Genomic DNA, 57671 nt, shown 5'->3' with positions numbered 1-57671 from the left:
TTCATCCCTACACGAAAATATGGAAACTAACGCAGTAAATCGCTATTGCTTAGGGAAACGATGAATTTAAAAAAAAGTTCATTCATACTTGAAAAATTCACACTAATACAGTATGTTTATATGTACCTTTATAGTAACGTTTATCGTTAGCCGTTTTGCCGATAAATGCCAAAAAAGTGAATGGGGCAGGATTAATACTAAATCGATATAACTGGTTTCATTGTTTCTAACTCATTTATTATTACTAACTTGGAACTAAGTCTGCTTAAATGAGTGCACAACACATCCATATACTCTATATTGATGATGAAATACACAACCTGAATGCCTTCAAAGCTTCTTTCAGGAGACTATACAATGTTTTTACCGCTACCTCCGCAGAGGAAGCCGTGAAGCTGCTGGAAGAACAGGAATTTCATATCATTATTTCGGATCAGCGTATGCCCAAAATGACCGGGATCGAGTTTTTTGAATCGATACTGGAAAAATACCCCGAACCGATCCGTATGCTGCTGACCGGCTATGCCGATATCAATGCGGTAGTAGATGCCATCAATAAAGGGCAGGTATATAAGTACTTCTCCAAGCCCTGGAATGAGGAAGAGCTGAAACATAACATTGAGAAAGCATTTGAGGTATATTCCCTCCGTAAGGAAAACAAGGAACTCACCGCCAAGCTGCTGGATGTGAATGAAAAGCTGGAATTCCTGGTACGGCAGAAGCTCATCTCCTAATAAGTAAATATTTAAATATTTAAATATTTATTCATTTCCCAAATCTCCAAATCCCAAATTCCCGAATGTTGATTTTCCGTTAACTTGCACCCCATTGTGAACTTAATTTTCTGAAGCATGCAAGTTTGGAAAGATTACCAGGCCCAACACCAGGAGCGTTTCCTGGAAGAATTGCTGGAATTGTTGCGCATTCCCTCTGTGAGTGCGGACTCCCGCTTTAACGGTGACGTACAAAAATGTGCAGAAGCTGTAAAGCAACGCCTGCAGGAAGCCGGCGCGGATAATGTAGAAGTATGCCCCACCGCAGGACATCCCATCGTTTATGGAGAAAAGATCATAGATCCTTCTTTGCCGACCGTACTGGTGTACGGTCACTACGACGTACAACCCGCAGATCCGCTGGAACTGTGGCACAGCGGTCCTTTTGAACCAGTTATCAAAGATGGTAACATATATGCCCGTGGCAGTGCAGACGACAAAGGCCAGTTTTACATGCATGTAAAAGCCTTTGAAACCATGCACCGGACCAACACCATTCCCTGCAACATCAAGTTTATGATTGAAGGAGAAGAAGAAGTAGGTTCTGCTAACCTGGGCATCTTCCTGGAACAAAACAAGGAGAAACTGAAAGCCGATGTGGTACTGATCTCCGATACCTCCATGATCAGCCTCGACAACCCGTCTATCGACACCGGTTTGCGTGGCCTCGCCTATATGGAAGTAGAAGTAACCGGTCCCAACCGCGACCTGCACAGCGGCGTTTATGGCGGCGCCGTAGCCAATCCGGCTACTATCCTCGCCAAAATGATCGCTTCCCTGCACGACGAAAATAACCACATCACCATCCCCGGCTTCTACGACAAAGTACAGGAACTGACAACCGAAGAAAGAGCCGCGCTCAACGCCGCTCCGTTCGACGAAGAGGAGTACAAAAAAGACCTGGGCATTCAGGATGTATGGGGTGAAAAAGGTTACTCCACCATCGAAAGAACCGGTATCCGTCCAACTTTGGAGGTTAACGGTATCTGGGGTGGCTACACCGGCGAAGGTTCCAAAACCGTACTGCCTTCCAAGGCTTTCGCGAAAATCTCTATGCGCCTCGTTCCTAACCAGGACTGGCACGAGATCTCCGACCTGTTCACCAAACACTTTGAAGCGATTGCGCCTAAGAGCGTAACCGTAAAAGTGACCAAACATCACGGTGGCAGCCCTTACGTAACACCGACCGACTCTGTGGCTTACAAAGCAGCACACAAAGCAATATCCAGCACTTTCGGTAAAGCACCTATCCCCGTTCGTGGTGGTGGAAGCATTCCGATCGTAGCCCTCTTTGAAAAAACACTCGGACTGAAAACTGTGCTCATGGGTTTTGGACTGGACAGTGATAACCTCCACTCCCCCAATGAGAAATATGGCGTGGCCAACTACTATAAAGGCATAGAAACCATCCCGTATTTCCACCAGTACTTTGCCGAGATGAGTAAGTAATTTTTTGATTTCCGATTTTTTGATTTTGGAATTTTGGGGATTCGTACTAAACCGCTCCCCAAAATTCCAAAATCAAAAAATCGGAAATCTATAAATTTTCATAATATGAGTACTACCGAAAAATTACGGGTAGATAAATACCTCTGGTCCATCCGCATATTCAAAACCCGCAGCCAGGCGGCTGATGCCTGCGACGGCGGTAAAGTAAAACAGAACGGCAACAACGTAAAAGCCGCCAAACCCGTGGCTATCGGCGATAACTTTGAAATCAAAACCGAAGGCCGTAAATGGATGATCCAGGTAACGGGCCTCCTGGCCAACCGGGTAGCCTACAGTGAGGCCATTAAATACTACGTGGACAATACCCCCGAAGAAGACAAAACCGCGCCCAAAGCCATGGCCGCCGTATTCCATACCGGCAAAAGACAAAGCAAAATCGGCCGCCCGACTAAAAAAGACCGCCGGAATATCGAAGGTTTTATGGAAGGTGATACCAGCGAAGACTGATTTCAGCCATACTTCTATAATTTCTCATTTTTGCTTAGTAATTTTGCCTCCTCATTCTTAAATCAAGGAGTAAATCAATGCCTAAACAAAGCGACGTTCTTGCTACCGACTTTCTCGTGAAAATAGCAGAAGAATTTGGTACCCCGGTATATGTATACCATGCAGAAAAGATCAAAATCCAGTACGAGAAGCTGCAAAAGGCTTTCCACAAGGCTAATACCCGCTTTTTTTACGCCTGTAAGGCATTGACCAATATCAACATCCTGAAGTACATCAACTCCATTGGTTGCGGACTGGATACGGTATCTATACAGGAAGTACAGCTGGGCCTCAAAGCCGGCTTTGATCCTAAAAATATCATCTTTACCCCCAACTGCGTTGACCTGCAGGAAATTATTGCCGCCAAAGACCTGGGGGTGATTATCAATATCGATAACCTCTCCATCCTGGAACAATTTGGTAACAAGTTTGGTGGTAGTTATCCGATCTGCATCCGGCTCAACCCGCATATCATGGCGGGTGGCAACTTTAAAATATCCACCGGGCATATCGACAGCAAATTCGGTATCTCCATCCATCAGCTGCGCCATATCGAAAGGATCGTAAAATCCACCAAACTGAAAGTGACCGGCCTGCACATGCATACCGGCTCCGAAATCAAAGACGTGGACGTATTCCTCCGTGGCGTGGAAATTATGTTTGAAATGGCCCAGCACTTCCCGGACCTCGAATCCATCGACCTGGGCAGCGGATTTAAAGTGGCTTACCAGCAAGGCGATCCTGAAACAGACATCGACCTGTTGGGTAAAAAACTGAGCGACGCTTTCAACAACTTCGCTAAAAACTACGAAAAGCCCCTCCAGCTCTGGTTTGAACCAGGAAAATTCCTGGTAAGCCAATGCGGTTACTTCGTGGTAAAAGCCAACGTCATCAAACAAACTACCGCCAACGTATTCGTAGGCGTTAACTCCGGTTTCAACCACCTGATCCGCCCCATGTTCTACGACGCGTTTCACCTGATCCGCAATATCTCCAATCCGAAAGGAACCGAACGGATTTATACCGTAGTGGGCAATATCTGTGAAACCGATACCTTCGGATGGGACCGTAAAATCAATGAAGTACGGGAAGGCGATTACCTCGTGTTCTATAACGCCGGCGCCTATGGCTTCGAAATGTCATCCAATTTCAACTCCCGCCTTAAACCCGCGGAAGTATTGGTGAAAGACGGTAAGCCGTTCCTTATCCGCAAACGCGATACCATCGAAGATCTGCTGAAAAACCAGATCGAACTGGCATAATAATTTAGAGATTTTCGGATTTTGGAATTTTTTGATTTGATTTTTCTATTTAATGATTTTCTTATTTATTAAGATCTATTAATCAACAAACAAAAATCAATAAATTCCAAAATTCGAAAATTATAAAATATTGCTCCTACCTTTACGTCTGCATACTATCTCCCCTTGTTACTCCTGCACTGTTTTTACTGTAAATTGTAATAGATTTTTTTTGCTGACACACAAAATGGACAGCCATTGATGATAATTATATATCATATATATGAAGATTTTAACTGCACACTCCAGTGTAATTCATGATGAACAGGTAATTGATTCCAATATATCTTTCGTCCCCTTCGTGCGGTTCCTGAAGGAAAAATCAGCGAACGAGGAGGACCCCCGCGCTACCTTTTATAAAATGATTGTCCGGAAATTTGAAAACCACCCCGACATTCTTAAACCCATTCCACCTACTGCTGACCTCACGGATTATAAAGAATACCTCGACCTGCTCACCGCCGCGATATTCCCGGTTACTACAGATACCACCCGTGATATCTATGGCATAGGCGTACCGTTCAAGTTTGCCATTTTCTATTATTCCGACCTGTTCAAGAAAATATTTACTGACAGCAGCTCAGGACTGGTGGCCGTTCCACAGGGCATTTCCGTATCCCAGGTGAAAAAGGACAAACTCACCTGGCTGTATAAACTCATCCTGGACAGGATATACCACTTCCCGGTAAATTACCAGAATGAAATCATCCATCATATAGAGTTGCCCGACGGTACCAGGAAATACGTGAAAGTTAATATAGACCCACGTTTTGTGGATGTTAAATTCAAAGGCGACACGCCTCCGCCACTGGATTATGAAAACTACTGCTCCTATCAAATGTCGCCCGATACGCTGAAGGATATTATCCCCCCGGATAACTTCTACCTCGAAGGCTTTGTGATCTGGACCGTAGAAGATGTAACCCAGGCGGAAATACTGAACAATATCAAAGCGCTGGTAATGAACATGAAAGCCAGCAACGAAGCAGATAGTTACCGTACCCTGGAGAAGATGGTACCTACCCTGCTCGGCGGGAAAGGTATTACCGCCCATATCGTGCCCTTCCCGAAAGTGAATGGTAAAAACGTGCTGGAAGAACAGTTCACCAACGCTGATCCTATTCTCGGTGTCGGCAATAAAAAACAACAACAGCACTTCTTCCAGCTGCTGCTGGACCATGTGGCAAAACAACCGGCCCCGCTGATATTGCCAACAGTCAACGAAGCGATCATCAGCCAGTACCCGTTCCTCAAGTATCTGCCCATCAAAAATATCCATAGCTTCGTCCTCTTCCCCATCACCCATAAAAAAGAAATACTGGGTGTACTGGAACTGGCATCTTCCACGCCCAACGCCTTATCTGCCGAACCGCTGTGGAAGCTGGAAAGCACCTATCCCCTGGTGGTATTGATGCTTAACCGCAGTATGAGTATCCTGGACAGCCGCCTCAACGAGGTGCTGAAAGATCAGTTCACCGCCCTGCAACCTTCCGTGGAATGGAAATTCACCGAAGCAGCCTGGAACTACCTGCTCACGCCGGCGGAAGAACGCAAAGACATAGAAAACATCTCTTTTGAAGAAGTATACCCGCTATATGGCGCCATCGATATCCGTAACTCCTCCGTACAACAGGGCAATGCCCTGCGGGAAGACCTGCACGAACAGCTGGAACTGATTAAATACACCCTGCAGCAGATAGCCCAGGAAATACACCTGCCCCTGCTGGAGGAACTGATGTTTAAAACAGAAGACCTGCTGCAAAACCTGAGTGATAACCTCACTGCCGGTGAAGACCTCAAAATAAACGAGTTCATGGAGCAGGAAATCCAGCCGATACTGGAACACCTCTGTGAAGGCAGCGATACCCTGAAACCGGTGCTGAACAACTATTTCGCCAAGATTGATAAAGAACAGGGACATGTATTCCGCCACCGGCGCGAATATGAAGAAAGCCTGTCCATTATCAACAGGGCCATCAGCCAGTACCTGGAGAAAGAAAGGGCGTATATTCAGCAGTCCTTCCCCTGCTATTTTGAAAAGTACCGTACTGACGGTATCGAATACACGATTTATATTGGTCAGTCTATCGCCCAGGAAAAGAAATTTGATCAGTTATACCTGCGTAACCTCCGCCTGTGGCAGCTTTCGTCAATGGCGCGGATAGCCAGGCTGACCAACAAAATATCGCCGCGGCTTAAAATTCCGCTGCAAACAACCCAGATGATCCTCATGCACAGCGCTCCTATCACCATCAGTTTCCGCAGCGATGAACGCCGCTTTGATGTGGAAGGCGCCTATAACATCCGCTACGAGATCATCAAAAAAAGGATTGATAAAGTACATGTGAAAGATACCGGCGAACGCCTGACCCAACCGGGTACTATCGCCATGGTATACTCTTATGTGCGTGAAATGGAAGAGCTGAGAAAATACATCTCTTTCCTGCAAGCCAAAAACATCCTGCTGCCGGATATTGAAATGCTGGACCTGGAAGAACTTCAGGGAGTAAGCGGCCTCAAAGCCTTGCGGGTAAGGGTTAACATGGACCAGGAATTGTTGCCGGAAGGTAACAATTGATCATAAAAAAAGACCGGAGCATTCACTCCGGTCTTTTTTTATGGTTAGAATTTAAACCCTAGTGTTACATACGGTATCGTTTCCTCACTCGAATGCCCTACCACTGCGGTAATGATGAGCGCGTTCACCGGTGCCAGGTAAAGGCCCCCACCGTAACCATCGTGCCATACATGGGAATGCTCATTGTCCTGCCATACACGGCCTACGTCATTAAAGGCCAGTAACCCTACAGTAGCCGGCAATACATATGTTTTCAGGTCAAACAGTTTCACCCGTATTTCTGTATTGTTATAGGCAGAAGCACCTCCCGCAAAACGATAGTTGCGGAAACCGCGCAGGTTCTGTGTGCCACCAATCGTAGCTGCCTGGAAAAACTCATAGTCGCCCCAGATTTTACTACCGCCAAAACGGCTGACGATCACAAAATTGGCCGGTACCCGGAAGCTCATATACAAACTCAGGTCAGATTGCAGCTGGGTGTAATTCCGGCTATCGCCGTTGAGGCCTTTGTTGCCCGTCCAGGAGGTAGTCCAGAGAATACCTCTGGTAGGTATCAGCTTATTGTTACGGGTATCTATCTGGGCTAGCAGCTTCAACCCGGCATAGGATTTATTGGCGTATATACCGGCAGAATCCAGCCCGTTATGCTGGAAGTTGGTGATAAAGCGGCCGTCGTTTTCCTCTTTATTAAAAGCGTAATTGTTGAAGGTGGGTCCGTAAGACAGGCTGAAATGGTTGCCCAGACTGGTACGCAGCAATGCTTCCAGGGTATACAGGTTAAAACGTGCCCGGTAGTAGGTGATATTTTTACCATTGCTTTTATCAAACACCGTTTCATTACCAAATCCGAAGAAGTTAATGGTGTTATTCGGCGCTTTGGCCCTGGCCATCAGCAACAGGTCTGATTTGCCGATGACGTCCGTGAATTCGCCGTCGTAGCGGAAATTCCAGGCCCTGGTAGCCAGCGCGTGCGTAGCCGTGAAGATATGTTTAGCCGCATAGGGTTCTTTACGGAACGAATGCCGGATCATTTGCAGTCCCACTCCCAGCAATACGCCATCGTCGCGGTTAAAGGCTGCCGCCAGCATGGGAAAGGTTTTGTTATACTGGAAAGCGCTGCGGTTGTAACTGATATTTTCCGGGTTATCCGACAGGCGGCGTTGTATATGGCCATCCAGCAGGAAAGTATCTTTACCGCTACGCTGATCGTATATCCGTATCCGTTTGCCCGCACGGGAAGTAGAGCTGTCAATATAGGTATCTGCATCTTTCCCTCCGATTAACCGTATGCGGATAGGCGTACCATGGTTACCTTTGATTTCAAAGCGATCACGCCCGCCCAGCCCGTACACATTCAGTTCTTTGGTTTCTTTCGGATCAAAGGTGCGGGAATAGATATTTTGTTCTACTTCTCCTTTTTTGCTGATTTTAAACATGTTCAGGGATACAGCGCCTCCTTCCAGTTTTTCGAGTTGTATCAGCTCATTCTTTTGGGTGGCTGGCACATCTACGCCTTTAGCCAGGAAGCGGTAGTATTTGAGCATATTTTCCTTGAGAGTGGCCCGGCGGATGGAAAGCCGGTGCAGCATCATAGGCCCTACCTGTGAGCGGATGGTATCCGGGAAAGCATTGACGGCGGCTTGTATCACGCTGTCGGTCATTTTACGGAGGAACTTATCGGTTTGTTTTTCCCAATCTTTTTTCTCCAGTTCATTCATGAAGGAGCGGTCAAAATAACGGGCACTGAACTGGAAGCCGTTCACATCCGGGATGCGGTCGCGGAAACCTTGTATGCCGGGCAGTATCCAGGGTTTGCAGATCATGCGGGGCAGCAGGCCTTCGTTCACAAAAAATGCCTGGTCGCGGTCACGCGGCACGGGGTAATAGTATTCCTGTCCTTTGTGTTTTTCCCGGTACCAGCGCCATTGGTCGTCGTGCCGGTCGAAGTCCATGATATAGGTATCGAAGATACGCGCCCGCAGCACGGCTTTCTGGTCTACATGAATATCATTATCGCCCAGTACTTTGTCCAGTACTTTGGGGGTACTATAGGTTTTGTCTTTATCACCGGTTACCGGCGCCCTTTCTTCGAGCAGAAACACTTCGTTGCCAAACACATTAGCATAGCCCCCCAGGGTGGTGTCCATCGGGAGATACACAAAAGTGGGATTGGTATGAGGCACACCGGCAGCCTCCGCCAGTACGCTCACTGCCAGCGGCGCATAGGGATTGGAAGCCGAGATCTGGTCCTGTACCACCTCACGGGCGATGGTTTCCCGCAGCATTTCCGGGATGGCTGCCAACGGGAATTTCTTCAGGGAACGCATGGCGTATTCCTTACCGGTACTATCGGCCAGCCGTAAGGAATGGGTTTGTTTACCGCCACCGCGTTGTAAGATGGTATATCCTTGCTTTTGCAGGTCTATCACCGGAAAATTGAGCGGTGTAGCCCACACGTTACGGTAGTTGTTGCCCAACAGGAAATGGTGGAATTTACTCACTTTCACATACTGACTATCCGCCGGTACTTTCACAAAAGCCGGCAGGTTGGCCGGTTCCCGGAATTGCAGGCCCTGGCTGCGGATATCGGGGATACGTAATACCGTATCTGTATAAGCCGGGGCGGACAGGTTATCTGCCAGGTAATATTGTGCCCTTACTGTACTGTCGGATAATACTTCCAGTACACTGAAACCGTTTCCGGAAGTGGCATACAGCGATTTACCGCCTTTTTTTACGCGGTTGTTTTTGGCGCCGCTGCCGCTGACAATATAGGTGTTGGGGGTATCTTTAATCAGCTGTAACGTATGATCGTGACCGGAAACAAATATCACAGGACCATGGGGTTTAAACGCCGCTTCCACTCCTTTGATCATTTGCTGATACTTAGGATTCGGAATATCTTCCGCCGTTCCGAAAACGCCTCTTGCCAGCGGATAGATGGACCCTATCACCGGTAATGGCAGATAAGCCCAGGGTCTCAGATCGGTGAGGGGGAAAATATGTTGTTTGATCGTATAGTAGCTACCGTGAGGCCCATAACTGCGGAACGGATGGTGCGTGGCGAAAATGAGCAGTTTATTCCGGTTGTTGGATATTATATCGGCCAGTCTTGCCAGTACTTCTTCTTTATCCTTACACTCACAATCCGATTCGGTACCTGGTTTTTTATAAGGGAATACCCACCATTCACTGTCCATGATGATAAGGGTGATATTATCAGACAGCTTCACTTCCTCCGGTCCGGGACAACCTTCTTTAGGCAGGAAATCCACATTATCGAGGTGCAGGGAATCAATATACTGTTGCTGGTTACGGATCACCTGCCAGCCATCGGGTTTGCTCTTGTCCCAGTCGTGGTTACCGGGAACGAAGATGCCTTTGGCGCGGGTACCTTTTACCAGTCCTACCTGGTAGTCCAGTATCTCTTTGGCTACGGGGTAGGATTTATGGGAGGGATCAGGTAACCCTCTCGGGTATACGTTATCCCCCAGGAATAATATGGTGTTGATATCTTCCTGCAGGTCATATTTTTTCCGGACGGCATCTATTACGGGGTTATGGCCGTTTTCGTGCAGTTCGCCGGCATCGCCGATCAGGATGATCCTTTTGACGACGGTGGGGCCTTGCGCGAAGATGCGACCGCAGGTCAGAATAACGAGTGTAATAAGGACTATGGCTTTGTTGATCATTTGCGCTGGTAGCTGAATTTAAGAATATTGGCGGTGCCGTCGTAGCCGCCTTCATTGGAAATATACAGGTCTCCGTTAGCCGCAAAGGTAAGTCCTTCCGGTTGCCGGAAGAGCCGGTGTTTGAGGTTATAGGCTTCCTGGACATGGCCCTGCAGATCGGTAATCACCAGTAATTTGCTGACCGACGCCACGATATACAGTCTTTTTTCTATCGGATGTATAGCCGCTGCGGATGGTTTAAAGAAACGCATGTCGGTACCGGCCAGTTTGGCGATCTCCAGGTTGTCCAGCCGGTAAACGGGCACCGTATCGAATGTGCGGGTAGCCAGGTCAAACCGGTAGGCGCTGGTCATTCCGTCTTTTTTATCATCCACCGCATTTTTGGTGATCATCACAATACTATGGCGGGCGCTGTCGAAGTAGGTGGTTTCAAACTCCCGTTTACCTGCTTTCGGGAATTTATAGTGGATACTGGACACGCTGTCGGCAAACAGCCCCTGTACCTCATAGAGGGAGCCATTGCTCTTCAATACAAACCAGCCGCTATCGGTACGGCAGATATCTTCATAGTCCCCGTTCTTGGCAAATTTCCAGGAAGGATAGGCTTTGGTGGTATGAACATCGATCTGGTATACCCGGCCTTCTTCGTCATTGATAGCGATGATATTGGTTTCGTCGGGGAAAGCAACAATACCGGATATTTCCTGCATCGATTCCCTCACCCTGTAACGTACCGGCGTTTTCAGGTCGTAGCCTGCCGGAGAGGCGAATACTTTCTCTTCCCGGTCGCTGAAGTTATTACAGGAAAGGAACATTAACATCATTCCCAACAGGGTTATTCTGTTCATACATCGGCTTTGTACCATAAATTTAACTCAAAAATGCAGTAACTTCCCTCATGCAAATGCGTAAATCGGGCAATGCACGCAAAAGTACCGTTTTCCGCCTTTGCCGGACAAAACTATGAATATGCAGAACAGCTCACTCATCGATGCTGCCAGAGACTATATCACGGGCCAGTATCAGCAACATCCGCATCCGGAACTGGTATATCACAATCTTGAACATACGCAGCAGGTGGTAAAAGCCGCCGCACAGATTGCCGCACATTACCGGCTGCAGGACGAAGAACTGCAAGCCGTCTATGTAGCTGCCTGGTTTCACGACGCCGGCTATCTCCTGGGAGAAGCGCCCGCTCACGAACAAAACGGCGCCGAAGAAGCGGTCCGCTTCCTGCAAAGCCAGCAGGCTTCCGAAAACATACAGGCGATGGTGAAAGGCGCTATCCTGGCCACTAAAATGCCACAATCGCCCCATACCCTGGTAGAACAGATTGTTTGTGATGCCGACCTGTTTCACCTCGGCTCCAAAGACTATGCGGACCGTAATAAGTTACTGCGCAAGGAAGTGGAACTGAGAATACAACAGGACATACCGGCCGCCAACTGGCTGGCGGGTAATATCAAGTTTCTCACCGACCACCACTACTGGACCGATTACGCGAAGACATACACCCAACAACAGAAAAACGAGAATCTGCAAAAGCTGCTAAAAAAAATGGAGAAAAAATCTGCCGAAGCTGCCGAAGCTCCGGTAGTCATTGCTCCGGCCGATAATGCCGGTACCCCGGACGCCGAGCTCCTGGAGAAAAATAAAAAGAAGCTGAAAAAACCGGACCGCGGCGTGGAAACCATGTTCCGCATCACTTCCACCAACCATATCCGGTTGAGCTCTATGGCCGACAGCAAAGCGCATATCATGATTTCGGTCAACTCCATTATCATTTCGTTTATGCTCACAGTATTGGTACGGCGGATAGAAGACTATCCAAACATGGTGATTCCTGCCGTGATCTTCCTGGCTACTGCCCTTACCACGGTGGTTTTTGCGGTACTGGCCACCAGGCCCAATGTAACCAGTGGCACTTTCACCAAAGAAGATATTTCCAACAAAAATGCCAACCTGCTTTTCTTTGGTAACTTTTATAAGATGAAGCTGGATGAATATGAATGGGGAATGAGGCAGATGATGAACGACGCCGATTTCCTGTATGGCAGCATGACCAAAGACGTGTACCACCTGGGCGTAGTACTGGCTCATAAATACAAATTGCTGCGTATATCCTATAACGTATTCATGTTTGGACTGATCATCTCTGTGCTGGCCTTCATGATTGCCGCTATCTTTTTCCCGGTAAAAGCGTAAGTATTCATGGCTATTCCTTTATATAACCGCGATCTTAGCTGGTTGTCCTTCAACCACCGGGTATTGCAAATGGCTGCCGACTCACAGGTACCACTATACGAACGTATTAAATTCCTGTCCATCTTCTCTTCCAACCTCGACGAGTTTTTCCGGGTGCGGATGCCCGCTATCCTGGCTATCAACAAGGTATTAGAACACGATCCAGAAGCTGCCGGGGAAGAATCTCCCACTCCGGAAACCCTGCAGGAGGTGCTGGATACCATCAACCGGCAACAGGAAGAATACGGCCGGATATTTACCGGTATGATTTTACCGGCGCTGCAACAACATGGGATCATGTTATCCTATGGACCGGTGCAGCCACACCCGGAGCTGGCTACCTTCACCCGGTCTTACTTTCAGACCGCTGTACAAGCCTGTCTGCAACCGGTATGGCTTAGCCAGCGGCATAAAAAGTTTTTCCCGGAAAACAACGCCCTCTACCTGGTAGTGACGCTCAGTCCACAAACGGCGCCGGATATACGGGAAATTGTATTGGTGAATATTCCCGCAGGGCTGAAACGTTTCCTGTCGCTTGACGCGGCGGACGATCAATACCATATCGCCTTCCTGGACGACGTGATCCGGGTGCATCTGCCCTATCTTTTCCGGGGCTACATCATCCATGACAGCTATTGCATCAAACTCACGCGCAATGCGGAAATAGACATGGATGAAATGAAAGGCGATGTATTGGAAGAGGTAGAGACAGCGATCCGTAAAAGGGAACTGGGTGTGCCTACCCGCTTTCTGTATGACGCTGCCATGCCGCTGTCGCTCCGTAATTTCCTGGCCGCCCGGTTTGACGTAGCCGATAATGAAATGGTGCCCGGTGGCCGTTACCACAACCTGAAAGACCTGGCCGATCTGCCTTTACCGGCGGGTCTTCCCGGCGCTTTCCTGTATCCCAAAGCAAAGCCGGTGGTACATCCGGAGGCGGCGGCAGCCGATTATCTGCTGGACCTTATCCAGCGCCGGGACCTGCTGTTGCATCTTCCCTACGAACAGTACGACCCTGTGCTGCGTTTCTTCAGCGAAGCTGCCGTAGATCCTGATGTAGAAGAAATATACGTCACCCTTTACCGGATCGCTTCCGGTTCGCAGATAGCCCAGGCCCTCATCAGCGCTGCCCGTAATGGCAAAGCGGTGACCGTTTTCGTAGAACTTAAAGCGCGCTTCGATGAAGCCAATAATATCCGGTGGTCTAAAAAGATGAAAGAAGCCGGGGTGAAACTTATTTACAGTATACCCGGTATGAAAGTGCATGCCAAAACAGCGCTGGTAAAGCGCCGGCGTGGTTATCAATGGGATTATTCCGGTCTTATTGCCACCGGGAATTTCAACGAAAGCACGGCCCGTTTTTATACCGACCATGTGCTGTTTACTTCACATGCCGGTATTACCCGGGAGATGGAACTGTTGTTCCTTTACCTGCAAAGCAGGGAACAGCCGATGGCTTATCATTTCCTGCAATTCGGGCATTTGCTGGTAGCGCAGTTTAATATGCTGACCCGCTTTACGGAGATGATAGACCGCGAAATTGCCCATGCCCAACAGGGGCTGCCGGCAAAGGTGACCATCAAAATCAACAACCTGCAGGAGAAAGCGATGATCGCCAAACTGTATGAAGCCAGTGAGGCCGGTGTGGAAGTGAACCTGGTGGTGCGCAGTATCAACTGCCTGTTGACCGGTATCCCGGAGAGCAGCCGTATCCGCGTGGTACGGATTGTAGACCGTTACCTAGAGCATGCCCGGGTGTTTATCTTCCATAACAATGGCCGGGAAGAAGTATACATGGGTTCTGCCGACTGGATGAACCGCAACCTGCATCGCCGTATCGAAGTATGCGTACCCGTATACCATGCCACGCTGCAGCAACAGCTGAAAGACATTGTAGCCCTGCAACTGGCCGATGGCCGGCAGGCGCAGCAAGCCATACAAACGTATGTGCAAAATATAGTGTAAATTAGATCGGATGAATAAACCAAGTTTTATGAAGAAGATAGTATGGGCACTGTTCCTGGGCCTTTTCTTCGCCTTGCCGGCGATAAAGGTACAAGCGCAGACGCATGACCTGGAACATATTTACAACCCTTCCGCAGATGCCAAAGCGGATATGGCCGCCGCCCTGAAACAGGCTGCCAAAGAGAACAAACACGTATTATTACAGATAGGTGGTAACTGGTGCATCTGGTGTAAACGGCTGTACAAGTTCGTGGAAGACGATGCCGAGCTGAAAGCGGCGATGAACAAGAACTACGTCGTGTATCACCTGAACTATAGCAAGGAAAATAAAAACCTGCCGATCCTGAAAGAGCTGGGATATCCGCAGCGTTTCGGTTTTCCGGTACTGGTGATACTGGATGCCAAAGGAACCCGGTTGCATACGCAAAATACCGGCCTGCTGGAATCTGCAGACTCCTACGACAAAAAGAAGCTGATGGAGTTCTTCAAACAATGGTCTCCCGCAGCCTTAATGCCTTCCAATTATGTCAACGAATAATATTGTCATACCTAACGGTGGAACCAATTTTAATACGGATGCCGTGCATACTTTTATAAAGTTTGCGCAGCATCCGTTTAAATTTCGGGCCTATCTTTTCTGGAAGCTGCCGGCAGCCTGGCTGGCCGGTGTACGGATAAAGGCTATCAGTGAAGATGCCTGTATTACTTCCATCCCTTTCCGATGGTTGTCACAGAACCCCTTCCGTTCTACCTACTTCGCCTGTCTGGCGATGGCCGCAGAAATGAGCACCGGCCTGCCTGCCATGATGTATGTTCAGAGTGCACCCAAACGTGTATCCATGCTCGTTACCGGGCTTGAATCCGTTTTTGTGAAAAAAGCTACCGGTATCACCTACTTTACCTGTAATGACCTTCCCGCACTAAAAGACGCTATCAGCAAAGCGTTGAACCAGGAGGAGGCAGTCACCGTTACCCTGCGCAGTGAAGGCAGGGACAAACAAGGCACATTAATTGCCTCGTTCGCCATTACCTGGTCTTTTAAAGGCAAATCTTAAAAAAATGGTGTTCATCACCCTAAATCAAGGATATGAAAATAGCATTCCATGGTGCAGCCCGCACCGTTACCGGTTCCAAGCACCTCATCACCCTGAAGAATGGCAAGAAGATTCTGTTGGACTGCGGCATGTTTCAAGGCATGGGCGCAGAAACCGATGAACTGAACAGAGACTTTGGCTTTGAACCCGCTGAAGTCACGTACATGGTGCTGTCGCACGCCCATATCGATCACTCCGGCCTGATTCCCCGCCTGGTGAAGATGGGCTATAACGGTGACATTTACTGCACCCCCGGAACCCGTGACATGACAGAGATCCTCCTGCTCGACTCCGCAGAAATCCAGGAAGAAGATGTGAAGTTCACCAACAAAAAAAGGGCAAATGAAGGCAAACCCTATGTATTGCCACTCTACACCGTAGATGATGCTAAAAGCGCAATACAGCATCTTAAACCAGTCAGCAACTACAATACCTGGGTCAACATCGATCCGGATATACAACTGATGTATACCGATGCCGGTCATATCGTAGGCGCCGCCTCCGTACACCTGCGTATCACCGAAAACGGTAAAACAGAACAGATCACTTTCAGCGGTGACATAGGCCGGTATAATGACGCGATCCTTAAATCCCCGGCGACTTTCCCACAGGCAGATTACATCCTCATTGAGTCTACCTATGGCAGCACCCTCCATGCAGATGCAGCGCCGGCAGACGCTGAATTGCTGCGCTACATCCGGGAAACCTGCGTAGACAAAAGAGGTAAGCTGATCATCCCTGCGTTTAGCGTAGGCCGTACCCAGGAACTGCTGTACGCCCTGAACAAAGCACAGCTGAACGGTACCCTGCCTAAAGTAGACATCTTCGTGGACAGCCCCCTGTCTACCGAAGCTACTGCCGTTACCAAAGCACACCCTGAAGTATTTAACCGCGAGGTATCCGACGTGCTGAAACGGGACGACGATCCATTCGATTTCCCCGGACTGCACTACATCAAATCGGTGGATGAATCCAAGGGCCTCAATTTCCGCAAGGAACCCTGCGTGATCATCTCCGCATCCGGCATGGCAGATGCAGGCCGCGTTAAACATCATATCGCCAATAATATCGATGAGGAAAGAAATACCATCCTGATCGTCGGTTATTGCGAACCACAGTCGCTCGGCGGCCGCCTGATGAGAGGCAATAAGGAAGTATCTATTTTTGGTACCCGCTACGCGGTGAAAGCGGAAGTAGGCGTGATCCGTTCCATGAGTGCACACGGCGACTACGAAGACCTTAGCCAGTGGCTCGCTTGCCAACACCCGGGCGATGTGAAAAAATTATTCCTGGTACATGGTGAATACGATGTGCAGGTCATCTTCAAAAACTGGCTGCTCAAAAAAGGATTCCTGGATATCGAAATTCCGGAAAGACATTATGAAATTGGCCTGAGATAAATAATGCTGACAGATTACGGACCATGTCCGTAATCTGTTTTATTCTTCCACATACGGGAACCAGATATTAACCCTTGTCCCTGTTGGATTTCCCGATCCATCGTCCAAATCTTCAATATCAAAACTGGCATCCATATTAAAACGGCTGTTATACAACTGTAATCTATCGCGCGTGATCTGTAATCCACGGGAATAATGTTGTTGTTTATCCTTTTTCCGGATGGCGGCCGATTTTGCCCTGCCTATACCGTTATCCTCTATGGTACATAAAACCCTGTCGCCTATACGGGCAAACATGATCCTGATTTTTCCTTTGGCGGGAACATGCAGGATACCATGCCAGATAGCGTTTTCCACAAAAGGCTGCAGGATCATGGTGGGAATCTCCACCAGATCGGCTTCCAGTTCAGGGTCAACAATAAACTCATATTCAAACGCATCGGTAAAACGCAGTTTCTCCAGTTCCAGGTAATTGGTGAGCATATTCACCTCTTTGGAAACGGGGATATTGTTCAGTTGTGAGTTGTCCAGCACATTCCGGATCAGCCGTGCAAAACGGGCCAGGTAGGCGAGCGCCTGTTCCGTTTCACTTTTCATCATAAAGGTTTGTATAGAGTTCAGTGCGTTGAAAATAAAATGCGGATTCATTTGTGCACGCAGCGCCTTCATTTCCAGTTGTGCCATTTGTTGCTGAATAGCAGCCCTTTCCCGGGCCTCTTTTTTCACAGAGGTAATACGGAGTCGCAGGTAGAGCGCTACCAGTCCCAGCGCGGCCAACAGGCACAACATACGGAACCAGGGTGTTTGCCAGAAAGCCGGCCGGATGAATATCTTCAATTCACTGATATGCCGGGAGAAAGTACCGGCGGAGTTAACAGCCCGTACCCGGAAAGTATAGGAGCCCGGCGCCAGGTTGGTATACTTGGCTACCAGCATATTTTCCGCGCTCACCCAATCTTCATCCAATCCCTCCAGCTGGTAGTAGTAACGGATTTTTTCATGGTGGTACGATAGACTTTTAAACTCCACACTGATGATATTCCGGCGGTGATTCAACTCCACTGCTTTATGGTCCTGTAGCGCAGCTTCTATGAGCACGATGCTATCCAGCGCCTTCATATTAACGATGGTTACATCCGGCGGTGGTGGCGCCACTTTCAGCTTATCCGGTTCAAATACCACGAAGTGGTCGGAAGCACCCACCAGCAAACGGCCATCCTTCAGCCAGGTGATGCGGCGGCGCACTTTCCGGGAGTTATCAATGATATCGTCATTCTGGGTGAATGTCTCCAGGCTGCCATCAGCGATGGTGTAGCGATAGAAACCATAGGGCGTGATAAACCAGAATTTGCCGGGAATATCTTCCCGGATATTTAACACCCATTCGTCGAAAAGATGCCCGCCGGTTTGTATAGGCGTATACGTTCCTTTCCGGGTATTGCAGATCCACAACCCATGGTCCGTACCGGCCAACAGGGTACTGTCGTTGTACCGGACAAGGGAAGTTACATTACTATAGCTATGCTGATGCCAGTCGAAGTTTTGTTGGGAAACGATTTTGCGGGTGTGCGGATTAAAAAGAATCAGGCCGCCGCCGCTGGATGCAAGCCACAGCAGGGAATCCCCTTCCGCCACAATTTGCAGCACGGACAAGGGGCGTTTTAATGAATCGGTGATTTCATGGAAGTACCGGAATTTGTCGTTGCGCGGGTTCCAGCTGGCCAAACCGCGTTTATACAAACCTATCCACACGGTGGTATCGCTTTGTACCAGCATGCGCAACAGTGTTTGTTCATGCAGGGCGGGAGAACTGAGATGCCGGATAAACCGGCCGGTAGCGGGATTAAACAAAGACAGGTTACCGTTCTCCTGTCCTACCAGGATGGTACCATCTTTCAATTCAGTAAAACTCCATACCAGTCCTCTTTCCTCCGGGATAGTGGACGCAGCGTCTTTTCCAGGGTAATAGTTACCCATTAATTGCAGTTGGGGAGATAACCGGCTAAATCCCTTGCCCCAGTATCCGATATATACGTCACCGTTACTACCCTGGTAGATACCCGTTACTTCAGCTGCCGGCAGCCGTTTATCTGTATTGGCGAAAACAGTGCGGTGGTCCAGCATCCGGAAAGAAGTATTGTGAATGCTAAGGATATTCACACCGCGATCGGTACCAATCCACAGATGCCCTTCCCGGTCGCTCAGCATGCAGTTGGCTTCGTAATCGTAATGGAATCCGCGCTCATCGTCATTGTTGCTGGTGATATTAAAATCGAACCGGTGGGTGGAGTCGTTAAAGCGGAAGATGCCGCCTTTTTCGGTAGCGATCCAGAGTTGCTGGTTGCCATCGGTCATCACATCGAAGATATTATCCGCCTGAGGCGTTTTAAGCCGGTAGTCTTCCAGCTTATTGGCAACGGGATCATAGTAGTAAAGGATGCCGCCTCTGCCTGCCAGCCAGATATGATGGCGGGCATCGGTATAAATCTTTTTAAAACTGTTATGGATATTAAATACAGGCAGATGCCGCGGGTTATTGTCGGGCGTATACAGCTGCCTGCGGTCACGGTCCAGGATATACAGATGTTTGGTACCACTGATCCACAGGTTACCGGCATCGTCTTCCATAATAGCATCTTCCATTTGCAGGCGGTCCGCTTCGGGGATCATAGCTGCCTTGTGGAAACTGAACGATGCTTCATCAAACTGCATGAGGCCTTCGCGGGTGGTGGCCCATATCACACCACTACGGTCCTGGATGATGTTACTGCATTGCAATCCTTCCGGCAGTGCTGTGCGGTCGGCCACCGGCAAGGTTTTTATCAGCGTGGTAACCGGGTCGTATACACGAATATTATCCGGGGTACCCATCCAGATGCGGCCCCGGTTATCTTCACAAAGACAGATATCATCATAATAAATAGAACCCGGTACCCGGTCGAAATTGGCCATGGTGACCAGGTTGGTACCATCGTACCGCTGCAGTGCGGTGCTGGCAATCCAGATAAACCCTTTCCGGTCCTGCAGGATAGCGGAAACGTGATTGCTGGCAAGACCGGTGCTAATATCCAGATGCCGGAAGTGATAGGAGATATTTTCCTGCTGCCCGCTGGCAGTAATACCCAGCAACAAACAACACAACAGGCTGTATAAATACCTCGTTGTGCCATACCGTCTTGGGGTGATTGACCGGATAAGCTGTGCGATCATGATAGTCAGGAAAAAAATTGGCTGCGAGATAAATGTACTAAATGTTACGGGGATATTTAAGGCAAAAAAACCGTTTCTTTTGGAAATCAGAAGGCCGGGAAGTGGAAAATTACAGAAGGCGCCGCTGAAAGGGCCTGCGCCGGAATAACCTACGGCCATGAACGATCCGGCACAGCCGAAAATGCTGTCATTTTTTTTCATTAAATTTATAAGGCAGATCACGCTGCATCGCATGTGGATGGAGGACATTGTGTGACTGCCTTTAAAAATCTTTTTATGGAAGACAATAAAAAAGATGTAAAAAACAGCAGTCCCAAAGAACCAGCTGCGGAAAACCCCATCCGTCTCACAGGTCATCTGAAGATCACGAAGGTGGAGAAGAAAGCAGCAGGTATTCCGGCCGTACTGGCTTCTTTTGCAGACCTTATTGAAGAAAAAGCATTGTTAAGAGGAACAATGGCGCTGTTTAAAATGAACCAGTTCGGTGGCTTCGATTGTTCCAGCTGCGCCTGGCCTGATCCGGACGATGACCGCTCCCCTATAGCGGAATATTGTGAGAACGGCGCTAAAGCGCTGGCAGAGGAAGCCACTACCAAAAAAGTCACCCCCGAATTTTTCCGCAAAAACGCCGTATACGACCTCGCAGAATTGGACGACTATCATATCGGGAAACTGGGCCGGCTTACAGACCCGGTGTACCTGCCGGAAGGCGGTGCTCACTACCAGCCCATCAGCTGGGACGACGCCTTCAAAAAAATAGCACAACACCTCCACGCGCTGGCATCTCCGGATGAAGCAGCCTTTTATACATCCGGCAGGACCAGCAATGAAGCGTCCTTTGTTTATCAACTTTTCGCCAAAGCTTATGGCACGCTCAATATGCCCGACTGCTCCAATATGTGCCATGAAACATCCGGCTCAGGATTGCGCCCTACCATCGGCATCGGTAAAGGCACGGTCACCCTGGAGGATATGCATGATGCGGAAGTGGTGATCATCGTGGGGCAGAATCCCGGTACCAATGCCCCCCGTATGCTGAGCGCCTTGTCAAAGTGTAAGGGAAACGGCGGGAAGATTATTGCCGTTAATCCTTTACCGGAAGCGGGTTTAATGGGTTTTAAAGACCCGCAGGCCGTGAAAGGCATTATCGGCGACGGTGTTAAACTGGCCGACCTTTATCTCCCCGTAAAAATAAACGGGGACATGGCATTGCTAAAAGCCCTGGAAATGTTGCTGCTCGACTTTGAAAAACAATCCCCCGGTAAAGTACTTGATCAATCATTCATCAAAGAAAAAACCACCGGTTACGACGATTTTATAAAACAATTCGGGCAATACAACCTGGAAGACCTCTCAAAAGAATGCGGCGTTGCGACTGCTCTGCTACGCGAAGCGGCACAAATGATCGCATATAAAAAACGTATCATCATTTGTTGGGGCATGGGTATCACCCAACAGCCCAATGGCGTGGATATGGTGCGTGAAATGCTCAATATCGTGCTGTTGAAAGGAAGCATTGGCATCAGGGGTGGTGGCCTTTGCCCGGTACGCGGGCATAGTAATGTACAAGGCAACCGCACCATGCTCATCGACGAAAAACCTACCGATGAACAACTGGACCGGCTGGAGAAATACTATGGTTTTAAAATGCCACGGAAACATGGCTACGATGTAGTCCGTGCCATTAAAGCCATCCATGAAGAAAAAGTGAAAGTGCTGTTCTGTATGGGGGGTAACCTGCTGTCTGCCGCACCAGACACTACCTATACGGCTAACGCCCTACGGAAACTGAAGCTGTTGGTTTGTGTATCTACAAAATTAAACCGTGGCCACCTCGTACACGGGAAAGAGGCGCTTATCCTGCCTACCTATTCCCGGGCGGATTTCGATATCGTAAAGGGTGAATTACAGATTGTCAGCACCGAAAATTCCATGGGCGTAGTACAATCTTCAAAAGGAGTGCTAAAAGCTGTTTCTGACAACCTGATTAACGAAACACAGATCGTTTGCCGCATGGCCATGGCCACTTTGGGCGAAAATCATATTGTCAACTGGCAACGGTACCACGACAGCTACGATGCTGTACGGGATGCCATCGAACAATGTATCCCCGGATTTAACAACTACAATGAAAGAGTACGGCAGAAAGGCGGATTCTATTTGCCTAATGCCGCCAGGGATGAACAACGTTTCGCCCCAAAATATGATTACCGCGCCCCCTTTACCATCACCGAAATTCCGGATAATACACTGGCCGATGATGAGTACATGATGGCTACCACCCGTACACACGATCAGTTCAATACCACCATTTACGGATTGGACGACCGGTACAGAGGTGTTCATAATGGACGCCGGGTGATCTTTATGAATGAAAAAGACATCGAACGGGCTGGATTCAGGGCTGGCGATAAGGTAGACCTGTTCAATTACGATGACGGCATAGAACGGGTGGCTCCTTTGTTTGTCATTGTACCGTACCCCATACCCGAAAAAAACACGGTGACCTATTTTCCGGAAACCAACGTGCTGGTATCTGTCAACAATGTTGTAAAGGAAAGCAATATGCCTGCTTCCAAATATGTCAGGATTAAGATCAGGAAGCATGATGAGGCAGTTTATCAAAAGACATCCCATTTGTAAAAACTTTTAAAGCCGCTATCTTAGTCCCTTGTCTAACGTCGCATCAGTTATATGATTATCAAAAAAAAAGAGCACTGGTTCAGAATGCTTTTTGTGTGGCACGGCTCTGTGTTGCCGCGTTTGTTACCCCGGCTGCTTCTGTTGCTGTTGTTTTCTGCTGTTATAGTATATCTCCGGGGAACGATCTTCTCCTTTAAAGTACCGTTGAATCCGGCGCCTTTCACCTTGTTTGGATTTGTACTGGCCCTGTTTCTCGGATTCCGCAACAGCGCCAGTTACGATCGTTTCTGGGAAGGACGCAAACTCTGGGGCGCGCTGCTCAATCACACACGGTCACTGGCACGTCAGGCATTAACCCTGGGAAATACTGCAACGTCCGATGCCAGCGCATTCATACAACTGCTCAGTGCTTTCCCGTATGCTTTAAAACATCAGTTGCGTGGCACCGATCCCCGGAAGGACCTGGAAACACGTCTTCCCGAACAACAATTAAACCTGGTGATGACCGCTCAATATAAACCGGTAATATTGACAAAGCTCATGGCAACATGGGTGCAGCAAAAACGGCAGGAGAACCATATTGACTCCTTACAACAGGCACGCTTCGATGAAAATCTCGACAAACTGGAGGAAGTAGTAGGTGGCTGTGAGCGGATTATTTCCACGCCACTCCCCTATAGCTACCGGGTGCTGCTGCACCGGACGGTATATATCTATTGTTTTTTATTACCCTTTGGACTGGTGGACAGTCTCGGATGGTTCACGCCATTCATTGTCGCTTTTATAGGATACACCTTTGTTGCTTTTGAGGCGATTGCCGATGAAATTGAAGAACCTTTTGGCACCGAAGCCAATGACCTGGCCCTGAATGCGATGTGCCGAATGATAAATCATACTATTTTTGAACTGGCGGGGCTGCCGACAGCAACCGACGAAAAAAGTGGTCATCACATTATTGACTAGGTATTCAGAAAATAATTAACAACCGAAAAACATCACTCCTAACTATGGACCAGGTACCACAGAATATAATAAACGATCAGGGAAACAATACCATTTTCATGGTCTGGAATTTTAAAAACGATATGGACGTCACCGATGCTTTCGCAAGGGTCTGCAAACTGGTCATCAATCTTAATCATTCCAATGATACGCGGTTTCCCGATGGTGGAGTATGTTGTATTATGGGTATCGGCTATGATGCCTGGCACCGGCTTAAATTGCCTGTTCCGCTGCCTAAAGAACTGGAAAACTTTGCACCGATAGCAGGACAAAAACATACCGCCGTTTCCACAAAAGGGGATTTACATTTTCATATCAAAGGCAATGACATCAGCATTTGTTATGATATGACCGCAGCGCTCTCTTCATACCTGGAACCTGTTGCCTCCTGTGTGGAAGAAGTCCACGGCTTCCGGTACTGGGACGGCCGGTCTATTTTAGGTTTTGTTGATGGTACTGAAAATCCGCGTGGGGAAAAACAACGTTCCTACTTCGGCCTGGTGGGTGATAATGACGCAGCTTATACAGGAGGGAGCTATCTTTTTGTACAAAAATACATGCATGATTTAACCGCCTTCAAAGCATTACCACAGGAAGAACAGGAAAAAGTTTTTGGCAGGTATAAATACAGCGACATTGAAATGCCCGATGATGTTAAACCCGCAAACGCGCATAGTGCCCTGGCCAATGTTGGCGATGATTTTAAAATCATCCGGGATAACATGCCTTTCGGGAATATGGCCACCAATGAAATGGGAACCTATTTTATTGCCTATGCCAGCACATTCAGCACGGTAAAAAAAATGCTGACCAATATGTTTGTAGGTTCTCCCGCCGGCAACTATGACAGGCTGCTGGATTTTAGCACCCCCGTAACCGGCACCTTGTTTTTTGTGCCAACCACTACTTTTCTCAACAACGTAACATCAGGAGATTCCTGATCGGCATACCTTTAATACTGAACGGCATAGGAAATTTTATGATGAATTTAATAACCCCCAAAGGTTTAAACAGTGGCGACAAAGTAGCTACTATTTCCCTTTCCTGGGGAGGTGCAGGCGATTTACCACATCGTTATGCCATAGGAAAAGAACGATTGAAGGAGATTTTCAAGCTCGATGTAGTAGAAACCCGGCACGCATTAAAACCGGCTGACTGGATATACAAACATCCGCAGGCCAGGGCCGAAGATTTAATGGAAGCCTTTGCTGATCCTTCCATCAAAGCTATCATCTCCAATATCGGCGGCGATGACAGCGTACGCATTTTGAAGTATGTTGATATAGCTGTTATTAAAAACAACCCCAAAATTTTTCTGGGTTTTTCTGATAGCACCATCACGCATTTCCTTTGTCTGAAAGCCGGACTGGGTTCATTTTACGGCACTTCTGTGTTAACGGGGTTCGCTGAAAACGTAGCCATGTTTCCCTATCAGATCGATGATATCAACAGCACACTTTTTTCGTCCGGTGTTATCGGTGAGATTCTTCCCAACACCGCAGGATGGACCACCGAACATCTCGATTGGTTTGATGTGTCTTTACAGCACACCAGGCGAAAACTGACACCAGCTACCGGATGGCGTTTTGTCCGTGGCAATACCATCGCAAGGGGCCGGTTGATAGGTGGTTGTATGGAAGTAATGGAAATGCTGAAAGGCACGGCGTACTGGCCCACCCTGGACACCTGGAAAGAGGGCATTTTGTTTTTTGAAACTTCTGAAGATAAACCCAGGCCGGAGTTGGTAAGATACTGGTTAAGAAATTACGCGATGATGGGGATTCTGCAGCAGGCCAGCGGCATTATTTTCGGCAGGCCTTACGACAATTGCTACGCAGCGGAGTATGAAACGGAATTATTAAAAGTACTGGATGAAGAAGGATTAGATGAGCTACCTGTTATTACCCAAATGGATTTCGGACATACCGCTCCATCGTTTACCCTTCCTTATGGCAGGTTAGCGGAGATCAACTCTCCGGATAAAACCTTTTCGATTTTGGAAAGTGGTGTGATATGAAGCTATACCAACAATAAAAAAGCCTGCAAAATTTGCAGGCTTTTTTTGTACCACGTACGGGAATCGAACCCGTGATTCCTCCGTGAAAGGGAGGCGTCTTAACCCCTTGACCAACGCGGCGTTTCCGTTTTGGGATTGCAAAGATAGGGAATAGTTTTATTTCACAAAATTTTTTTTGAATTATTTTTTCGGGAGATGATCAACTTATTCCTACCCCCTGTTTTTTACCAGGTATGCAATGATAACGCAACATACTGCATTAATGTTTCAGCCCCGCAATCAGGTTGATGGTTAATGCCACCACAAACGTATTCAGGATGTAGGACAACAATCCATGTACCAGTACGGTACGCCGGAGAATACGGTTCCCGATTTGTACATCAGATACCTGGAAGGTCATACCGATCACAAAAGAGAAATAGGCGAAGTCCAGGTAGTCCGGATGTTTTTCCTGGGGAAAATCCAGTCCGCCGGCATGACGGCTGGTATCGTTTTCATCATCATCATAATACAGGTGTGCATAGTGAAAGCTGTAGGTGGTATGTACCAGCGCCCAGGACGACAATATCCCGGTAATCGCCACCGGCAGGTAAATGGTTTCTTTCTCCTGTCCCGATACCATCAGCAATACGACCGTTACCATGCTGGCAAACGAGGATAATAACAGGAGAAATGTCACGAAGCTGCGACTCCCATCATCCACACGGGCCCAGCTGCGAATTTCAGGCACCGTACGCCGCACGAATACCACCCAGGCGGTAGCTATATAGGAAAGGGCAAAAACATCCCATAAAAGCACATAAAACACCAAAGGACTGATAACCGCTCCGCCCATATACAGGATAACGAAAACGATGGCGGTAAGTCCCAGGCTGATCAGGATACGCCGTAAGGGATAAAGGTGGAGGACATCTTTGAGCATTCTCCGTCTTGTCATAAGATCCGGGTTTGAGAAAGTACCCGTTAAAAATAGCACTTTTCGGCGGCGGTACGGCATTTATTCCCGCCGGTTTGCCGTAATTTTACAAACACCGATCCGGTAGTATATGGCAACATTCCAGGAACGAAAACCATTCGCGCAACCGCTGCTTCCTTATGTGGATACCTACATACAGGTGTCAGGAAAGGAAGCCCCTTCGAAGTATATTCCGCCACACGCCGGTATTTCGCTGGTCATGGATTTTGGCCATCATTCCCGCTACGAAGGTGCCCGGTTAAAAATTGCGGTGATCGGTCACCAGGAACGGCCCTTTTACCTGCACCGAACTGAGGGGGCCGATCATGACGCTCTAAATATACGTTTCACAGCCTACGGCGCCAGCGCCTTCGTGAAGCTGCCTCTCCACGAAATCAACAACCTGCTGATAGATGCTGCGGATCTTTTTGGCCCCGATATTTACCAGTTGTATGAAACACTTCAACCTGTTTCCCGGCTGGATACCCGCATACAACTGGTAGAAACCTTCCTGTTAAACAGGCTCCAGGCGCCTTCTCCCACGCGTCAACTCATCTACCGGATGGCAGATACCCTCCGTTATACTACAGATTTCCCCGCGCTGGAAACGATCAAAACCGCTACAACTCTCAGTAACCGACAGATTGAAAGATGCTTTCGGCAACTGGTGGGCATCAACATGCGGCAATACAGGCGAATGGTAAGATGGGAGAAAGCCCGTAACCTGCTGGAACAAAACCGTTATCAGAAACTGAGCGATATAGCTTATGAAGCCGGTTATTTTGACCAGTCCCATTTTATCGCCGATTGCAGGGCTATGCTGAACATCACACCCAAAGAATATAAAAGTTGTACCATGTCGCACTGATACAATTTCCCGGATTGACAGCCGGCTAACTTTGGGGCAAAGTATATTCACATGAAAATCGCAACAATAGGCGCCGGCAATATCGGCGGTACACTGGGAACACTCTGGGCCGCACAGGGACATCAGGTAATGTTTAGCTCCCGGCACCCGGAAAGTGCAAAGATGCAGGCATTGCTACAGGCCACCCACCACACTGCAAAGACAGGCACTGTAAACGAAGCCATTGCCTTTGGGGATATTATTTTATTGGCAGCTCCAGCAGCCGAAACAGACATTATCCTGCAACAGACGGGCGATTTCCAAAACAAGATCATCATTAATAGCCTCAACCGGATGGACAAGTCTTCCCTGCGGGAAGTGGTGAAATTAGCCGCTGGCGCACGCGTGGTGAGGGCGTTTCATTTGGCGCCCTGGGAAATCCTTTCCCAGCCCCGGTTTGATAACATACCCGCCAGCTCGTTTATCACCGGCACCGACGAAGCGGCGGTAAACATCGTTGCATTGCTTATCCGGGAAATCGGGTTTGATCCCGTAGTGATAAAAACCGAAGCCGACATGCTGGATCTGGAAGCTGGCCTGGGGTTACTATGGAAAGTCTTTAGCAGGGAATACAACCGGGATTTTGGTATCCGTTTATTGAGACGAACGGAATAATTACCGCTCTTTATTTGAGTTGTTTAACGCCCGTAAACAGTATCTCAGGCTGGTCATCAAACTCCGATACATAAACACTATGCTTTTTCACTTCAGCCGTCATGTATTCCCTTCTGTTCTTCCGTTTGATATAATATTTTTTCTTTTTCCGGTACTTATAACCATTTCGGAGTAAATCTTCCTTCATTTTTGAGATGACCAACGCCGGCGCCGTATATCCCATGGAACAAGTGATCAGTTTCCTTCGGGCATCATGTTCTTTTATTTCCACCCAAAGCAGCTCTTTAGTCTTCCTTTTCTTAAATGTTTCTCCCTTCAGCCGGAAGTCCCCATTGCTGGCATTACTACCATAAATAGATGCGAAATCAATCTTGCCATTTATAAAACGGTAAACATCCGGCGTTAATCCCTTTTGTTGATGTTGTTTTGAAACAATGGTATCAAAATCTGCCAGGGTAAGACTTTGACTGAAAGCATACTGAAACGGAAGCAACAGGAAGATGACCAAAAAGATTCTCATGATGGGCGTTTCTCAAAAGTACGAACATCTTAGCTGACGTAAAGAATTTCTCCTGACATTGTCCATTCTCTTAAAATAATACCCTACGGATATTTCATGGGTACCGTTGTTGTAGGTCCGGTATTTGTTCAAAGCATAGTCAAACGCGTATCCGATCCTTAATTCCGGCAGGACGAATACTTCCGCCATCGCTACCACGGCGCTTGACTTAGTCAGCCCGGGCTGCAGTTCCGGTTTGTTAAACAATCCCACTGCCGTGCGGTATCCTCCTCCTACCCACACTACCTCCTTCAGTAATACAAACATATTCAGGTCCAGGTTGGTAGGACCGGCACGATCCTCTTTCAGCAGAAAAGATGGTTTCAGGTATACGTCGTCATTTATCCGAAACATAGCGCCGGCGGTCAAATAAAAATGCGGCTTGGGTACCGGGATGAAGTGGCCCAGCGGCTTGTTTTTGGCCTGGTACTGAGCGGTGAGATTATCTGCCGAAAAACCCACAAACCAATTTTCCGTAGTATAATAAGCACCGGCACGCACATCGAACAGCAGCATATGCTGTGTGGCGCCTGCCAGATCAGGTTCATTCGGGTTATTAAAATCCAGTTCATTCGGGTTAAGCCCCTGCTGCACAATACCAGCACCAATGCCCAGGGCCAGCCGCCCCGTTTCGTCGCCCAGCGGGATACGATAGGCATAATTACCATAGGCAGCTAACTGACTTTGTGCGCCTGTTTTATCCTGCGAAACCTGCAGGGCCAATCCTACCCGGTCGTTATTCACACTGCCATCTACTGCCAGGGACATCGTTTCCGGCGCACCAGGCACCCCTACCCACTGATGCCGGTAAAAGGCATGGGCATTGAACTCCTGCCGGTATCCCGCGTAAGCAGGATTAAGGTAGATACCATTAAAAATATACTGGGTGAACTGTGCATCCTGTTGTGCGTATACCTTCTGCCAACAGCAAAAGAAACCTGCCAGGAAAACAACATATTTTTTGATACACATAGTAAACAGTTATGGCTTCAGTAACGTGATATACCCTTTAAACTCCTGCCACTGGCCGGTTTCATCCTTTACCCGCAGCAGGTAGAAATAAGTACCGGCGTTCAATCCCTTCCCGCTCCAGTTTTGTGTATAGCCTTTCTGCTCAAATACATGGTTACCCCAGCGGTTCAGGATAGTCAGTTCATTAACGGGATAAGCTTCCAGTCCGCTGATCACAAACACCTCATTCACGCCATCTCCATTGGGCGTAATGGCGTTAGGAATATGCAGCGCCAGTACTTTCAGCTGGTGGGTACTGGAATTGTTCTGCAGTTGGTCGTCATTTTCATGGGCGGTAACAGTGGCTGTATTATTGATTTGTCCCCCTTCGAGCACTTTTACTTTGATAGTCAAAGAAGCGGTGGCACCGGTTTTCAGCGCATCTATATTCCATAATATCGTATGCTCGCTGGCCTGGTAAACGGCTGCGCCTACCGTCGGTCCAAACAGGCCGTCATAAGCAACATGACGCGGCAGTTTATCCGTTACCACAATACCGGATGCACTGGCAGGCCCTTTGTTCACCACGGTCAGATAGTAATTGAAGGTGCTATTCACCCGGACATTCCCATTGTCGGCAGTTTTAATGATCTGCATATCGGCATCCGGGCCAGGTCCGGTTATTTCAGCGATTATCACCGGGTCCGACCGGTCCGACATACATCCGTCACCGTTATATGCTTCCACGGTATACCTGCCCGGCGTAGAGGTGATGTATTCCTTCCCGGCGGCGCCGGACACAGGAATACCATCACGGTACCACCGGTAGTGCAAAGCATCTGAAGTGGCAGCGGTCAGTTTTACCTGCTGACCAGGCATGATATACCTGGTTGGCGGTTGCTGCGCAACAGCAGTCAACCACCAACACAGGAAAAAAATAATAACGGCTACTTTTTTACCCATAAGCGGATTACTGGATCGTAATAACCGGTTTACCAGGTTTAGGTGTAACGGTGATAACAGCCGGGTTGGAACCGGATTGAGTGGTAGCTGCATAATCACCACAGCCCTTCACTTTATAGGTTACTTTTACGCTGTAGGTAAATTTCCTGTCGGCGCCTCCCGTGGCGGTTACAGCAGGTTCTGTCACTGTATAGTTTGCATCTGTACCTACCTCTGTCTTTGATCCGGTCACACCCACTTCTTCTTTAGACCAGGAATAGGTCAGTTCAAAATCATCCACTGTCAGGTCTCTCAACCCTTTTACTTTTCTTGGCGCAGTAGCAAATGTTACGGTGCTGTTCATTTTAATGGCATTAGTACCGGTTGGCGCGCCATTCGCGGCACAATATTTAAGTGAAGTAGTAGAAGGATCTACAACGGATGTAACCGTAAGATCAGGTAATACATAAACCGTGAAGATCACCGCATCGGCCGGACACTCAGATGCGCCGGTGGAAGCTATCACCTGGTAGGTATGCCAGCCAGGGGTGGCGGAAGCTACTGTCAGCACTTCGTTTGCCGCGGTGAAGGTGCCGGCGGGCAAGTCCACCGGATCTCCGTTTGCATCAATCTCTTTCCATGCCCAACTGGTATAGGGCACCGGCGTGCCGGTTGTCACGGTAGGATCTGTGGCACTGGAGGTGAGTTTAAATCCGGACTGCTCCTTACAGAACAAGGTTGTACCGGTAGCAGTAGAGGTTCCCTTCGCCGGGTCATCGCTCACCGACAGATCAGCGGGCGATTTAATCTTTTGTGCCTGCACACTTATCGTAGTGCACAATAACAAAACAGCGAACACGCACTTTAAAACAGGGGTCAGAGAAACGGGATGGTAAGGCCGGCGGATGTCGAAAGTAGCAATTTTCATATGTTAAGGGTTTAATTGAATGGTGACTACAGGTTTTCCCGGACCAGGGTCCACTACAACGGTAACGGGCACACGATTTTTAACGGCTCCGTTACAGCCGTTCCTCACGCCTTCCACATACCAGGTATAGTTACCGGCAGCAGTGATGACAGGCGTATAGGACAGCCCGGTCGTCAGCAGGGTATTATCTGCCTTATACCAGTAATAGGCAGCACAGGGGTCCGGATTAGTGATCTTAAATTTCAGTTTATCTGCCTCTTTGATACATACAGGACCGGCATGGAAATCCCCATTGATAGCCAGGGAGTACGTCGGTATCGGCGACACTATCTTTACATCATAGATTCTGAGAGAAGAAAGCGCATTTACCAGTCCGCCCAATTGTATGTCAATCCGGTCGAAAGCCGCCGGGATAGCGGCAGTCAGGATTTGTTTCGTTCCGGCGCCGGCCAGTAAGCGCAAATTGAGTAAAGTGCCGTTGCTGGTAATAGGCGGGCCTGCCGGTATACTTCCCAGATAGGGTTGAATCACAAATCCCGTGAGCAGGCCGAGGTCCAGTAACCCGCCACCGGCATCCTGCAATACAATATATACGGAATCGCCCGCACTGGCAGGCGTGTTCAGCACTACGGTTTCAAATACCTGGCTCAGTACCTGTACGCCGGTATTCAGCTGTGCGTAGGTGAGCAGGGACGGATCATTATCAATCGCATTCCATTTATTATCCACCCAACTGGTGGCAGACAAGAGGCTAACACCGCCCGCCCTCGTACCCGCCAGCACATCCACAGGGCGGGTGCAGTCAACATTGCCGGGCGCCGCTGTCATGATCCAGGCATCATAAATATCAATACTGAGCGCCAGTCCGAGCACGCCGGAAAGTTTGATGTATACGCCGTTATAGGCTACCGGATTACCGGAAGCATCTTTAGGAATGAAGTTCAGTTCCATATCACCGGTACCGCTTAATAAAGAAAGCAGGTCCCCGATAGCGTATGCTGCGCCGACGAGTTTTTCTGCACCAAAACGGTCATATACAAAAGGCTGAACGGTAACAGCGGTACCTACCCCCAGCAAACTTTTTGAGTACGTGGCTTTGATACTCACCGGCGTACCCGCGGCCACCTGCGAAGGGAAATTCAGGTACGTTGAAGCGTAAGTTAGGCCCAGCAGGGGAATAGGTGCATTGAGTGTGGCGAAAGTAGTGGGTTTCCCGTCTGCAGCCTGTGCCGGGTTATCCACCGAACCAAGTAAGACAGCTGTTTTGTAACCGGTAGCATATTTTCTTATGGCAGGTATGGGGCAGCCGGTTTGGGCATATAACGAGGAAGAAAGAAGGAGTGTCAGTTGACAGATAATGACAGCAGTCCACCTGCAAACTACAGGTAATAGGGTATTGGTTGCTGCATTCCATGTATACACTCGCATAAGGGATATCGGGTCACATCGGGATTTGGTACGGTATGGCTAATGTAGCAGAATAATGAGTACCACAGCGAGTTTCAGCCTTGAATGGATAAAATGAATAAGTGAACCGGCAGGAGAGAAAATGCACAAAATGAACAACAGCAGGCAAATATTTTACATAAAATAAAATACACATTACATCATAAACATATTTGAATTAATACGTAAAAACTGGCATGAAATTGAGGAGGGGAAATTTTTAAAAAAAAAGGATCATGTGGGGATGGAAACAAAAAAGGGCTTCTCCGATAGAGAAGCCCTTTTTGTTTTAGTACCACGTACGGGAATCGAACCCGTGATTCCTCCGTGAAAGGGAGGCGTCTTAACCCCTTGACCAACGCGGCGTATCGTTTTGGGATTGCAAAAGTACATTATTGTTTGATATTTCCAAAAAAAATTTTGGTAACCCAAATTTATATTGAATAATAAGCACTTTGATTGTAAATTCGCTCTCGATTTTTTCATACTCAAATCACGACAAAAATGGGAACTACTCTCAAAATTGGTATTAATGGATTCGGCCGTATCGGTCGTTTGGTATACCGCCAGATTTACAAAATGCCCGGCATTGATGTGGTAGCTATCAATGACCTTACCAGCCCAACCGTGCTGGCGCATTTGCTGAAGTACGATTCAGCGCAGGGTAGGTTTGATGCAGAAGTTAAACATTCCGACAACGCAATTAATGTGAACGGCGAAGATGTGAAAATATATGCACAGAGAGACCCGTCTCAAATTCCCTGGAAAGACCATGGTATCGACGTGGTGATAGAATGCACCGGCTTCTTTACCGATAAAGACAAAGCTGCTGCACACATCACCGCCGGCGCTAAAAGGGTTGTAATTTCCGCTCCTGCTACCGGTGATCTGAAAACGATCGTTTTCAATGTTAACCACGAACTGCTGGATGGCAGCGAAACAGTTATCTCCTGCGCTTCCTGCACCACCAACTGCCTGGCTCCTATGGCCAAAGTACTGCAGGACAAATACGGTATCGTTACCGGCCTGATGACTACCATCCACGCGTACACCAACGACCAGAACACCCTCGATGCTCCGCATCCGAAAGGTGACCTGCGCCGTGCCCGTGCTGCCGCTGCCAACATCGTTCCTAACAGCACCGGCGCCGCTAAAGCTATCGGCCTGGTTCTGCCTGAACTGAAAGGCAAACTGGATGGTAACGCTCAACGTGTACCTACCATCACCGGCTCCCTCACCGAGCTGACTACCATCCTCAGCAAAAAAGTAACGGCTGAAGAAGTGAACGCCGCTATGAAAGCAGCTTCCAACGAATCTTTCGGTTATACCGAAGATGAAATCGTTAGCTCCGACGTCATCGGTATTCACTACGGTTCCCTGTTCGACGCTACACAGACTAAAGTACTGACTGTTGGCGATCAGCAACTGGTTAAAACCGTTTCCTGGTACGACAACGAAATGAGCTATGTATCTCAGCTGGTACGTACTGTGAAGTACTTCGCCGGCCTGATCAGCAAATAACCAGATCGTATCCCCGGCAGTTCTCCTGCCGGGATACCTTTTTTACATTCCGCGGAACAACTACACCATAGCAGCAGATAGGCCAGATCAACTTGGTTACACTCGCTTTGTGCTGTTGGCCCGCGGTTTTTTTATGGCTAAACCATTATCTTAAATTCGCTACATATGAGCAAATTCTCTGACTATAATTTCAATGGACGCAAAGCCCTGGTCCGCGTGGATTTCAACGTTCCCCTGAACGATAAATTCGAAATCACGGACGATACCCGCATGCGGGCTGCTGTTCCTACCATCAAAAAAATCCTGAAAGATGGCGGTTCAGTTATCCTCATGTCCCACCTCGGCCGCCCGAAAGATGGTCCGACTGACAAATACTCCCTCAAACACCTGGTATACCACCTCATCTCCCTGCTGGGCGGCGCTACCGTGAAATTTGCGGCTGACTGTGTAGGTCCTGTTGCACAGAAAGCTGCGGCTGACCTGCAAAGAGGCGAAGTACTGCTGCTGGAAAACCTGCGTTTCCACAAAGCAGAAGAGAAAGGAGATGCCTCTTTCGCGGAACAACTGGCTAAACTGGGTAATGTATACGTAAACGACGCCTTCGGTACCGCCCACCGCGCACACGCCTCCACAGCGGTAATCGCCCAGTTCTTCGCTAAACCCGACCGTATGTTCGGCCTCCTCATGGAAGCAGAAGTAACCAACGCGGAAAAAGTACTGAACAACGCTACCGCACCTTTCACCGCTATCCTCGGCGGCGCTAAAGTGAGCGATAAAATCCTCATCATCGAAACACTGATGGACCGCGCCAACAACATCATCATCGGCGGTGGTATGGCGTATACTTTCCTGAAAGCACAAGGCAAAGAAATAGGCAACTCCCTTTGCGAAAATGATAAACTGGACCTGGCCAACGAACTGATCGAAAAAGCCAGGATCAAAAACGTACAACTGATCCTCCCGGTAGACTCCGTAGCGGCCGATAAATTCGCTGCTGATGCGGCCACCCAGGTCGTTTCCAACGATAATATCCCCGCCGGATGGATGGGCCTCGATATCGGACCCGCTTCTGTAGAGCTCTTCGCTAAAACTATCCAGGCTTCCAAAACCATCCTGTGGAACGGTCCTATGGGCGTTTTCGAAATGGAAGCGTTCCAGAAAGGCACCAAAGGCGTGGCAGACGCTATCGTAGCGGCTACCGCAGCCGGCGCATTTTCACTCGTAGGCGGCGGCGATTCCGTAGCGGCGGTTAACCAGTTCAAACTGGCCAGCAAAGTAAGCTATGTGTCTACCGGCGGCGGCGCGATGCTGGAGTTCTTCGAAGGCAAAGTACTGCCTGGCATCTCCGCTATCTAAGCCAGCAGCAGTATTATTAAATCATTACGGATTTGCGGGGAACAATCAATAACACCCTGCAAATCCGTATTTTACTTTTATAATTCACCTTATGAAAAAACGCCTTCTCCTCTACCCGGCTATCATCGGGGTGTTCGGGGTGTTGATATGGGTCATCCTCGAAAAAGGACGGCTGCTGCCGGTAAAAGCCGTGACGGCCGTTACCGCCACCGCCGCTCCCACTGCAACACATGCAGCCGGCAGCGACTGGTGGCAATATTTCGAAAACCTGAAACATCCGCTGAGCCTGTTGTTATTACAGATCGTCGTGATTATGCTGGTGGCCCGCCTGTTCGGTATACTGGCCAATAAAATAAAACAGCCGGCTGTAGTAGGCGAAATCATTGCAGGTGTATTACTCGGTCCTTCCCTGCTGGGCTGGACAATGCCCTCCTTCTCCGCTTTCCTTTTCCCGGCGGAATCGCTCAAAACACTGCAGTTCCTCAGCCAGATAGGACTGGCCTTCTTTATGTTCATCGTAGGGATGGAACTCGATATCAGCAAAATCAGGAGTAAAGCCCATGATGCGGTGATGATCAGTCATGCCAGCATTATTGTGCCCTTTTTCCTGGGCGTATGGCTGGCCTATTACCTGTTTACCGGCTTCGCCCCTGCGGGTGTCAGCTTCCCCGCTTTCGCGCTGTTTATGGGCATTGCCATGAGCATTACCGCTTTCCCGGTGCTGGCCCGTATTGTGCAGGAAAGGAAGCTTACCGGCACGCCTTTGGGCACCATGGCCATTACCTGCGCCGCCGCCGATGACGTCACCGCCTGGTGCCTGCTCGCCGTAGTAGTGGCTATTGTAAAAGCCAGCGGGCTCATTAGTGCGCTCATAACTATTTTAATGTCGGTGGTATTTGTGGCTACGATGCTGTGGGCGGTACGTCCCTGGCTGGCCCGCACGGTACAACGGCATCTTGCCCGCAAACGCCAGAAAGCGGCCATTTCTGCCGTTTTCCTGACTTTATTACTCTCTGCCCTGGCAGCGGAAGTAATTGGCATACATGCCCTCTTTGGCGCCTTCCTGGCGGGCGTGATCATGCCTCAACAGGCAGACATCAAACAACTGCTGACCGACAAACTGGAAGATGTCAGTGTTTTGTTATTACTCCCTATCTTTTTTGTGTATACCGGTTTGCGTACGCAAATCGGCTTATTGAACCAGGGCCATCTCTGGGTGGTATGCGGTATGATTATGCTGGTAGCCGTTTCCGGCAAGTTTGGCGGCAGTACGCTCACTGCCCGGCTGATGGGACAAAGCTGGCGGCAGTCGGTTTCTATCGGGGCGCTGATGAACACCCGGGGCCTGATGGAACTGGTAGTGCTCAATATTGGTTATGACCTGGGTATCCTCTCTCCCGAAATCTTTGCCATGATGGTATTAATGGCACTGGCTACCACTTTCATGACCGGGCCGTTGTTAGACCTGGTTGCTTTCAGCGAAAGAAAAAAGGGATTACTCGCGGTATAACCTTATCGGATATACATAAAACAACTGTCGATCATCTGCATAAAAGACAAACAAAAAACCCGTGCTGGCCTTACCAACACGGGTTTTTTATTTATTTTTCAAGAAGATGAACTACTTTTTGTGGGTAGTTTTCTTTTTTGCAGATGTATGCTTTTTAGCACCGGTATGTTTTTTAGTGCTGTGGTGTTTTTTAGTACCCGCGGCAGTCGCTTTTTTAGCGGGTGTTACTCTTTCAGCCGGCATTTTAGCGGGCGGCGGGAATTTGGTTTTATCCACACCTACTGCTTTATCATCCAGTGTCATTTGTAAAGACTCTTTCAGCATCTCGTCTCTTTCAGCCAGGAACAGCTTCATTTTTTCTTTCGGGATGCGCAGGTCGTAGTTATTTTCCGGGCTGGCCATGGCTTTAGCAAAACCGGGATTGTAACGGTCAAGCTCAGCTACGGGCAGATCCAGCTTTTTAGCGATTGCTTCCAGGCGGTATTTACCGGTAACGTTGATCTCTACACTGCTGTAGATTTCGTCTTCTGTCAGCGGACCTCTTGCTACGGCGGCAGCGGCGGCCGGAGCGGCGGTATTATCTGCCACAGGCATGCCGGGTTCATCGCTCACACCGAAGAAGTTGTTGAATCGATCGAGGATATAACCGGTAGCAATAAATTTATACACATGGTTACGGGATTCTGCGGGCAGGAAATACTGCATACCCCAGAAATCTTCACGACCGCTGGCCTTCATAGCGCGTTGTACGCCACCGGGACCACAGTTGTAGGCAGCTACCACCAGCAGCCAGTCATTAAACTGATCGTACAGCTGGTTCAGGTACTGGGCAGCGGCCAGGGTAGATTTGTAAAAATCTTTACGCTCATCTACTTTTTTACCCACGTTCAGACCGAAGATGCGGGCGGTACCGGCCATAAACTGCCAGGCGCCTACGGCTCCTACTCTGGAACGTGCATTGGTATTAAAGCTGGATTCAATAACAGCGAGATATTTCATCTCTTCCGGGATACCGTGATCACGGAAGATTTTTTCAACCATGGCGAAATAAGGCTGGCCTCTTTCGATCATGATCTGCAGATGCTGACTATACCGGGTAGCGTAGTTATTTACATAACCGGCCACCAGGTTATTGTTGATCTGTTCATACACTTTAGCGCTGCGAATAGTATTCGGCAGGCTCTGGGCAGCTTTTTTCACTGCCATGGTGGTAGGAGTAGGTGCTACAGAGTCTTTCGGCAAATGTACTTTGCGGAATTTCACTGTAGTGTCGGGCGAGACCAGTGGTAACGCCGTCTCTTTAGGTACGCTGTTGCTACCCATCACTTTCACACTCCCCAAACTCAATGCTGGCAACAGCAATAGTAAAAAGATTTTTCTCATACAATTTATTTTAAACAATCGGTGCCCTGTCAGTTGCCATTAATTGGTTGGCAATTTGTAACAAGGCCGCTTCGTCAAATTTCTTTGTGATGATCTGTACACCGTATGGCATTCCGTTTGAATGCCGGCCCAACGGCACTGAAATAGCCGGGACCCCTGCCAGATTAGCCAGTACCGTGTATATATCAGCCAGGTACATGGCAATCGGGTCTTCTGTTTTCTCTCCTAGTTTGAAAGCTGTCGACGGCACCGTTGGCATCAAAATGGCGTCGAATTCGTTCAGTATCTCGTTTAGCTTGTCTGTAACTAATCTCCTGACTTGTTGTGCCTTCGTATAGTAGGCGTCGTAATATCCCGCGCTCAACACAAAAGTCCCCAGTAATATACGACGTTTTACTTCTTTACCAAATCCTTCGGACCTGTTTTTTTTGTAAAAGTCAACCAGATCCAGGTCTTTTTCCTTGGTCCGGTGTCCAAATCTGACACCGTCATAACGGGACAGGTTGGAGGATGCTTCTGCGGTGGTCAGCACATAATAGGCCGGCACCACATAGTCGAGATAGTCGAAACCTTTACCGGTAACGGTATGTCCGGCTTCCACCAGGCTTTCAAAGAGGTCTATATACCCATCCTTCATTTCAGCATCCAACCCTTCATGGTACTGGGCATCTCTTAAATACGCTAATCTGTAGTTTTTATTGTGTGACAGATTTTGCTGATAATCAGGCACATCCATTTGGGCGGCCGTACTATCGAACTCATCAGGCCCTGCAATCACCTGCAGAACCGCCGCCACATCCGCAATATCCTTGCCGAAAATGCCTATCTGATCAAAAGATGACGCATAGGCGAGCAAACCATGACGGGAAATACGGCCATATGTTGGTTTAAGACCAATAATACCGCAAAAATCAGCCGGTTGGCGAACGGAGCCGCCTGTATCACTGCCCAGGCTAACCAGGCAAAGATTAGCCTGAACGGCTACGGCTGAACCTCCCGAAGAACCTCCCGGTACCCGGGTATTGTCCAACGCATTGAGAGTAGGACCGTAAGCTGAGTTTTCATTGGTAGATCCCATCGCAAACTCATCGCAGTTGAGATTGCCGATAATAATCGCGTCGGCAGCCAGCAACCTTTCTACAGCCGTGGCGGAATAAAGCGAGGTAAACCCTTCCAGTATCCTGGAAGCGGCACCCACATGATGGCCTTGGTAGCAGATCACATCTTTAATACCTACCACTACTCCTGCCAGGGCGCCTACCGGTTGACCGTTCTTGATCCGTTCATCCAGTTCCCGCGCCTTGTCCAGGGCTTCCTCCTCATACACTTCCAGGAAGGCATTCAAATGCTTTAACTGCGCTATCCGGTCCAGGTAACCACGTACCTGCTCCGCACAGCTTGTACTGCCGGCGTATAATGCTTTATGAAAAGTAGTTATACTGCTGAATTCAGTCAAAGCTAAATCAGTTAAAATATTAAAATCGGAATATTAATGCTCTACGCCGGATTATGCGTTGTGCTGAGCATCAGTTGGCTTAGTAGTGTCGGTAGTAGCGGGTTGTACAGGTTTTTCCCTCATACCTTCTTCGATTTCCTGACGCACGTTGTTTTTGGCATCATTAAACTCACGGATACCTTTACCCAGGCCGCGCATCAGTTCAGGAATTTTTTTGCCTCCGAACAGCAGTAATACCACAACGGCGATCAGCAGCAGTTCAGACATGCCAATATCCTGGAGAATCAAAAATGAAGTCATTTTCTGTGTTTGTTTAGTTATCGATGATAGTCTGCAAAGATAACCATAAAATCTGCTTTTTCACCCGTTGGGATTGTTAAAACCGGAGATTTAATGGCATTTTAAGACGCGAAAAAAGCGGAGCCATAAACGGCCCCGCTCGTAACTAATTTCCCTGTATTTTATTATACTAAACCCTTTTTTCTTTGATACGGGCTTTCTTACCAGCACGTTCACGCAGGTAATAAAGTTTCGCTCTTCTTACTTTACCTACCTTGTTCAGTACGATAGAATCGATATGAGGAGAGTAAAGCGGGAACAGCCTTTCCACACCAATACCGTCAGAAATTTTTCTAACAGTGAAAGACGCAGTAAACCCTGTACCCTGGATTTTCACCACATCACCTTTAAAGGACTGAATCCTTTCTTTATTACCTTCCACGATTTTATAATTGACAGTGACGTTGTCGCCTGCTTTAAACTTCGGGTACTGTTTGTTAGCTGTCAGTTGTTCGTGAACAAACGAAATTGCGTTCATCTTTCAAATATTTATGGGAGTGCAAAAGTAAAACAAGAAATGGCATTTACCAAATTAAATCACGAATAAATGTTGAGATTATCCACTCTTTTTCCGGATTTGCCTGTGGAAAACCAGACATTGCCATTTATGCTATTTTCTAAGTCATTAGTTTACAACAGGTCAGGTCGACGAGCCTGGGTTCTTTCCAACGCCTGCTGATGTCGCCATTCGTCAATTTTTTTATGGTCGCCGCTCAACAGCACATCGGGCACTTTCCAGCCCCGGAAATCTACCGGGCGGGTATATACCGGCGGCGCCAGCAGATTGTCCTGGAAAGAGTCAAATAAAGCGCTGGTTTCATCATTCAGCACCCCGGGCAGCAACCGCCCGATGGCGTCTACCAGCACCGCAGCTCCCAGCTCCCCGCCGGACAATACATAATCGCCGATGGAAATCTCCCTGGTAATGAAATGGTCGCGGATACGCTGGTCGATCCCCTTATAGTGACCGCAGAGCATCAGCAGGTTGCCTTTCATGGATAGCTGGTTGGCCATCGGCTGGTTCAGCGTTTCCCCGTCAGGCGTCAGGTAGATGATCTCATCGTACTGTACTTTGGCCTGCAGCGACTCGATCGCATTCACAATCGGTTCCAGCATCATCACCATACCGGCGCCGCCCCCAAACTGGTAATCGTCCACCTGGCCATGTTTCAGGTTGGAATAAGCACGCAACGGGTGTACATGTACTTCCAGCAACCCCTTCGCCTGTGCCCGCTTCATAATGGAATGAGAAAGCGGGCTTTCCAGGAGTTCAGGTAATACTGTAATGATATCTATTCGCATAATTGATTTTGCTTTGGCCGGCGTATGGTGCGGCAGCCATCATAAAATTATCTTCGTCTGTTTCCCCGGGCTCCAGGCTAAAAACAGCCCACGTCACTGCACGAACCCGAAATCCGGTTGATGAACGTCGGCCCGGCAACATCTTCGCCCGGGGTTTCAACCCTCCGTATACAATTCCACCAGCCCTTCCGGCAGGTCCAGGTGTACCAGCTGTTTTTTGTGGTCCACCTTTACCAGTGACTGTTCATTAACCGGCAGCAGGGCTTCTTTTCCGTTGATCTGTACTTTTATCAGCACCTGCATAGGCATTTCGATCACTTCTTCCACTGTTCCCAGCAGGCCGTGGCGGGCATCTTCCACCGTGAAGCCCAGCAGGGCCAGCGGCGACGAGGAGGCTGTTTGCGCCTTAAAATCATCTTCCTGCAGGTATACCTGCCCGGGCATGAGCTTTTGGGCGGCCTCCTTGGAATCTACGCCTTCCAGGCGGATGTATACATGCTCGGCATCTTTCACCGTCACCTGTTGCAGAAAATAAGGAATAAAGCTATTCTTCCGTTCTTCCAGGAAAATGGCGCCCACCCCTTTGAGGGATGATCTTTTGCCGAGGCTGTGCCGGAGCAGCAGCTCTCCCTGCAATCCGTGTGCAGACACCAGCTTTCCTATGCTGAAATAATTATTCATCCGTGTTGAAATTAAAAAAGGAAACATTTGCGATGCAAACATTTCCTTTTTCAGGTATTTGTTAAAACGTTGCCGTTTTATGCTTCTGTACCTTCTCCTTCTGCAGGTGCAGCGGGAGCAGCAGGAGTGTCTTCTACCTTTCTAACGATTGGAGCAGCAACTCTTGCTTTTCTGTGACCGTCGCGGCGGGCAGAAACTTTCTGTTCGTGTTCAGCTTGCCATTGTGCGAACTTTTGGTAAGCAGTAGGTTCGTCGAACAGGTTCAGTGTAACACCTCTTAACAGGTGTTTCAAATACAATACACCTTTGAAAGACAAGATCCGTCTAACAGTGTCGGTAGGCTGAGCGCCTTTCTGCAACCAACGCAATGCTTTTTCAGTATCGATGTTGATGGAAGCCGGAACTGTTAAAGGATTGTAAGTACCGATTTTTTGGATGAATTTACCATCTCTTGGAGCGCGAGCGTCGGCTACTACGATAAAATAGAAAGGCCTCTTCTTGGCGCCATGTCTCTGCAGTCTGATTTTTACTGGCATAAATAAGTCGAGTTATTTTTTGCGAGTTAGGAAATATTGTTTAATTAGGGATGCAAATGTAACTTTCTAATTCATATTTGCAAAAAAAAGTTTGCCGGGCAGTATTTTTTACTTGACCAATCCTCTCAAACCCTTGCCACCAGCGCCAAACTTATTCATCATTTTCATCATCTGGCGCATCTGTTCAAATTGTTTCATGAACTGGTTCACGTCCTGGATGTTTTTACCGCTGCCTTTGGCGATACGTTTACGGCGGCTGCCGTCGATCAGGTCCGGGTTACCACGTTCGTCGGGGGTCATGGAGTTGATCATGGCCTCTATGCCTTTGAAGGCATCGTCGCTGATATCCAGGTCCTTAACGGCTTTGCCCACACCGGGGATCATGCCCATCAGGTCTTTCAGGTTACCCATTTTTTTGATCTGCTGGAGCTGTTCCCGGAAGTCGTCGAAGTCGAACTGGTTCTGACGGATCTTTTTCTCCAGCTTTTTAGCCTGTTCTTCGTTGAACTGGGCCTGGGCGCGTTCCACGAGGGTGGTGATATCACCCATGCCGAGGATACGCTGCGCCATACGTTCCGGATAGAACACGTCGAGCGTGTCCATCTTTTCGCCCATGCTCACGAACTTGATCGGCTTGGTAACGGTGTAACGGATCGTCAGGGCCGCACCACCGCGGGTATCACCGTCCAGTTTGGTGAGTACCACGCCGGTAAAGTCCAGGCGGTCGTTAAACGCTTTGGCGGTGTTTACCGCATCCTGGCCGGTCATGGAGTCCACCACGAACAGGATTTCCTGTGGCTTCACGGCGTTTTTCACGTTGGCCACTTCGGTCATCATCACTTCATCCACCGCCAGACGGCCGGCGGTATCGATGATGATGATGTTATTGCCATTGGCTTTTGCGTGTTTGACCGCGTTTTCTGCGATCTGCACTGCGTTTTTATTGTCGGGTTCGTTATACACTTCCACGCCGATCTGTTCGCCCAGTACTTTCAGCTGGTCAATCGCCGCCGGACGGTAGATATCTGCCGCCACCAGCAAAGGTTTCTTTGCTTTTTTGGTTTTGAGGAAGTTAGCCAGTTTACCGGAGAAGGTGGTTTTACCTGAACCTTGTAAACCAGCGATGAGTATAACGGAGGGATTTGTTTTGATATCAATTTCCGCTTCGGTGCCGCCCATCAGCTCTGCCAGTTCGTCTTTCACGATCTTCACCATGAGCTGTCCGGGAGAGATGGCGGTCAGCACCTTTTCTCCCATGGCTTTATCCTTTACTTTATCAGTAAATTCCTTGGCTATTTTGTAGTTCACGTCGGCATCCACCAGGGCGCGGCGGATTTCTTTCACGGTACTGGCGATATTGATTTCCGAAATACGGCCTTCCCCTTTAAGCTGCTTAAACGCGGAATCTAATCTCTCTGATAATGATTCAAACATTGTTGATATTTTAAACGGACAGCAAAATTATTGTTTTTGGGTGAGAATATGTTGAGAATGTTGAGAATATCGGCCTTCCGGCAACCGGAGGGCGTTCGGGGCTGTCCAGGCACAAAAAAATAGCGGAGACAGGGGACCTTTCCGGTCCCGTCTCCGCCAAAGCGTTTATATCCAACAATCGTAATTCGTAAATAATCTTATCCCAGGTAGTTCCGCAGCAGTTTGCTTCTGGAGGTGGTCCTGAGCTTAGTAATGGCTTTGTCCTTGATCTGGCGAACTCTTTCGCGGGTCAGGCCAAATTTTTCCCCGATATCTTCGAGAGACATGGGATGTTCTACCGCGATGCCGAAATACAGCATGATCACATCTTTCTGGCGGTCGGTGAGGGTAGACAGGGATCTTTCAATTTCCCGGCGAAGGGAGTCATGGTGATCCAGTTCCTCATCGGCGCTAACGGCGTTTGGATTTTCGAGCACGTCCAGCAGGGAGTTGTCTTCCCCGTCGATAAACGGCGCGTCCATAGACACGTGGCGGGCAGCAACACCCAGGGTAGCTTCCACTTCATCGGTATTGATTTCGAGGATAGTGGCCAGCTCATCCGGTGATGGCTCCCTTTCAAACTCCTGTTCCAGCTGGGAGTATGCCTTGCTGATCTTGTTGCTGAGGCCTACTTTGTTGAGCGGCAGCCGCACGATCCTGGATTGTTCTGCCAGTGCCTGCAGGATGGATTGACGAATCCACCATACGGCGTAGGAGATGAATTTAAAACCGCGCGTTTCATCAAAACGTTGAGCAGCTTTAATTAACCCCAGGTTGCCCTCGTTGATCAGGTCACTGAGTGACAGACCCTGGTTCTGATACTGTTTGGCAACGGATACCACAAAGCGGAGATTAGCTTTAGTCAGCTTTTCCAACGCTCTTTGATCGCCCTGCTTGATCCGGATAGCGAGATTTACCTCTTCTTCCGGCGTAATTAAATCCACCTTCCCAATCTCCTGCAAGTACTTCTCGAGGGACTGAGATTCCCTGTTGGTAATGGATTTAGTGATTTTAAGTTGGCGCATTGACATAGAGTCGGAACAGTTACAGGTTAAGAAAAAGTTAAGATTTGATGAATGCCTGACAAAAATAACTTTTTTTAGAAGGCAACCAAAAAAAATCTGTCGTTTTTAAATCATTTCCAAATAAAATCGATTGATCTTTAAGAGCTTATTATTTTTTCGCAAAAACCGCTACCGATATAGCTTGAGCCGCCACCATCACACAACGGACGATTATAAATTGTAAATATTTATAATATTTGTAAAATATGTAAGGTGTTCATATATTCTTCAGATTAATTAAAAAAAAACAGTAAATTATTTTGATAGAATAAAATATTTTCTATAATTGCAACCTGATGATATTGATTTACTAATTATTTGAGAGATGTCTAAGAAAGTGCTTTACGAGTTGGAATTCCCGGTTAGGTGCTCCCCCGGTATCCTATACGAATTCCTGTCAACCCCCGCAGGCTTGCAGGAATGGTTCGCAGACAGGGTCGACTTCAGGGACAACGTGTTTTCCTTTTCCTGGAATGGCAGTGCTGAAGAAGCGGAGATCCTGGAACAGGAGGAAGATGAATTTATCAAATTCCACTGGCTGCACGCCCCCAAAGAAGAATACTTTGAATTCCGTATTCAGATATCAGAAGTCACGAATATGACCATTTTGGTGGTTAAAGACTTTGCTGAAAAGAGAGAGATTAAAGACCAAAGCCAGCTTTGGGAATCCCAGGTAAAAGATCTGTTCCATCGCATCGGAAACTAATCACGACCTTTCACCAGTACATTGAGTAGGGTCGCATACGCCTCCACTATATCAGTTATTATTTCTCCCCAGCGTTCCAATGCAAACGGTTTCGCCAGTTTAATAAAGTTTTTCCGGCCAACCAGCCTTTTCCAGTCTTCTAAACACATATCACCTATGGGCCGGTAGTTTCCATTTTCAAAGTCATGTTCCCATGGATCATCGGGCAGGTATACCTGAAATCCGGCAGCCGCCAGTGGCGCATATGCCGTTAACAGGGATGCCTCAAACCGCCTTTTGACGTCCCCCGCCAGGTGCAGGGTACCCACAAAATAATGCCCCCACCAGAACATACTGCGAAAAGCAAACACCTCCGTTTTACTGAAATACCGGGGATAATCGAGGATCACCCACGGTAAGGACTTGTACTGCTCCCCTTTTGATATTTTAGGTCCCTGTTGCAGCCACTCCGGCTCAAAAGGGAAATCTGACGCTGCATCATAGGCCGCCAGGGCTTCCTGCAACCGTCCCATCAGCGCCATCACCTTGGCGATCGCCTTATTTTTCAGCTCCATCACCCGTGGTGTAAACACAATCGCGGCCTCTTCCGGCGTCAAATAAAAATTTTCCATATAATTTAACGGTATTTTCAGGGCTCCTTTAACACTCCTTTGTGAAATCGTGCTACCTTTGCACGCAAAGTAACAAAGTAAGCAAAGAATGCTAAGAGTAGTCCCCTCACGCCCGGTTTTCCTGTAAATCTTTGCGTTGGACCTTATCTTAGCGCCAGCTTTGTGCTCTTGGCTAACCTTGCTGCTTTGCGAGAAAAAATCAGGCATTATCAGTGAAGAAACTCGATAAATTAATTATTAGAACCTTTCTGGGCCCCTTTGTGGCTACCTTCTTTGTGACGCTTTTCGTACTGGTAATGCAGTTCCTCTGGAAATATGTGGATGACCTGGTAGGAAAAGGACTGGACACGATCGTGATTATTCAGTTGATCGCCTACACCAGCGCCACCCTGGTAACCCTGGCACTTCCCCTGGCCGTATTGCTGTCATCTATCATGACATTCGGGAACCTGGGCGAAAGCTTTGAGCTGGTAGCCCTGAAATCGGCCGGTATTTCCCTGCTGCGTTTCATCCGCCCTCTCATGGTAGTCTGCTCCATCGTTGGGGTACTGGCGTTCCTGTTTGCCAACTACGTCATCCCCGTGGCCAATCTACAGGCTAAATCACTACTATACGATATTACCAACTCCAAACCGGCCTTCAATATCAAAGCCGGCGTGTTTTACCGCGATATTCCGGGGTATACCATCAAAGTCGCCCAAAAGGATAAAGACAACCAAACCATCCACCAGGTAATGATCTTCGATCACTCCACCGGCGGCGGGGCAGGCGACCGGATCATCCTGGCGGAAAAAGGCCAGATGGTGCTGACCGCCAACAAACGTTTCCTCTACTTCATCCTGGAAAACGGATGGAGATACGAAGAAAGAGGCAACCGCGGTTATACCGTCCCCGGCGACATGATCCGTCTGGGTTTCAAAAAATACAGTAAGGCCTTCGACCTGAGCTCTTTCGCGTTTAACCGCCTCAACATGGACCTGTTTGCCTCCAACCAGCAAATGCTCAATATCCGGCAGCTGGACGTGGCGATCGATTCCCTGCAAAAGGCGCAGAACATATTCAGCCGGACAGTCAATGCCTACGTAAGCGTACGTTTCCCCTTCTACCGCTGGAAAGATTCCGCCTGGGCCGCTACCGTACCACCGCTGAAAGTGAAGGATTTTGAAGAAATGATCCCGGAGAAAAGCCGCCGCAATGTGCTGGACCGGGCAGAACAGAGTGTACGGGAAACTTTAAGCTCCCTGGAAGCTCCTACAAAAGAATATTCTGACAAACACAGCGTTATATTATTGCATAAGGTGGAATGGCAACGTAAATTCACCCTGGCAGCCGCCTGTGTAGTGATGTTCCTGATCGGCGCCCCGCTGGGCTCTATTATCCGTAAGGGAGGACTGGGTACGCCGCTGGTGTTCGCCGTCATCTTCTTCGTGATCTTTAATATATTTTTCATGATCGGGGAAAAGATGGCCCGTAGCGGCGTAATGTTTACCTGGTCGGGGATGTGGTTATCAAACATTGTGCTGTTGCCGATTGCCGGCTTTTTGATTTATAAAGCCATGAATGATTCCAACTTATTCAATAAAGAATTTTATTTTCGCATATATCAAAAAATAAAAAAGTTCTTGCAAAAGTTTAGACGTAACACGTTTAAAAAGCAACCTACAATTTAAAACCTACAGAATTGAAAACGCTGTTTACACTGTTCAGAAAGAATGCTTATTTCTTTCTGCCCTTCCTGTTGTGGATCATCGTGGGAGGAGTAATGTTGGCTACCTACAGTCAACGTGAGTTATTTCTTGGTATTAACGGGGAACACTCATCGGCTGGGGATGTATTGGTCACCGGGATCACTTATCTCGGGGATGGTATTATGTTTGGGCTGATCCTGCTGCTGATGCTGGTCATGCAGAAGTTCAGGGTATTTTTTGTTGGTCTGGCAGTATTTCTGCTGGCAGCGCTTGTCGTGCAGGTAGCCAAACACTATTTTAATGCGCCCAGGCCCATCAGCTATTTTGGCGATGAAGCAGCGTCATTGGTACATACCGTGAAATGGGTGACCGTACATAGCAGCTGCAGTTTTCCTTCAGGACACTCTGCAGTGGCTTTTGCCATGTTCAGTTTCCTGTCAGTTCTCCTGCGCAATAAAAAGCTGGGATTACTGTTTATTGTATTAGCACTGACTGCGGGCTATTCCCGCATTTACCTGGCACAACATTTCTTTGCGGATGTATATGTGGGCAGCATCGTAGGAACCCTGAGCACTATTATTATTTGCGGGTTCTTCCGGTTCCAGGACTCAGCTACTTCTCCGGAAGTCTGTACAGAAGCCGTCGTCAACGCCAACGCCGCGTAAACCCGAAAATTTTTCAAAGGAGCAAAGTTCGCAAAGATCAGCACCTTTGCGAGCTTTGCTCTTTTGCTTTTTTGCTGTTTTCAGCAAGCCCGTAATGCTTATTTTTTATAAAACGTGATAATGAAATACCTGTTGATTGCCTTGGTGGCAGCCCTTTTATTTATACCGTTCCTGGGGGCTGTACACCTGTTTGATTGGGATGAGATAAACTTTGCAGAAGCAGCCAGAGAAATGATCGTCAGCCATAACTATAGTCAGGTACAGATCGATTTCCGGCCCTTCTGGGAAAAACCACCCCTGTTCATCTGGATGCAGGCCGGCAGTATGCTGCTTTTTGGTGTGAATGACTTTGCGGCCCGTTTTCCTAATGCAATCATTGGTATCGCCACCCTGCTCACCCTCTTTACCATCGGTAAAAAACTGGCGGATGAGAAACTGGGTATGTGGTGGGCGCTGGTATATGCCGGCTCCTGGCTTCCTCACTTTTATTTCAAATCGGGTATTATCGACCCCACCTTTAACTACTTTATTTTCCTGGCAATTTATTTTGCGTACCGGATAGCCCATAGTGCCCAATCCTACCGCATGGCTATGCTGAGCGGTTTTTTCCTGGGACTGGCCGTGCTCACCAAAGGTCCGGTAGCCATCCTGGTCGCTTTACTGGTGCTGCTGGTGTACTGGCTCTGGAATAAATTCCGGATCAGCATCAAACTGGCGCACCTGGGACTCATTACCCTTTTTGCGGCTATCACTACCCTGCTTTGGTTTGGTTATGAAATTATCGCCCATGGCTGGTGGTTTGTCAATGAATTTGTGACCTACCAGATCCGGCTGCTCACCACCGAAGATGCCGGTCACGGCGGTCCCTTCCTCTACCACTGGATAGTACTGCTGGTGGGTTGTTTTCCGGCCAGCATCTTTTTGTTTTCGTATATCCGTGGCAGAAAAAGGTCCATTTACGGGCGTCCCCCCGCTTCCGAACAGAAAGACTTTAAAGTGTGGATGTGGATATTATTCTGGGTAGTGCTGGTCCTGTTCTCGATTGTAAAGACCAAAATTGTACACTATTCTTCCCTGTGTTATTTCCCGCTGTCTTACCTCGCAGCCTACCAGGTGTACAAGCTGGCTGCCGGCAGACTGCGCCTTCGGAGCTGGGACATCGTGCTGCTTTGTGTGATTGGTATTATACTGGGCATTGCCATCGCTGTATTGCCGCTGGCGGGGGTTTACAAAGACATGCTCATTCCCTATATCGGGGATAAGTTTGCCGTAGGTAACCTGCAGGCGCAGGTATCCTGGTCTGTCGCCGAAACCGGCTACGGTATCGCCTATATTATACTGGTGATCGTGAGCGCCGTGCTGCTGACCAGGAAAAAGACCACCAATGGGCTGATATGTTTATTTGTGAGCACTATCCTGATTTTACAGGTGACCGTTGTGCATTTTGTACCTAAAATAGAACGTTATTCCCAGGGAGCGGCGATCGACTTTTTCATCTCCCTGCAGGGGAAAGATGTGTATGTGAAAGCCCTGGGCTATCATAGTTATGCCCAGCATTATTATACCCGGGAGCAGCCCCATGCCAATAAAAACTATTACGATACCAACTGGCTGTTGAACGGCACTATTGACAAACCGGCTTATTTTATCTGCCGCATCACGGATGCAGAAGCGTTCATCCATCATCCTAACCTGGAAGTGATTGGAGAAAAGAATGGTTTTGTGTTCCTAAAGCGTAAATAAATCGCATGCTACAATGCAAAACCAGGGGGGCGAAGTTCAGTTGAACTCCGCCCCCCTGGTTTATATGGATTTGCGGTTACGCGTTGTTGTATCTCTTTTCCACTTCATCCCAGTTTACCACGTTCCAGAAGGCGTTGATATAATCCGGGCGTTTGTTCTGGTATTTCAGGTAGTAGGCATGTTCCCATACATCGAGGGCGAGGATGGGCGTACCTTTTTCCTTCACAATATTGTGCATAAGCGGATTGTCCTGGTTAGGCGTATTGATCACAGACAACTTTTTACCAGGACCTGCGATCAGCCATGCCCATCCGGAGCCGAATTGTGTTTTACCGGCGTCGTTGAATTTTTCCTGGAATTTTTCCCAGGAGCCGAAATGGGTATTGATCGCTGCTTTCAGTTTATCGGAAGGTGTTGTTTTTTTAGGAGACAGCAGGGTCCAGAACAGGGAGTGGTTATAGTGCCCCCCGCCGTTGTTGCGGATACCTTTGTCTTTGTCTCCGGTGGTTACTTTATGCAGTATTTCTTCCAGTGACAAGGTAGCGAAAGGAGTACCCTTTATGGCCTCATTGAGGTTTTTCACATAAGCGCCGTGATGTTTATCATGGTGCAGTTCCATGGTCATTTTATCGATATAGGGTTCCAGTGCATCATAAGCATAAGGCAATGGCGGTACAACGAAGGGGGCTTTCGGGTCGTCGAAGCTGGTTTTCGTGGTAGTAACGGGTACGGCCAGGCTACTCAGCGGGCCGCTGAGGGCAGCTACGCCAGCCAGGCTGGTTAGCTTTATGAATTCTCTTTTGTTCATATTGCAAGGATTGAAATTTGTTATGTAAAAAAGACAGATACAAATCTAACTTTAAAGGGAATTCATTGCAGCAAAATTTACACCAATAGCAACAGGTATTATTACAGGCAAAATAAATAAAGATGCCTATACTGTTGAATACCAGTGCCCCACATGTTAAGTGTTTCGTATTTATTCAAAAAACGGAACATTCTTTATGGATAATTCTGGAAATAATACTATTTTACCATTACCTTCATGTGAAGATGTAGAGCTTTTTAATCTTTTTCAACAAAACAAATGGAACTATTTATCCCGGGCGATGCTAACTGCGGAGATAGAAATGCAATCCCCTATAATGGCCAACAATATTATGCTGCTTACACCCGCCATTGTTACAGCGTAGTATAAAGCGGTAGCCTTTTTGCTATCAATGTTTACTATAACGCCATATATCAGCGCCACCTGACCCTGGCTTTACTGTTCAAAGAGTAAAAATTTTAAAGCATTCCCATACATGCTCAAGGTAAGAGTATTCAAGGCTATCGAATATCCTGAAGAATGCCTGCAGTATATTGCAGGCCACCGGAAAGTGCTGGAAGCATACGGAGTTACGAAAGTTACATCCGCCAACGTAGACTGGATGTACGAGCCTTATACTTACATTATTACCGTGAGCAATGACGATTACACAAAAACATATGGCGGTTGCCGGATACAACTTGCCGGCGGAAGTGTCCCCCTTCCCATTGAAAGCGCCATCAACAGCATGGACCCCCGGATTTATGATATTGTAAAGGAACTGGCCGCCGGTGGCGGTACCGGTGAATTTTGTGGTTTATGGAACTCCCGTGAAGTAGCCGGCTGGGGTATTGGCAGTATTGTCCTTTTCCGGGTAGTAAATGCCGTACTGAACCAGTTGCCCGTTACCACCTTCCTGGGATTCTGTGCACAGACCACCTTCCGTAACAGTATCCGTACCGGTTACCAGATTATGACCAATATTGGCAACCAGGGTACCTTTTATTACCCCAAGGAAGACCTGATTGCCACCGCCCTCATACTGAACGATCCCGGCGAGCTGAAGAATGCTCACCCGGAAGACCGTGAAAGAATGATGAGTTTACGCAACAATCCGGTGCAAACGATTGTAGAAAAAGGACCTAAGGGAGAAATGCAGGTAGACTACGATCTTCGGATTATGTCAGCGGCAACGAGTGACCTGCCGCTTTCCCGGTAGCTATAAATAACTAAACAATGAACAACGTACTAGTAGATGCCATAGCAACGAGCCGACAAAGATCATCAACGCGGGAAGTCAGTTTTTTCAGGTTACAGGACCCCGCTCAGCTGGAAGCCCTCACCCAATTGCTAGTTCAACAACCCGGTATCCAGGTTTTCGACGAAATACAACCTCAGTTGGCGGAATTAATCCGTCTTCAACATCCCACAGAAAGATTATCCGACGCCGCCGTCGCAGAAAAAGTAGCCGCCCGCCTGGGCGATACCCCGGTGGCCGCCTATGGCGTATGGGTGTACTATCCCTGGTCCAACCGCGTGGTACACATACTGGATGAAGCAGAGTTTGTGTCTCTGCGCACCAGCCGTAACAAACAAAAAATCACTGAAGCAGAAAGACAAATCCTGCAAACCCGGAAAATAGGTGTTATAGGCCTCTCCGTCGGGCAGTCGGTCGCCCTGGCACTGGCCATTGAACGACTGTGCGGCGAGCTTCGTATAGCCGACTTCGACAGGCTGGATCTCAGTAATATGAATCGCATCCGCACAGGGGTACATCATGTGGGCATCCTCAAAACAGTATTAGTCGCCCGGGAAATAGCTGAAATCGATCCTTTTCTGACCGTCCGCTGTTATGATAGCGGTATTTCGGAAGATAATATAGACACTTTCCTGACCGATGGTGGTCAGCTGGACATCCTCGTAGAGGAGTGTGATGGCCTGGATATCAAGATTCTGGCACGGCAGCGGGCAAAGGCGCTGCGTATCCCCGTTGTAATGGATACCAGCGACCGGGGCATGGTAGACATAGAAAGATTTGATCTACAACCCGATTTACCTATATTGCATGGGCGGATACCTGACGATATCACTGCGGAGCAGATCCGGAATATGCAGGGACCAGAAAGAATGCAGCTGGTAGACCGCATTGTTAATATCAGCGCCATGTCAACCAAAATGCAGGACTCCATCCGGGAGATAGGCAAAACGATTACCACCTGGCCGCAACTGGCATCAGCCGTTATGCTGGGAGGCGCCGCCATCGCCCACGTATGCAGGGAAATGGGGCTAAACCGGGAAATAGCCTCCGGCCGTTATTATGTAGACCTTGAACAGATTTTTAACCACCATAAATGATCCGAAAAAAGCCATGCGACTTCTGATCAGACCGGCATTTTATAAGTTCGTATGCCTGTTACTGTTAGTAACAGTCCGCTGGGTACCCGTTTGGGCAGATACCATCAGTATCTCCCCCAACTATCCTATCCAGCTGGCGGAGTACGGCCAGCTCGAATACCTGCTGGACCCCGCCGGTACCATGACGTTTGCAGACATACAACATTCCTCCGGCTTTCAGAAATTACAGAAACAGATTCCCAATTTCGGTCTTACCAAAGATGCCATCTGGCTGCGTTTTACGGTAAAAAACAATACCGGGTTCCCAGAACTGATGTTCAACGTAACCTACCCTATCCTGGACCTGATAGACCTCTATTACCCCGGTTCCGACAGTCGCTACGAGGTAATTCCCGGCGGCGAGTTGCGTCCTTTTAAGAAAAGGCCTGTCGTGCACCAGAACTTCGTATATAACGTTAGTATTCCTTCCGGCGCCGCCAGTACTTTTTACCTGCGTATACAAAGCCGGGAAGCCATCCTGGTGCCGGTATACATTGGTACCGCCCGGGAGATCTACAACAAATTGTATAACGACGACCTGTTGTTATCTATCTATATCGGCATTATCCTCGTGATGATATTCTACAATACCTTCATTTTCTTCTCCGTAAGAGACTGGAGCTACTTCTACTATATCATCTATATCGCCTGCGTAGGCATGGCACAGATATGCCTGCATGGCTTCGGATATCGTTTCTTCTGGCATGAGAACCTCTATATCACCGAGCAGAGTGTTCTTTGGGCCGGAGCATTGTCCGGTATATCAGTACTGGTGTTTGTGCAAAGTTTCCTTCATGTGCGGGAGAAAGCCCCCTGGGCGTATCGCATCATGACCCTGTTTGTGGTGGTGTATTCCAGCACCATTGTATTATCCTTACTGGGTTATTTTTCCGTAGCCTATGCACTGATTGACTTCCTGGCTATCACCGGTGTGAGCTTCATTTTACTGTTTGCCATCATGCAGGCGGTCAAACACTCCCGTACCGCCAAAATATTTGTGATGGCATGGACCGTATTCATTCTCGCCATTATCTGCTTTGTGTTGAAAGATGTAGGCATCATCCCCTACAATATCTTTACGAGCCACATTATCGTAATAGGTTCAGCGATAGAAGTCATCCTGCTGTCTTTTGCCCTGGCGGATAAAATCAACACCTTCAAAGCGGAGAAAGAAGCCTCTCAGGCTATTGCCCTGGAGATTTCCAAAGAAAACGAGCAGCTGGTAAGAGAACAAAATATCATCCTGGAAGCCAAAGTGCAGGAACGCACCGAAGAACTTCAAAACAGTAACCGGGACCTGAATGTGGCCCTTACCAACCTGAAAGACACACAGACCCGGTTGGTGGAAAAAGAGAAAATGGCATCCCTCGGTCAGCTTACGGCCGGTATTGCCCATGAAATCAACAATCCTATCAACTTCGTTACCTCCAATATCAAACCGCTGAAACTCGACATCGCCGACTTGCAGGACCTGCTAAGCCGCTACGACAGCCTGGCCGGGAAAACGGATATACAGGAAGAGCTGAAATCCATTGAGAAATTTAAGCGGGAAATTGATATTGACTATATCCACGAAGAGATATCTTCTCTCATCAAAGGGATAGAAGACGGCGCCGCCCGTACTGCAGAGATCGTGAAGGGGCTCAGAACTTTCAGCCGGCTGGATGAAAGCGATGTAAAATCCATCGATATTCACGAGGGCCTGGATTCTACACTGGTACTGTTGCGCAATGGCATCCCACCGAATGTGAATATCATCAAACACTACGCGGAGCTGCCTAAAATTGAATGTTACGCCGGGAAAATTAACCAGGTGTTCATGAATATTTTCTCCAATGCGCTGAATGCGATCAAGAGCAAAAAGGAACAGCACGACGAGTCCATTACCATCACCACCTGGCAAGAGGGATCGTTTATCTGTATCCGGATTAAGGATACCGGTATTGGTATGTCGGAGGCCGTGCAACAGAAGATATTTGATCCCTTCTTTACCACTAAGGATGTGGGGGAAGGGACCGGGCTGGGGCTTTCTATTGTGTTCAGTATCATAGAGAAACACAAGGGTAAAATCATCGTAAATTCCACCCCCGGAGAAGGAGCAGAATTTATTATATATTTACCGCTCAACATCACAAATCATCAATCTTAACCATAACGCCCTTTAATGAAAGAAAACCGCATTAGAATATTATACATCGATGATGAAATCCATAATCTGAATGCCTTCAAGGCCAGCTTCCGGAGGAGTTACGAAATTTATACCGCCAACTCAGCACAGGAAGGGAAGCAGTTATTGAAGGAGATTATGGTCCATATCATCATAGCGGATCAGAAAATGCCAGTTTCTACCGGGGTGGAGTTTTTTAACGAAATCAAAGACACCCTTCCGGACCCTATGCGTATTCTGCTGACCGGCTATACGGATGTGGAAGATATCATTGATGCTATCAATAAGGGACATATTTTTTCCTATATTAAAAAGCCCTGGGATGAACATGAGCTACATAAAACCATTAACAATGCGTATGAGATCTATCATACCCGCCGGCAGCTCAAGGAAAAAATTGCAGAGTTGGAGAAAACCAACGATGAGCTAAACCGGTTCATTTACTCCACTTCGCATGACCTGCGTTCTCCGCTGATGTCTGTATTGGGTATCATTAATTTGTCGCGCCTCGATAATTCTGTGACAGACCCCAACGGCTATATTGATATGGTTGAGTCCTGCGTACTGAAGCTGGACGGGTTTATCCAGAAAATCATCGAATACTACCGCAACTCCCGGCTGGAAGTGGAATATGAAAAAATTGATTTTAATAACCTGTTGAACGATTGTATCACGGCATTTCAGCCACAGAACACCGCTATCCGGTTTCACACCCAGGTAGACCAGGTGGCCGAATTCCGGGGTGACACATTCAGAATCAGTGTTATTTTAAACAATCTTATTTCCAACGCTGTTAAGTACCAAAAACCGGAGGAACCTGAGCCGATGGTCAACCTATCCGCAAAAGTGGAGCCACATAAGGCCACTATCTGTATCCGCGATAATGGTATCGGTATTTTAAGTGAGCATTTGAACAATATCTTTAAAATGTTCTTCCGCTCTAAAAACAATAACAAACCAGGAAGTGGCATAGGATTATACATCGTAAAAGAAGCCCTCAGCAAAATTGGCGGTACAATTAATGTAGAATCCAAATATGGCGAAGGCACCC

The 57671-nt window shown here is 48.2% G+C and carries 47 protein-coding genes and 2 tRNA genes (1 of these 49 cut by a window edge); 27 read left to right on the top strand and 22 right to left on the bottom strand.

Going from position 1 to position 57671, the window contains the following annotated elements:
- Nucleotides 1-269: 269 nt before the first annotated feature.
- From ICL07_RS27015 to ICL07_RS26995, 5 genes are all read left to right on the top strand, one after another.
- Nucleotides 270-734, top strand: coding sequence for a response regulator (locus ICL07_RS27015; protein ID WP_188091163.1), 465 nt, complete (start codon nucleotides 270-272; stop codon nucleotides 732-734).
- 117 nt (nucleotides 735-851) lie between these two features.
- Nucleotides 852-2222 carry a dipeptidase gene (locus tag ICL07_RS27010; protein WP_188091162.1) on the top strand — a complete coding sequence of 457 codons (1371 nt, stop codon included), beginning with the start codon at nucleotides 852-854 and terminating at the stop codon, nucleotides 2220-2222.
- A 105-nt stretch (nucleotides 2223-2327) separates the two neighbouring features.
- Nucleotides 2328-2729 carry an RNA-binding S4 domain-containing protein gene (locus tag ICL07_RS27005; RefSeq protein ID WP_188091161.1) on the top strand — a complete coding sequence of 134 codons (402 nt, stop codon included), beginning with the start codon at nucleotides 2328-2330 and terminating at the stop codon, nucleotides 2727-2729.
- 77 nt (nucleotides 2730-2806) lie between these two features.
- The gene (gene lysA / locus ICL07_RS27000; RefSeq protein ID WP_188091160.1) at nucleotides 2807-4030 is read left to right on the top strand and encodes a diaminopimelate decarboxylase; all 1224 of its coding nucleotides are present in this window, start codon (nucleotides 2807-2809) and stop codon (nucleotides 4028-4030) included.
- Nucleotides 4031-4292: 262 nt separating this feature from the next.
- Nucleotides 4293-6647: a hypothetical protein gene (locus ICL07_RS26995; protein ID WP_188091159.1), complete on the top strand. Its 2355-nt coding sequence runs from the start codon at nucleotides 4293-4295 to the stop codon at nucleotides 6645-6647.
- Between the two features lie 44 nt (nucleotides 6648-6691).
- Here ICL07_RS26995 and ICL07_RS26990 read toward each other — a convergent pair whose 3' ends face one another.
- A complete protein-coding gene (locus tag ICL07_RS26990; RefSeq protein ID WP_188091158.1) occupies nucleotides 6692-10339 on the bottom strand; it encodes a BamA/TamA family outer membrane protein in 3648 nt (1215 codons plus the stop codon).
- Nucleotides 10336-11187, bottom strand: coding sequence for an SdiA-regulated domain-containing protein (locus tag ICL07_RS26985; protein ID WP_188091157.1), 852 nt, complete (start codon nucleotides 11185-11187; stop codon nucleotides 10336-10338). Before ICL07_RS26985 ends, ICL07_RS26990 begins: the two co-directional genes overlap by 4 nt.
- Nucleotides 11188-11308: 121 nt before the next feature.
- Between ICL07_RS26985 and ICL07_RS26980 the strand changes: the two genes are divergently transcribed.
- From ICL07_RS26980 to ICL07_RS26960, 5 genes are read left to right on the top strand one after another with little or no spacing between them, the layout of a single operon-like run.
- On the top strand, nucleotides 11309-12544 hold the full coding sequence (locus ICL07_RS26980) for a Pycsar system effector family protein (RefSeq protein ID WP_188091156.1): 1236 nt from the start codon (nucleotides 11309-11311) through the stop codon (nucleotides 12542-12544).
- Between the two features lie 6 nt (nucleotides 12545-12550).
- Nucleotides 12551-14548, top strand: coding sequence for a polyphosphate kinase 1 (gene ppk1, locus ICL07_RS26975; protein ID WP_188091155.1), 1998 nt, complete (start codon nucleotides 12551-12553; stop codon nucleotides 14546-14548).
- A gap of 28 nt (nucleotides 14549-14576) precedes the next feature.
- Complete coding sequence (locus ICL07_RS26970) at nucleotides 14577-15086, top strand: thioredoxin family protein (protein ID WP_188091154.1); 510 nt, start codon at nucleotides 14577-14579, stop codon at nucleotides 15084-15086.
- The gene (locus ICL07_RS26965; protein ID WP_188091153.1) at nucleotides 15073-15603 is read left to right on the top strand and encodes a DUF4442 domain-containing protein; all 531 of its coding nucleotides are present in this window, start codon (nucleotides 15073-15075) and stop codon (nucleotides 15601-15603) included. Before ICL07_RS26970 ends, ICL07_RS26965 begins: the two co-directional genes overlap by 14 nt.
- Nucleotides 15604-15635: 32 nt before the next feature.
- On the top strand, nucleotides 15636-17042 hold the full coding sequence (locus tag ICL07_RS26960; protein ID WP_188091152.1) for an MBL fold metallo-hydrolase: 1407 nt from the start codon (nucleotides 15636-15638) through the stop codon (nucleotides 17040-17042).
- A gap of 39 nt (nucleotides 17043-17081) precedes the next feature.
- Here ICL07_RS26960 and ICL07_RS26955 read toward each other — a convergent pair whose 3' ends face one another.
- A complete protein-coding gene (locus ICL07_RS26955; protein ID WP_188091151.1) occupies nucleotides 17082-20252 on the bottom strand; it encodes a sensor histidine kinase in 3171 nt (1056 codons plus the stop codon).
- Between the two features lie 276 nt (nucleotides 20253-20528).
- Between ICL07_RS26955 and ICL07_RS26950 the strand changes: the two genes are divergently transcribed.
- From ICL07_RS26950 to ICL07_RS26935, 4 genes are read left to right on the top strand one after another with little or no spacing between them, the layout of a single operon-like run.
- Nucleotides 20529-22895 carry an FdhF/YdeP family oxidoreductase gene (locus tag ICL07_RS26950; protein ID WP_188091150.1) on the top strand — a complete coding sequence of 789 codons (2367 nt, stop codon included), beginning with the start codon at nucleotides 20529-20531 and terminating at the stop codon, nucleotides 22893-22895.
- 51 nt (nucleotides 22896-22946) lie between these two features.
- Nucleotides 22947-23858, top strand: coding sequence for a bestrophin family protein (locus ICL07_RS26945; protein WP_188091149.1), 912 nt, complete (start codon nucleotides 22947-22949; stop codon nucleotides 23856-23858).
- 44 nt (nucleotides 23859-23902) lie between these two features.
- Nucleotides 23903-24838 (top strand): Dyp-type peroxidase, encoded by a 936-nt coding sequence (locus ICL07_RS26940; protein ID WP_188091148.1) that lies wholly within the window; start codon nucleotides 23903-23905, stop codon nucleotides 24836-24838.
- 38 nt (nucleotides 24839-24876) lie between these two features.
- A complete protein-coding gene (locus ICL07_RS26935; RefSeq protein ID WP_188091147.1) occupies nucleotides 24877-25914 on the top strand; it encodes a S66 family peptidase in 1038 nt (345 codons plus the stop codon).
- Between the two features lie 48 nt (nucleotides 25915-25962).
- Here ICL07_RS26935 and ICL07_RS26930 read toward each other — a convergent pair.
- Both ICL07_RS26930 and ICL07_RS26925 read right to left on the bottom strand, forming a co-directional pair.
- Nucleotides 25963-26034, bottom strand: a tRNA-Glu gene (locus ICL07_RS26930).
- A 139-nt stretch (nucleotides 26035-26173) separates the two neighbouring features.
- Complete coding sequence (locus tag ICL07_RS26925; RefSeq protein ID WP_246485176.1) at nucleotides 26174-26851, bottom strand: DUF1345 domain-containing protein; 678 nt, start codon at nucleotides 26849-26851, stop codon at nucleotides 26174-26176.
- A 109-nt stretch (nucleotides 26852-26960) separates the two neighbouring features.
- Between ICL07_RS26925 and ICL07_RS26920 the strand changes: the two genes are divergently transcribed.
- Nucleotides 26961-27737: an AraC family transcriptional regulator gene (locus ICL07_RS26920; protein ID WP_188091146.1), complete on the top strand. Its 777-nt coding sequence runs from the start codon at nucleotides 26961-26963 to the stop codon at nucleotides 27735-27737.
- Between the two features lie 51 nt (nucleotides 27738-27788).
- Nucleotides 27789-28391, top strand: coding sequence for an NADPH-dependent F420 reductase (locus ICL07_RS26915; RefSeq protein ID WP_188091145.1), 603 nt, complete (start codon nucleotides 27789-27791; stop codon nucleotides 28389-28391).
- 10 nt (nucleotides 28392-28401) lie between these two features.
- Here the strand turns inward: ICL07_RS26915 and ICL07_RS26910 are convergent, their stop codons facing one another.
- The 6 genes from ICL07_RS26910 to ICL07_RS26885 form a co-directional block, all read right to left on the bottom strand.
- Nucleotides 28402-28911, bottom strand: a complete 510-nt coding sequence (locus ICL07_RS26910; protein WP_188091144.1) for a hypothetical protein — start codon at nucleotides 28909-28911, stop codon at nucleotides 28402-28404.
- A gap of 12 nt (nucleotides 28912-28923) precedes the next feature.
- On the bottom strand, nucleotides 28924-29922 hold the full coding sequence (locus ICL07_RS26905) for a PorP/SprF family type IX secretion system membrane protein (RefSeq protein ID WP_188091143.1): 999 nt from the start codon (nucleotides 29920-29922) through the stop codon (nucleotides 28924-28926).
- Nucleotides 29923-29931: 9 nt separating this feature from the next.
- Nucleotides 29932-30864 carry a T9SS type B sorting domain-containing protein gene (locus ICL07_RS26900; protein ID WP_188091142.1) on the bottom strand — a complete coding sequence of 311 codons (933 nt, stop codon included), beginning with the start codon at nucleotides 30862-30864 and terminating at the stop codon, nucleotides 29932-29934.
- 7 nt (nucleotides 30865-30871) lie between these two features.
- Entirely contained in the window at nucleotides 30872-31771 is a 900-nt protein-coding gene (locus ICL07_RS26895) for a hypothetical protein (protein WP_188091141.1), read from the bottom strand.
- Between the two features lie 3 nt (nucleotides 31772-31774).
- Nucleotides 31775-33199: an immunoglobulin domain-containing protein gene (locus tag ICL07_RS26890; protein WP_188091140.1), complete on the bottom strand. Its 1425-nt coding sequence runs from the start codon at nucleotides 33197-33199 to the stop codon at nucleotides 31775-31777.
- A 311-nt stretch (nucleotides 33200-33510) separates the two neighbouring features.
- Nucleotides 33511-33582 (bottom strand) — tRNA-Glu (locus tag ICL07_RS26885).
- A gap of 139 nt (nucleotides 33583-33721) precedes the next feature.
- On the opposite strand from ICL07_RS26885, the gene gap reads away from it, so the two are divergent.
- From gap to ICL07_RS26870, 3 genes are all read left to right on the top strand, one after another.
- Nucleotides 33722-34738: a type I glyceraldehyde-3-phosphate dehydrogenase gene (gene gap, locus ICL07_RS26880; RefSeq protein WP_188091139.1), complete on the top strand. Its 1017-nt coding sequence runs from the start codon at nucleotides 33722-33724 to the stop codon at nucleotides 34736-34738.
- Nucleotides 34739-34903: 165 nt separating this feature from the next.
- The gene (locus ICL07_RS26875) at nucleotides 34904-36094 is read left to right on the top strand and encodes a phosphoglycerate kinase (RefSeq protein WP_188091138.1); all 1191 of its coding nucleotides are present in this window, start codon (nucleotides 34904-34906) and stop codon (nucleotides 36092-36094) included.
- A 91-nt stretch (nucleotides 36095-36185) separates the two neighbouring features.
- A complete protein-coding gene (locus tag ICL07_RS26870) occupies nucleotides 36186-37604 on the top strand; it encodes a cation:proton antiporter domain-containing protein (RefSeq protein ID WP_188091137.1) in 1419 nt (472 codons plus the stop codon).
- Between the two features lie 111 nt (nucleotides 37605-37715).
- On the opposite strand, the gene ICL07_RS26865 is transcribed toward ICL07_RS26870, so the two are convergent.
- The 9 genes from ICL07_RS26865 to ICL07_RS26825 form a co-directional block, all read right to left on the bottom strand.
- Nucleotides 37716-38987: a lytic transglycosylase domain-containing protein gene (locus ICL07_RS26865; protein ID WP_188091136.1), complete on the bottom strand. Its 1272-nt coding sequence runs from the start codon at nucleotides 38985-38987 to the stop codon at nucleotides 37716-37718.
- A gap of 10 nt (nucleotides 38988-38997) precedes the next feature.
- Nucleotides 38998-40443 carry an Asp-tRNA(Asn)/Glu-tRNA(Gln) amidotransferase subunit GatA gene (gene gatA, locus ICL07_RS26860; protein ID WP_188091135.1) on the bottom strand — a complete coding sequence of 482 codons (1446 nt, stop codon included), beginning with the start codon at nucleotides 40441-40443 and terminating at the stop codon, nucleotides 38998-39000.
- Nucleotides 40444-40494: 51 nt separating this feature from the next.
- Entirely contained in the window at nucleotides 40495-40743 is a 249-nt protein-coding gene (locus ICL07_RS26855; protein ID WP_188091134.1) for a Sec-independent protein translocase subunit TatA/TatB, read from the bottom strand.
- Nucleotides 40744-40912: 169 nt separating this feature from the next.
- A complete protein-coding gene (rplS, locus tag ICL07_RS26850) occupies nucleotides 40913-41260 on the bottom strand; it encodes a 50S ribosomal protein L19 (protein WP_188091133.1) in 348 nt (115 codons plus the stop codon).
- Between the two features lie 152 nt (nucleotides 41261-41412).
- A complete protein-coding gene (gene trmD, locus ICL07_RS26845; protein WP_188091132.1) occupies nucleotides 41413-42084 on the bottom strand; it encodes a tRNA (guanosine(37)-N1)-methyltransferase TrmD in 672 nt (223 codons plus the stop codon).
- Nucleotides 42085-42240: 156 nt separating this feature from the next.
- Nucleotides 42241-42765: a ribosome maturation factor RimM gene (gene rimM / locus ICL07_RS26840; RefSeq protein WP_188091131.1), complete on the bottom strand. Its 525-nt coding sequence runs from the start codon at nucleotides 42763-42765 to the stop codon at nucleotides 42241-42243.
- A 77-nt stretch (nucleotides 42766-42842) separates the two neighbouring features.
- Nucleotides 42843-43301 carry a 30S ribosomal protein S16 gene (gene rpsP, locus ICL07_RS32760; protein ID WP_188091130.1) on the bottom strand — a complete coding sequence of 153 codons (459 nt, stop codon included), beginning with the start codon at nucleotides 43299-43301 and terminating at the stop codon, nucleotides 42843-42845.
- Nucleotides 43302-43409: 108 nt separating this feature from the next.
- The gene (gene ffh, locus ICL07_RS26830; RefSeq protein WP_188091129.1) at nucleotides 43410-44735 is read right to left on the bottom strand and encodes a signal recognition particle protein; all 1326 of its coding nucleotides are present in this window, start codon (nucleotides 44733-44735) and stop codon (nucleotides 43410-43412) included.
- Between the two features lie 197 nt (nucleotides 44736-44932).
- A complete protein-coding gene (locus ICL07_RS26825; protein ID WP_078670220.1) occupies nucleotides 44933-45799 on the bottom strand; it encodes a sigma-70 family RNA polymerase sigma factor in 867 nt (288 codons plus the stop codon).
- A gap of 364 nt (nucleotides 45800-46163) precedes the next feature.
- Between ICL07_RS26825 and ICL07_RS26820 the strand changes: the two genes are divergently transcribed.
- The gene (locus ICL07_RS26820) at nucleotides 46164-46544 is read left to right on the top strand and encodes an START-like domain-containing protein (protein WP_188091128.1); all 381 of its coding nucleotides are present in this window, start codon (nucleotides 46164-46166) and stop codon (nucleotides 46542-46544) included.
- Here the strand turns inward: ICL07_RS26820 and ICL07_RS26815 are convergent.
- Nucleotides 46541-47155, bottom strand: a complete 615-nt coding sequence (locus ICL07_RS26815) for a hypothetical protein (RefSeq protein ID WP_188091127.1) — start codon at nucleotides 47153-47155, stop codon at nucleotides 46541-46543. The genes ICL07_RS26820 and ICL07_RS26815 overlap by 4 nt on opposite strands.
- A 212-nt stretch (nucleotides 47156-47367) precedes the next feature.
- Here ICL07_RS26815 and ICL07_RS26810 point away from each other — a divergent pair, with 212 nt between their 5' ends.
- The 3 genes from ICL07_RS26810 to ICL07_RS26800 all read left to right on the top strand — a co-directional run bounded on the left by ICL07_RS26810 (nucleotide 47368) and on the right by ICL07_RS26800 (nucleotide 51251).
- The gene (locus ICL07_RS26810) at nucleotides 47368-48825 is read left to right on the top strand and encodes an LptF/LptG family permease (RefSeq protein WP_188091126.1); all 1458 of its coding nucleotides are present in this window, start codon (nucleotides 47368-47370) and stop codon (nucleotides 48823-48825) included.
- Nucleotides 48826-48836: 11 nt separating this feature from the next.
- On the top strand, nucleotides 48837-49508 hold the full coding sequence (locus ICL07_RS26805; protein WP_188091125.1) for a phosphatase PAP2 family protein: 672 nt from the start codon (nucleotides 48837-48839) through the stop codon (nucleotides 49506-49508).
- 120 nt (nucleotides 49509-49628) lie between these two features.
- Nucleotides 49629-51251 (top strand): ArnT family glycosyltransferase, encoded by a 1623-nt coding sequence (locus ICL07_RS26800; RefSeq protein ID WP_188091124.1) that lies wholly within the window; start codon nucleotides 49629-49631, stop codon nucleotides 51249-51251.
- A gap of 76 nt (nucleotides 51252-51327) precedes the next feature.
- On the opposite strand, the gene ICL07_RS26795 is transcribed toward ICL07_RS26800, so the two are convergent.
- Nucleotides 51328-52059 (bottom strand): superoxide dismutase, encoded by a 732-nt coding sequence (locus ICL07_RS26795; protein WP_188091123.1) that lies wholly within the window; start codon nucleotides 52057-52059, stop codon nucleotides 51328-51330.
- Between the two features lie 496 nt (nucleotides 52060-52555).
- On the opposite strand from ICL07_RS26795, the gene ICL07_RS26790 reads away from it, so the two are divergent.
- The 4 genes in view from ICL07_RS26790 to ICL07_RS26775 are tightly spaced (at most 17 nt apart) and all read left to right on the top strand, a layout consistent with a single transcriptional unit that may run on beyond the window.
- Nucleotides 52556-53278, top strand: a complete 723-nt coding sequence (locus ICL07_RS26790; protein WP_188091122.1) for a hypothetical protein — start codon at nucleotides 52556-52558, stop codon at nucleotides 53276-53278.
- Nucleotides 53279-53295: 17 nt separating this feature from the next.
- The gene (locus tag ICL07_RS26785) at nucleotides 53296-54414 is read left to right on the top strand and encodes a ThiF family adenylyltransferase (protein ID WP_188091121.1); all 1119 of its coding nucleotides are present in this window, start codon (nucleotides 53296-53298) and stop codon (nucleotides 54412-54414) included.
- A gap of 13 nt (nucleotides 54415-54427) precedes the next feature.
- Complete coding sequence (locus tag ICL07_RS32640; protein ID WP_188091120.1) at nucleotides 54428-56602, top strand: sensor histidine kinase; 2175 nt, start codon at nucleotides 54428-54430, stop codon at nucleotides 56600-56602.
- A 15-nt stretch (nucleotides 56603-56617) separates the two neighbouring features.
- Nucleotides 56618-57671 carry the 5' portion of a sensor histidine kinase gene (locus ICL07_RS26775; protein ID WP_188091119.1) on the top strand. It continues 44 nt past the right edge of the window, so only the first 1054 of its 1098 coding nucleotides appear in the window; its start codon is at nucleotides 56618-56620; its stop codon lies off the right edge, out of view.

The organism is Chitinophaga qingshengii (genome assembly GCF_014529935.1).
Lineage (GTDB): Bacteria > Bacteroidota > Bacteroidia > Chitinophagales > Chitinophagaceae > Chitinophaga > Chitinophaga qingshengii.
This window is presented reverse-complemented; position numbering and strand designations above follow the sequence as displayed.

Coding starts and splice junctions, on each gene's coding strand:
- ICL07_RS27015 (WP_188091163.1), top strand. CDS start 270: ATGAGTGCACAACACATCCATATACTCTATATTGATGATGAAATACAC.
- ICL07_RS27010 (WP_188091162.1), top strand. CDS start 852: ATGCAAGTTTGGAAAGATTACCAGGCCCAACACCAGGAGCGTTTCCTG.
- ICL07_RS27005 (WP_188091161.1), top strand. CDS start 2,328: ATGAGTACTACCGAAAAATTACGGGTAGATAAATACCTCTGGTCCATC.
- lysA (WP_188091160.1), top strand. CDS start 2,807: ATGCCTAAACAAAGCGACGTTCTTGCTACCGACTTTCTCGTGAAAATA.
- ICL07_RS26995 (WP_188091159.1), top strand. CDS start 4,293: ATGAAGATTTTAACTGCACACTCCAGTGTAATTCATGATGAACAGGTA.
- ICL07_RS26990 (WP_188091158.1), bottom strand. CDS start 10,339: ATGATCAACAAAGCCATAGTCCTTATTACACTCGTTATTCTGACCTGC.
- ICL07_RS26985 (WP_188091157.1), bottom strand. CDS start 11,187: ATGAACAGAATAACCCTGTTGGGAATGATGTTAATGTTCCTTTCCTGT.
- ICL07_RS26980 (WP_188091156.1), top strand. CDS start 11,309: ATGCAGAACAGCTCACTCATCGATGCTGCCAGAGACTATATCACGGGC.
- ppk1 (WP_188091155.1), top strand. CDS start 12,551: ATGGCTATTCCTTTATATAACCGCGATCTTAGCTGGTTGTCCTTCAAC.
- ICL07_RS26970 (WP_188091154.1), top strand. CDS start 14,577: ATGAAGAAGATAGTATGGGCACTGTTCCTGGGCCTTTTCTTCGCCTTG.
- ICL07_RS26965 (WP_188091153.1), top strand. CDS start 15,073: ATGTCAACGAATAATATTGTCATACCTAACGGTGGAACCAATTTTAAT.
- ICL07_RS26960 (WP_188091152.1), top strand. CDS start 15,636: ATGAAAATAGCATTCCATGGTGCAGCCCGCACCGTTACCGGTTCCAAG.
- ICL07_RS26955 (WP_188091151.1), bottom strand. CDS start 20,252: ATGATCGCACAGCTTATCCGGTCAATCACCCCAAGACGGTATGGCACA.
- ICL07_RS26950 (WP_188091150.1), top strand. CDS start 20,529: ATGGAAGACAATAAAAAAGATGTAAAAAACAGCAGTCCCAAAGAACCA.
- ICL07_RS26945 (WP_188091149.1), top strand. CDS start 22,947: ATGATTATCAAAAAAAAAGAGCACTGGTTCAGAATGCTTTTTGTGTGG.
- ICL07_RS26940 (WP_188091148.1), top strand. CDS start 23,903: ATGGACCAGGTACCACAGAATATAATAAACGATCAGGGAAACAATACC.
- ICL07_RS26935 (WP_188091147.1), top strand. CDS start 24,877: ATGATGAATTTAATAACCCCCAAAGGTTTAAACAGTGGCGACAAAGTA.
- ICL07_RS26925 (WP_246485176.1), bottom strand. CDS start 26,851: ATGACAAGACGGAGAATGCTCAAAGATGTCCTCCACCTTTATCCCTTA.
- ICL07_RS26920 (WP_188091146.1), top strand. CDS start 26,961: ATGGCAACATTCCAGGAACGAAAACCATTCGCGCAACCGCTGCTTCCT.
- ICL07_RS26915 (WP_188091145.1), top strand. CDS start 27,789: ATGAAAATCGCAACAATAGGCGCCGGCAATATCGGCGGTACACTGGGA.
- ICL07_RS26910 (WP_188091144.1), bottom strand. CDS start 28,911: ATGAGAATCTTTTTGGTCATCTTCCTGTTGCTTCCGTTTCAGTATGCT.
- ICL07_RS26905 (WP_188091143.1), bottom strand. CDS start 29,922: ATGTGTATCAAAAAATATGTTGTTTTCCTGGCAGGTTTCTTTTGCTGT.
- ICL07_RS26900 (WP_188091142.1), bottom strand. CDS start 30,864: ATGGGTAAAAAAGTAGCCGTTATTATTTTTTTCCTGTGTTGGTGGTTG.
- ICL07_RS26895 (WP_188091141.1), bottom strand. CDS start 31,771: ATGAAAATTGCTACTTTCGACATCCGCCGGCCTTACCATCCCGTTTCT.
- ICL07_RS26890 (WP_188091140.1), bottom strand. CDS start 33,199: ATGCGAGTGTATACATGGAATGCAGCAACCAATACCCTATTACCTGTA.
- gap (WP_188091139.1), top strand. CDS start 33,722: ATGGGAACTACTCTCAAAATTGGTATTAATGGATTCGGCCGTATCGGT.
- ICL07_RS26875 (WP_188091138.1), top strand. CDS start 34,904: ATGAGCAAATTCTCTGACTATAATTTCAATGGACGCAAAGCCCTGGTC.
- ICL07_RS26870 (WP_188091137.1), top strand. CDS start 36,186: ATGAAAAAACGCCTTCTCCTCTACCCGGCTATCATCGGGGTGTTCGGG.
- ICL07_RS26865 (WP_188091136.1), bottom strand. CDS start 38,987: ATGAGAAAAATCTTTTTACTATTGCTGTTGCCAGCATTGAGTTTGGGG.
- ICL07_RS26855 (WP_188091134.1), bottom strand. CDS start 40,743: ATGACTTCATTTTTGATTCTCCAGGATATTGGCATGTCTGAACTGCTG.
- rplS (WP_188091133.1), bottom strand. CDS start 41,260: ATGAACGCAATTTCGTTTGTTCACGAACAACTGACAGCTAACAAACAG.
- trmD (WP_188091132.1), bottom strand. CDS start 42,084: ATGCGAATAGATATCATTACAGTATTACCTGAACTCCTGGAAAGCCCG.
- rimM (WP_188091131.1), bottom strand. CDS start 42,765: ATGAATAATTATTTCAGCATAGGAAAGCTGGTGTCTGCACACGGATTG.
- rpsP (WP_188091130.1), bottom strand. CDS start 43,301: ATGCCAGTAAAAATCAGACTGCAGAGACATGGCGCCAAGAAGAGGCCT.
- ffh (WP_188091129.1), bottom strand. CDS start 44,735: ATGTTTGAATCATTATCAGAGAGATTAGATTCCGCGTTTAAGCAGCTT.
- ICL07_RS26825 (WP_078670220.1), bottom strand. CDS start 45,799: ATGCGCCAACTTAAAATCACTAAATCCATTACCAACAGGGAATCTCAG.
- ICL07_RS26820 (WP_188091128.1), top strand. CDS start 46,164: ATGTCTAAGAAAGTGCTTTACGAGTTGGAATTCCCGGTTAGGTGCTCC.
- ICL07_RS26815 (WP_188091127.1), bottom strand. CDS start 47,155: ATGGAAAATTTTTATTTGACGCCGGAAGAGGCCGCGATTGTGTTTACA.
- ICL07_RS26800 (WP_188091124.1), top strand. CDS start 49,629: ATGAAATACCTGTTGATTGCCTTGGTGGCAGCCCTTTTATTTATACCG.
- ICL07_RS26795 (WP_188091123.1), bottom strand. CDS start 52,059: ATGAACAAAAGAGAATTCATAAAGCTAACCAGCCTGGCTGGCGTAGCT.
- ICL07_RS26790 (WP_188091122.1), top strand. CDS start 52,556: ATGCTCAAGGTAAGAGTATTCAAGGCTATCGAATATCCTGAAGAATGC.
- ICL07_RS26785 (WP_188091121.1), top strand. CDS start 53,296: ATGAACAACGTACTAGTAGATGCCATAGCAACGAGCCGACAAAGATCA.
- ICL07_RS32640 (WP_188091120.1), top strand. CDS start 54,428: ATGCGACTTCTGATCAGACCGGCATTTTATAAGTTCGTATGCCTGTTA.